Genomic DNA, 57,671 nt, shown 5'->3' with positions numbered 1-57,671 from the left:
TATACTTTTACATATTCCGCATCTACATTTCCTTGTACTTCGTTATCTCCATACACGACATAGTTTTTCACTTTCACATTACCGTGTACATCACTCGTTCCGTACGTTTTAAACTCATTGCAACTCATATCATTGGTAATTGTTCCTTCACCGCGAATCTTCACTTTATTATAATCTCCGCCTGCTGAATTACCAGAACCATTTACTGTGAGACTATGTGGATGTTCCATACTGATTTCTCCCTTCCGTTAAACCTGCTTAATTTCTTTTACATTTGCATTTTTATCAACAGTAAGAACACCGGTATATTCAATCAGTTCAATCTCACAGTTTGCTCCTACTGTAACATTGTTTCCTCTTACCGTTCTTATATGAGCATAATCAATATCGATATTGTCACCTTCTAATAGTTCAGCTTCTAACTGCAAGCCAAACACTGTTTTAAATAACCTACTAAATGTACCTGATCTATGTCTTACTTTAATCGTTTGACCACCAATTTCTTTCGCTCGACATGTACCGTGAATATTTATATTAATTTCATCTGCGCTTAATAAACCACCGATTGTAAATTGTCCTTCTGAAGAAAAAGTATCCACTTCACAATTACCGTCAATTGTAGCTTGACCATTGACTTTAAATTCTTCACCAGTGACATTTCCACCTATCGTACCTTTTCCTGCAATTTTCAAACTGTTTGCTTTTACATTTTGCGTAATTGTTGCTTTTCCATCAATTCGCATCGTTTCAGCATGAACTGTACCATCAACTTTACCAGATCCGCTAATTCGTGCACTGCTACTTTTCAAATCACCAGTAACTGCACCGTAACCGTTACATTCAAATTGCTCACATTCAACATTTCCATTCACAGTTCCTTTTCCGTTTAATTGCACTTTATGAAACTCGCCGCCATTCGATGAACCGTAACCATTTATAATCAAATTATCTGTACGCATACTTTCTCCTCCACTACAACAATTTAGTTTTTAATGCTTCGGTATATTTCATAATCGCTTCGCGTAAAACGATTTTGGTGCCTTTTTCAAAAATTAAATCGTCCACGTTTGAAACTAATAAACATGTAGAAATTCCTAACTTTCGGACGATGATTAAGTCACAAGTTTTATGTTTCATTGCTTCATAATTTTCACGTAAAACTTGCAAGACCATTTTTCCTTCTTCTAAACTAATCTCTCCTGATTGTAGTAATTCTTCTAACATGTACACATAAAGAATGTCTACAAATTGAAACTCTGCTGTTTTATTCGTTTGTTCTATGAAAAATTGTAAAACTGGTTCTGATGCAATTCCCTTGCATAAAATGTCTTCCTTTGTTAAAAGAATTTCTCTCACACTCGGTGAAAACATGTTAGCTAGTTCATCAAGTGATAAATCCTCTTTCATCGTTTGGATTTTATCGATACGCTCTAATATCTTTTCTTTCGGAAAAAATGTCTCTTGACCTGTAAACGTTGATTTTCGTACAAACCAATCTTCCGGAATTAAATTTTTTCTTTTCCACCTATATAACTGTCCGTATGAAATACCAGTTAGTTCTAATAAATCTTTTTTTGAAATTAAATCTGTACTCAACTGTATAACACTCCTTCCTGATAACAATGTAACATAACACTGTTACGCTGTAAATAGACTTTTATCACAAGTAGCGTAACAATGTGTAAAACAAACCTATTCTCACATACAAAAAGGCTCTTACACATCTTATGAAAATGTGCAAAAGCCCTTATATATCAAGATTTAAACCAAATATTATAAAAATCAATCCAACCTTGTGAATTAATCATTATATTTTGAACTTTTTCATGTGTACTTACCTCTTGTTTATTACGATATAAAGGAATAATATGAATTTGACGTAACAAAGTATCCTCGATATCGCGTAACAGTGTAACTCTTTTCTCTAATTCTTCTTGTCTAAAATAAGGAGACAACTTTTCATGAAAGTCCATGCTGCTTTGTCCATGAATAAAACTATTTTTTGTAAGAAACATATATAATAAACTATCTTCTATTCGTTCACTTATTGTGGCACTATCATGCATCATATCGGCCTTTTGTATCGTACTTACTTCCAATAGCTCTTCTATCTCAAGAAAATTATTTTCTACACGAATCCCGTACTTCGCACACTCTTTTTGTATCCATTGTGCATCTTCAACATGATCTCGTCCTGTAAATGTGTAGAGTTGTAGCACTTCACTATGATAAGTACTCCTTTTAATTAAACTTTCGATATCTTCGTCAATATCTACTATGCTTTCATTTGCTAATATTAGTTTCTTTGCCACTTCTCCACGTTCTCCGCCGAGTTCTTGAACGATTGTATAACCATGAATGATGTTATATAACGCTTTCCGAAATAACGCATCTTGCATTGGTCCTTCTTTCGTAAGATTACATGTTATATATGTCACGTTCGACTCAAGCCGAGACAATTCTTTATTATGTTTTTCTTTATCTTTATACTGCGCCTTTACTAAAACATCGTATGTACTTACACCTTGTTCTACATTCCACAACTCAATACGATCTAAAAAAGGTCTTTCACGAAAATATAAAGGATGTCCTTCTAAAATGAACAGATTTTCATTACTTTTATATAATTGAAAAGGCCCTGTTCCAATTAACCCTCCTGCTTCATCTTCATTCACGATAGAACACTGTTCTGCACTTAGCATATGTAAAAACATTCGATTTTCTGTATGTAATTGAATTTCGAAAACGTAGTCATCCACTGAACGGATACTTTCAACGTGTTGTAACATCCATGCGTGTGCATTATTTTCCAGCTTCATAAATCGATTCAACGAGTATATAACATCATGTGCAGTAAGTTGTTTTCCATTATGAAAGTGAACTCCTTTTCGTAAGTAAAACGTCCATATTTTTTCAGCGTCATTATATTCCCAGTGAAATGCAAGTCTTGGCTCTATAATGTTTGTATTACCGTCTACATACACGAGTGTGTCGAATATATGTTTTACCATATGGCATTCTGAGCGCATTGTAGCGTATACAGGATCTAATGTGATATCTAAATTCATTTGTACTTGCAACCGGAGTACATCTCTTCTCCCTTCAGATGTCATTTCAACCTTATGACCAAATATTGAATCCACCCAGGAATGATATTCTCCCTTTACCGATGGAAAATGTGAGCTATAGCGTTCCACAAATATACTTCCGCTTTTCACATCCCCTTTTTTCGTTATTTCTTTTCCTCTATCTAAAATTAAAGATATCGGGTGCTTTTGAAATATTAACTTAGACCGATTTCCTCTGCCGCGACCTGGAAACCACTTAATCCAATTTAACTCATCTAATTTTTTTATAATTAATTTACTATTGCGCTCTGTACAAAATAATGTACCAGATATATTTTGCACTGTTACTTCCAATCGTTCTCCCTCTTTTTTTCCTTTTCCATAAGCAATCCATAGTTCAATGTATTGATCTAAAATAAACATCATACTCCCCCTAAAAGGTGAAAAATCCTCCCTATAGTTTCTACCCTTTTTCCAACTCTCCTTTCATCTTATCATTTCAATATAGAAAGGAGGAATTAATATTGAATTATCTCTTACTTCGTTACAATAAACCTATTTTTATTAGATTGTGTGGTGAATTATTAACCCGAACGACTGAATCTATGTTAGCTCTCATTATGATTATTTACGTCAATAAAATGTTAAACGGCAATGTAATAATAACTATGCTAATTTTCGGATTACAGCCACTTTCAGACATTTTATTTACACTTATTGCTGGAGGAATTACTGATAAATATGGCCGAAAAAAGATTATGTTACTCGGATTATTACTACAAGGTGTTGCAATCGGTAGTTTCGTTTTCGCTCAATCCGTTTTTATATTTGCACTGTTATATGTCATTAATGGTATTGGCCGTTCCTTATATATTCCAGCTCAACGTGCACAAATTGCTGATTTAACAAAACAAGAGCAGCAAGCAGAAATTTTTGCTCTCCTACAAACGATGGGAGCAATCGGATCCGTAGTCGGCCCTTTAATCGGTGCAAGTTTTTATAATACTCACCCAGAATATTTATTTATCGTGCAAAGTGTAACTCTTACGATATATGCCGTTGTTGTTTGGACCCAGCTCCCAGAAACTGTTCCACCTATAAGTAAGTCGAAACAAACAGTTGAGGCAAGTTCACCAAAGCAATTTGCTTTTAAACATTACGCCATATTCGGTCTTATGGTTTCTACACTTCCTATTAGCTTTTTTTATGCACAAACTGAGACGAATTATCGTATTTTTGCAGAACATGTATTTCCTAATCTCGTATTCATACTCGCATTTATTTCAACATGCAAAGCCATTTTGGAAATCATTCTACAAATCTTCCTCGTAAAATGGTCTGAACGATTTTCTATGACGAAAATCATCCTTATTTCTTACGCCTGCTATACAATAGCTGCGGTTGGCTTTAGTTATTCAACGACGATATTCTCGTTATTCTTCACCTTACTCTTTTTAGTCATTGGCGAAAGTATTGCTCTAAACCATTTATTACGATTCGTTTCAGAAATTGCACCTCATGATAAACGTGGTTTATATTTTTCAATTTACGGTATACACTGGGATATATCTCGAACGTGTGGACCAGTTATTGGTGCAGTTATATTAAGTAAGTTAAATGGAAGTATGCTGTTTTATATTTGTGCTAGCTTCTTATTAGTTGGAGGTATTGTTCAAGCGCTATTTGTTCAAAGTTTGGAACGTAAAAAAATCGCGAACCATCCTACACATAATTTATAGGTTACTACTTTTTCAGTAGATCAATATTCCTTATTGGATGAATATTAAAAAACAAAAGTGAAGTATTTCGCATATGAAAGTATGTTTTATATGACAGGAGACGTTCCTTGTTTACAACTAAAAACACCTCACTTCAAGAAAGTGAGGTGTTTTTGAAATCACTTAATTTCTTATCCTGCCATTTTATTAATACTATCCTCTGGCGAAAATACGGAAATATGATCGACCTTACCAGTCGATTTTGGAATGACAAATTTCAATTCATACTGGTTATTTACTTTGTATACATATATTTTATCTTCACCATTCTCTTTAACTGAAGATGGTTTTCCTAATGCTTTTTCAATTTCTTGTAATGTAATCAATTTTAGTTCTGCATGATATGAGCGTACATCAAAAACTTGTGACCCTTTATTAAATCCGAAAACAACATTTTTATTTGTAAAAGTTGCGTACATTCCATTCCCTGCATATTCGGTTTTACTTGCTTTCCCCCACGCTTTTTCAATTTCTTCAATATCCCCTGTATGGGCTCCAAATGGCACATTAGGTACCTTTCCTTCTTTTGCTAGTTCAAACAAATCTTTAACGTGGTTAATTGATTTTTGATTAAGTGTTCTATCTTTCGAATCTTGCTCAGCTGATGGTTTTGTTGTTTTTTCATTACTTGGTTTTGCTTCAAGATTTTTCTTTTCTTCTGAAGAATTGTTTTGTTCATTTTTATTATTTTCCGAGGCTGGATTTGCTTCCTTTTTTTCGTCTGTCCCTTTACATGCTGCTAATGCAAATGTGCATGTAAAAGCAAGAAATAACATAACTATTTTCAAATATACCTTCATCATTTTTACCCCCTATTGTATTTTATTCATTTCGATAATCAACCGGATGCGAAGTATAGTATTAATTAAGGACTTCTAATTCTAAATCGTCACTTTCCCATAATTTTAAAAAACTTGGAATTATATTGTTAATCATCGTATTCATCTCCTTCTTTAAACCTTCTCTTCTCAATGATAATATCCTCTATCTATAACTTAAAACATGCTGTCACAACAGCTCCTTGAAACAAAAAAACCAGTAGGAAGTGATTACTCTTTTCCTACTGGTTGAAATGAAATTAAACGGTAAATCTTAGCTTCTTAAAAAATGTAGCGATAGTGTTTTTTACTGTTTCAAAATTATAAGCAAACGTGTTATCTCCACTTAATGATGAAATACATGTTAAACCTGCAGCTTTAATAAAAGCTTTTACATCTACAAGCATAGAATTAGCCTCCAAGAATTTAATTACAATCATTATAACAGGTGTTTTACGACGCTAACATGAAAGTAATAAATAAATTTCTATTATTAATTTATCCCGCTATTTGCCGGGCAGTAAGATCCCCACCTCAAAATTCAGCAGAAACAAAGCAGTTAGGTGGGGGCCCTGCTGCCCGTAAAAGCTAAATTGGTGAGGGCTGATAATCAGTGGGAATGAACAAAACCCCCACTGATTAAAATTTCACCTTATTTAGCTTACAGTACACCATTTCAATGTCATATAAAAAAGCTGCCCAAAAAGAGCAGCTTCAAATATGTATATTACACTTCGATTGATTTACCATCTTCAACAATATGATAAAGTAAATGCGCTAAATGATGAATTGGACCGTATTCTTCCTCTTCCTCATCTGTTTCGCCTTGGAATTCAAGATCGTTTAAGTATAGTGCTAAAAATTGATAGTATAGTTTTAAATCAAATCCGTAGCATGCAGTTGGTTCTTCATGATCCCCTTCATATTGTAACATTAAGTATTGATCATTTCCTTCTGCATCTTCTGCATCAAAGAATACGAAGAAGCCAACGTTTGTATCTAAATCAAATAAATGACGAGTACCTTTTTCAGTTGCTTTATTGAAGTCCTCTTCACTTAATTTATGTACTGTTGTCGCTTTTGCATTATCTTCTTGATGGAAATTTACTGTAAATGATTTCAATGCTGACACCTCCTGATTGTATAATACTAGCATAACATATAAAAAGGACTGCTTACAAATGTAAACAGTCCTTACATTCATTTTCGCATTGCTCGTAATAAGAAGCTTACGATGAAAATTAAAATGATCGCACCGATTAAAGCTGGAATAATTGCATATCCGCCAATGACTGGACCAAAACTACCAAGTAATTTCGAACCAACCCAAGAACCGATAATACCAGCAATAATATTACCAATTACACCACCAGGTACGTCCTTTCCAGTAATTAAGCTCGCAAGCCATCCTAGTATACCACCGACGATTAAAGACCAAATCATATAATAACCTCCTTTACATTTCACCAATCAAAATATAATTAGAAACAATTGCTTACCATTAGTTATGTGACATTTTTCATAAGTTATTCATGTTGTTCAACTTTAAGATTTTTGAGAATAATACACACAGATTAAACCTTTTTTTGAACTAACGATTTATCCGACTTGTTATTACACACATTAAGAACAATCTGGCTTCAATATTGTTCGCATAAACTCTTCTTTAAAAGCAGCATAGTTAAAACCAACAGCAATTCTTTGAATCGACCGATCATCAAACCTTGTTGGCTCAGCTATTTTTCTAAAGTCTGCTACACTTTGGCCCCTAGTCACATCATTTGTCGTACTAATCCACACTGCCGATTTTTTATATTCGAAAATACTGTCATTTATAAACGAGATAAACGGTAGTAAATCGTGTATAGGACTTCCACCAATACCCGGATATTCTTTTTTATAGAAATTCTCATAATAAAAATCAATCATTGGTTTAATGAGTTTCGCCTGTCCAGTTCCTTGTTTATCTATTATATTGGCCATTTCAGGCGTAATAAGCGCGCCCTGTGTTACATTTAACGGGTATATGCTAGCGTTTTTCGCATATTTCATAACAATATTTGCTGCAATTGGATCACCATAAAAATTCGCTTCAGATACTGGTGTAACATTACCTGGAAATAGGAAAGCGCCGCCCATTATATAATACGAACAAATACGATCCATTATATTTGGATACAATAAAAATAACGTAGCAAGCGTCGTTAGTCTCCCTGTCGCCACAATTATAATATCTTCTGGACAAGGTTCGATTAATTTGATTAATTCACAAAAATTTTCTCGTTTACAAATTCTCATCTCAGGTGGAATAATAGGACCTAAACCGTGATCCCCGTGGATTTCAGGGAAAAACAAAGGCTCTTCAGCTGTCATCGGTCTACTCGCACCTTCAATAATTTTCACTTGTGTAGCATAGTACCTTTCTAAAAAATAAACATTTTCCGTAACGATATCTCGTGATACATTCCCGTACTCAGCAACAATACCTAGAATATCTAATTTACATGTTTTATTTGCATAAATTAACGCTACGGCGTCATCAATACCAAAATCTCCAAAAAAGATAATTTTCTTATTAACTATTCTCACCCCTCTTAAGCATAATCTACTATTATTATTATGTGAAAAAGACAAGGCGGTGAAACAGCGCAAACTAAAAAAGTCGCCTATTTATTGGCGACTTCAATCTTTTTATAAGACAAATATGCAAGTACATTTTTACTTGAATCGTATTTCGGGTTATTTCCTTTTCTCGGCTCTCTCATATGTGTCTTTTCAAATCCAGGAATGTCTGGCATTTTCCCCATAAATTCAAGCATTTCTTCCTCAGAACCTTCAATGCGTACACGAATCATTATAACTATTCCTCAATTCTCAGTTTCTCTGTACTAAGTATATCGTACTTCAGAAAGACTGCAACATATTTATCTTTTTAACGTTGTACTTTTTTTACATATAAACATAGCCATTTCAGTATAGAACGATTCTACTTTATTATTTTTAAATTGAATATTAAAATATCCCTTCATTTCGTTTGGTGCTTTCATCATACATTCTGTTAATTTTTCACGCTTTTGTAAAGGGACATCCATCATATTACACCACCAGTCAAAATCAAACTTCTTATCAAAAGTAAGACATGACTGCATTTGCAAACCGTTTTTTTCTAATAAAGTAAGCCATTCTGTCTTTTTTAGAGCTCGTTCATGACTTGGGTCTCGCTTTTTTTCTATAAAATTATAAAATGTATCATATTCATTATTTTCTGGCGAAACATTATCTGTTAAGATGAATAATCCATTATCCTTCAATGTACGATTTACTTCATAAATAAATTGAGCCGGATTCGTAAAATGATGGGCTGCAATCCGGCATGTGATTGTATCAAAAAAATGGTCTGCAAATGGTAAATCCTCTGCGTTTCCTGCTACAAAAGATACATTTTCATGCCCATTCTGCTTTATAAAAACTTTTGCTTTTTCTAACATCTGTTCTGTTAAATCAAGTGCAACTACTTCTTCAAACATGGGTGCTAACATATTTGCCACATGTCCGCCACCAGTAGCAACATCAAGAAGACGATTATTATGACGAGACTCAACTTGTTGAACTACATATTGTAAATCCAGTCCTTTAGCATGTATTTTACTATTTACATATTTATCTGCATTACTGCCAAACTGTTTTTTCACAAGCTCTTCTTTACTCATATTATCATCTTCTTTCTATTGTTATTTACATATACGACTCATATAATTATTACAATTCTCTTCATGTATTTTCAAATCCTCTTTTCATCTCACTTCTCATCACGTTCCCGTATAATCAAAATAATATGATTATACGTTATTTCATTAAACAAAAAAAGGCTACGGGAACTTGCCCCCTAACCTGACTAAATATTTACTACATTTTTATTTCTTCATATATATCTATATAATATAAATCCTCTTTCAACTTCATAATAACATCTACTTCGTTATAAGTAGCCTCACGAGCATGTAAACCAAATTGATCCATACCAATCCATATCCACCCAGGTGTAAGATATAAAACATCTATATTAAAATAATCTAACTTAGTAAGCTCCGATGTAATAAATTTATCTTTATTAGCGATTTGTTTATCTATTAAACCATATTCTTTTCCATTTTCAAATAGCGATATAAATTTCCCTACAATCGGATGTTCACGAACAATAAAATGATATTCTTTTTCCTCTATATTTACCACAATCAAACGAGAAACAGATAAATCAGGCCCTGAATTCGACATATTTGTTTATTCACCTCCTTATATAGGCTTCTTAAATATGATAACAAATGAATATTCAAATTAAGTTAATATAATGTAAAAAATAAAAAAGCTGAATCCCCTTTAGAAATCAGCCTTTATAATTCGATCAACTTTATTCTTTTACAAATTATTATAATGTTTCTTTTTCCTCATCATTTCCGGAAACTAAATTTCCTATAGCATCCGCTGTTACTTCCACTACAAACTCACAAATACCTGCTACAACTTCTCCAATTACTTCATCCATCTTTTTACCCCCTTATTTTATGTAACTTATTTGTAGTATAGAAGAAATTAGCGAATGTAAACTATCGAAAAAGGTGACATAAACCTTACAGAATTGTAAGCTCTTTCATCCCTCTGCTTATCCCCTTTGAAACTTCAAGTATTTTTAGCAGACATATAGGCCATCATAAATATGAAGCAAGTAATAATCTAGTGTCAGGAGGCGTTTAATATGTATTACGTAAAATTAATTAAAGGTCAATCTTTCTACGCTTTTGATCATCGTTTCTTGGTGTCTGAAGAAGAAGAGGTTTCAGAGAAAATTTATAATTACTTACGACGTAATGAATTTTTTGAAGTACGTAAAGAAGAATACTCTGCTTAATTACAAAAAGCATTAAGAAGCATATCATCTTATTGTGATATATTCTTAATGCTTTTATGTGAATTTCTTCTTTTCAATAATTGTTGTTGACTCTATTAAATAATCTAGTATTTGTCCAAGCTAATTCTTCACTATTTTCATATTCTAGTATATGAGGAGGTGAAGAATATGACTCATATCATTGATTACCAAGCTACTCAACCTATTAGTAAAACTGGTGAAACAACTTTTGCAATCCCAGCTTCTCCAAATAAAGCAATTTTAGCAAATTTGAAATTGAGAATTTCAAGTAGAGATTCACGTAATAATCGAGTAGAATTAATCGCTACAATTGGTGTAGAAGGTATAACTGAGACTTCACAAGTTTTATTCCGAATTTTCCGTGATAACATTGAAATTTTTAATGCGCAAGTAGGTATTGAATCTACAGATTCTGAACAATTCTACGTACAAACATTTCAAGCTATAGATCAAAACGTTAGCAGTGGAACACACGAATATTCATTAACTGTAGAAAACCTTACTAGTGGTGCAAGCGCAGAAGTTGTTGGCCCACTATCTTTTAGCGCTTTAGCTATTGGACAAGAGCGTAAATGTTGCTAAGTGAATCTAATATTTAATTTTGTACTTGAGAAAAGCGAGGCGTAGTTATACGTTCTTGCTTTTTTATATGTATCCTTACTTTCTATTAGCTTTAATCATAATTTTTTTACGTTTTGATTCACTTATTTCATCAATTAACACATCAAATTTTTGACCAATCAAAAAGATTGAAATCCAATTATGAAACACGTAATATAGACTCTGACTCTAAAAAAGTTCGTATGAAAAGAATACATAAATAAGAAGGTTTTATATACGAGTTTTTCATTTTAAAAGACGGAGAGGTTTTAATGTTATGTGGCGTAATAAAAACGTTTGGATTGTTTTAATTGGGGAGTTTATTGCAGGTCTAGGATTATGGCTTGGTATTCTTGGCAACCTTGAATTTATGCAAAAATATGTCCCTTCTGATTTCATGAAATCAGTTATATTATTTATCGGACTATTAGCCGGTGTTCTAGTTGGACCTATGGCTGGCCGTGTCATCGATCAGTATGAAAAGAAAAAAGTTCTTCTTTACGCTGGGTTTGGTCGAGTTTTAAGTGTTATTTTCATGTTTTTTGCTATTCAATTTGAAAGTATCGCATTTATGATCGCATTTATGGTTGCTCTTCAAATTTCAGCAGCATTTTATTTCCCTGCATTACAATCTGTAATTCCACTCATCGTACGTGAGCATGAGTTATTACAAATGAACGGTGTACATATGAATGTTGGTACAATTGCTCGTATTGCAGGCACTTCACTAGGTGGAATTCTTTTAGTTGTGATGAGTTTACAGTACATGTATGCCTTCTCAATGGCAGCATACGCCTTATTATTCCTCTCGACTTTCTTCCTACAATTCGAAGACAAGAAATCAACAACACCAAGTAAACAAGCTGCAAAAGATAATAGCTTTATGGAAGTATTTCGTATTTTAAAAGGAATTCCTATTGCTTTTACAGCACTTATATTAAGTATCATCCCTCTATTATTTATAGCTGGGTTTAATTTAATGGTTATTAACATTAGCGAAATGCAACATGATCCTACGATTAAAGGGTTCATATATACAATTGAAGGTGTCGCATTTATGTTAGGTGCCTTCGTAATTAAACGTCTATCTGATCATTTCAAACCTGAAAAATTACTATATTTCTTCGCAGTTTGTACTGCTTTTGCACATCTGTCATTGTTCTTTAGCGATATAAAATGGATGGCTCTTACATCATTTGGTTTGTTTGGGTTTAGTGTTGGCTGCTTCTTCCCTATTATGTCGACGATTTTCCAAACGAAAGTGGAAAAAAGTTATCACGGTCGCCTCTTCTCATTCCGTAATATGTTTGAGAGGGTTATGTTCCAAATCGTCTTACTTGGCACAGGCTTCTTCTTAGATACAATTGGGTTACAATATATGGTTCTCATCTTTGGGGTCGTTTCATTATTGATTATTTCTATTTCCCTTTCTAAGCAGAAACATTATGAAAAACAGCATTCGCAATCTGCAAATTTATAAAATAAACAAAGAAGTATGGGTCTAATATTGAATCCATACTTCTTTGTTTTATAATACGCCTATTTATTACGTTTATTGAAATTACCTAAAGGAGTATCCCCCTTTTATTTCGAATAGATTATAAAAAGTACTCTTTATAAAAGGAGTGGTAAAATGTCTGATGGCATCGAAGTATTTATTGTCCTGCTCTTTGCAATTGCTCTGTTTAGCATCCTAAACTTTTTAGCCATTTCCTTATCTGGACATAGTTTTAAAAAAGAATCGTGGCAGGTTTCATATTTTTACTACTGACTCCCATTATTTTTTTGACTATCGCAACATTTGCTTCTATATTCGATAAAGCAGGATTTGGCGCAGGTACGTTAGCCTTTATGATCGCAAGCGTATATATATTAAATGGAATAGTGATTCTGCTTTCCTCTTTATTTATCCTCAAAAAAGACATAACATAGGCTATAGTACTAGCATGAATCTGACTTTACACTAGATTCATGCTTATTTAATTTCTCTTAAATTTTTATATGAAATTAAATAATTCTTTAAAAAAATTTAAACTTTATTTATTATAATATCCCTATCGTATTCGCACGTTTATTCAAATTTAAAAGAAAGGAGCACAAAATGAAAAAGGTTCTACTTACAATTCCTATACTAATCATCCTACTTAGTGGATGCAGCAATAACGATATATCCGGTTCTTGGGAAGTCGTTGACAATAAAAAAGGTGAATGCCCTGTATATTATAAATTTGAAACAGTTGTCAAAAAAGAAAATAAAGAGGAAATTGTGCAAAATTTAGTAGAAATGCAGACAACAAAGAATAAAGACGATTTATATAAAGGCTCATTTGTCAAAAATTCTAATGTATATCACATTGATTATGGTAATTCATTTACATCGGACCAAACTTTAAAAGTTGCCGACGGTACATTAAATGTATACTTTTTGACAGCCGAAAAATTATGCACATATAAAAAGAAATGATTACATTTCAGAGGAGACGCAGAAAATATTTTCTGCGTTATTTCACTTTAGAAATCGGCCACAAAAACAGCCCTTGTTTTCGTATTCTTTTTCATTCAAAACATGAGAAATATACTTAATAAAAACTAGAAAATACCTTAAGTTATATAAAATGAATCCTATAATAGACATTTCAATTAACACATCTACGCTATTTACATCGATACTTTTCAAAATAGGCTAATCCTTCCTCTAAATTTGTCAATCGTTTTAATTTTCATAAAAAAATGATAAAATATAAACATGTGTTTTCAGAATAATTAAAAACGCAGAATGAAAGCACTGTTTTAGGAGGGGTTTTGATGACTTACACGTTAGCAACTAGAATGAAAGCATTCCAATCTTCTATATTTAGTGAATTAGGAGCCTATAAAAAAGAAAAAATTGCAGCAGGTCATAACATGATTGATTTGAGCATCGGAAATCCTGATATGCCGCCCGCTGATTTTGTAAGAGAAACAATGGTACATACAGCGAGTGAGAAAGAGAGCTACGGGTATACATTATCAGGTATTCAAGAATTTCACGAAGCTGTAACTGAATATTACAACAACACTCATAACGTTTTATTAAATGCGGATAAAGAAGTTTTATTATTAATGGGTTCACAAGACGGGCTCGTTCATTTACCTATGGTTTATGCAAATCCAGGTGATATTATATTAGTTCCTGATCCAGGATATACAGCTTATGAAACAGGTATTCAAATGGCTGGTGCAACATCTTACTACATGCCTTTAAAGAAAGAGAATGATTTCTTACCAGACTTAGAAGTCATCCCTAAAGAAATTGCCGATCAAGCAAAGATGATGATTTTAAACTTCCCAGGGAATCCCGTTCCAGCAATGGCTCATGAAGATTTCTTTAAAGAAGTAATCGCATTCGCGAAAAAGCATAATATTATCGTTGTCCATGATTTTGCTTATGCTGAATTTTATTTCGATGGTAATAAGCCAATTAGCTTCCTCTCTGTACCTGGTGCTAAAGAAGTTGGTGTAGAAATCAATTCTTTGTCAAAAAGTTATAGTTTAGCGGGTAGCCGTATTGGATATATGATTGGAAACGAAGAAATTGTTCGTGCACTTACTCAATTTAAATCTAATACCGATTACGGTGTATTTTTACCAATTCAAAAAGCGGCATCTGCAGCACTAAGAAATGGCGCTGCATTTTGTGAGAAAAACCGCAATATTTATCAAGAACGGAGAGATACTTTAGTCGATGGATTCCGAACATTTGGCTGGAATGTCGATAAGCCAGCTGGTAGTATGTTTGTCTGGGCAGAAATTCCACAAGGGTGGACTTCTCTAGACTTCGCTTATGCATTAATGGATCGTGCGAATGTCGTTGTTACACCTGGTCATGCATTTGGACCTCACGGAGAAGGCTTCGTACGTATTGCACTCGTTCAAGATAAAGAAGTGTTGCAACAAGTTGTTGAAAACATTAGAAATAGCGGCATTTTCGTTCTTGAAAAAGTAAATGAATTAGTTAAAAATTAATTCCGACTCCCCTGCTTAACTTTAGCAGGGGTATTATTAATTGGAGGTACTTTCATATGCATATTAAAGACACACTTCCCCATCGTTATCCATTTTTAATGATTGATAAAGTAACAAATGTAAAACAAGATGAATTCGTTACAGGATATAAACTCATTACAAATAACGAATGGTTTATAAATGATAGTCACAAACATATGCCTCATATGTTAATTGTAGAAGCACTTGCTCAGCTTAGTGCATTTGTACATACAAGTGATTCTGAAGGACTAGGATTCCTCTCCTCTTTAGATGGAATTGAATTCCACGGAAAAGCATATTCCGGTGATAAACTTGATTTACATTATGAGCTAACGCGCAATCGCCGAGGTTTTGTTCTTGGTAAAGGTATTGCAACTGTAAACGACCAGCCTATTGTAACTATAGAAAAACTATTAATATATCAAGCAGATTAAAATGTTCCTTATATCAGTTGGAAATATCTATTCTCAACCAATTAAGTAAATAGGAAAATATATTACGTAGTTAGGAGCAGGAAAATGGAACGTACTATCGGTATCGATGCTGGAGGCACATTAACGAAAATAGCTTATTTTAACAAAAAAAAGCTATTAACTTTTGAAAAATTTTATTCGCATGAACAACATAAAATAATAGATTGGATTAAAAACAACAATGGCATAAAACAAATATGTATTACGGGTGGTAAATCGAAACTATTACAGCAACTGCTTACAGGTTCATATAAAATAATAGAGCTAAGCGAATTTGAAGCTACTCTTGCAGGTGTCCAATTCATATTAAAAGAAGAACAACATACTATAAACAATTTTATTTTAACCAATATCGGTACAGGTACTTCTATCCATTATGTTTATAATGAACAATATATTCGCGCTGGTGGAACCGGAGTTGGCGGTGGGACTATTATGGGACTCTCAAAATTGTTAACAAATATAGATCATTTTGAAGATATAATACCTCTAACAAAAGTAGGATCTAGAAAAGAACTAGATATTACGGTTGGAGATATTTATGGTGGTATTCTTTCCCCTATCGATAATAACTTAACTGCTAGTAACTTCGGAAAAGCAGCCATTACAGAATCAAATAATAGTAGCTCCGATATACTAGCTACTGTACAAGGACTTGTCGGTGAAGTCGTTACTGCATTAAGCCTTCAATTCGCTGAAACAAAAAACATTGAACATATTATTTATATTGGTTCGACTTTATGTAATAACGTACAACTTCAACATATTATTAGTAGCTACACCGAATATCAAAATAAAACACCAATCTTTTTACAAGATGGTGGTAATAGCGGTGCAATTGGTGCATTACTTCATGCTACGAAATAAAAAGCTGACTTTTGTCAGCTTTTTAGAAATGGCACTTCAAATTCAATAATTGATTCCCCGTTCTCTCCAATTCGCTCCACGCTTATTCTATCAATCAAACAATTTAACTTCCCATGAAAACTAGGAATCTCCTTCACTACTTCAGCAGCTAATTCGGCACTTTCTTTTCTTCCGACTGTTACATGCGGGATGTACGGAATGTCTTCTTTCAAAAATTGTAATAAAGGTCCTGTATATAGAATATTATGTAGTTCCTCTATTTGTTCTTTCCCCTTTTCAACTCGTAAAAACAAATATTCTCTTTCACTTGTAATTTGATTCGTAAATTCAATTTCTATATTCTGTATCGGTTTTGATACATTTATAATATGTAATTTCAGCTCATCATTTGAAATCGAACTTTCAAATGGGAATACGATTGTTATATGCGGTGGAATTAATCCAACTAAAGGATCATGTTTATGTCTAATGTTCTCTATTTTATCGATGGACATGTTGTTTAGAAAAAGTAAAATTGTACGCATTTTTATCCCCTCAACTTTTCCTCATTATAATATGTATCATATTCTATGATAGCCTGCCCTTCAACAACTTGTTTTGCTTACCTATAAAAATAAAAAAACTTCTCAAATGAGAAGTTTTCATATAGCATGATTATTATTTTCCCGCCAAACTTTTCTAAACTTATACTTTGAACTGTTCCACCACCGGGTAAATGATTAACAATTGCAACCACATCTGAATTATTACCAACGTATGTCCCAGTATATTTCTTAAAATCATCTGACCTAACATCATATATATCTTTTATTCTTTCTCCGTTAGAACAAGCCGCAATGAATAAAAAAATTGTTAGCATAACGATCATGTTATGATGCATATATTTCATTTAGCATCCCCCATTTTTATCGATATTTCGTTAATTACAATATTTACTTTCAAATCCCTTTTTAAATATACGCATTTTAATCAAAATTAAAAATTTTCATTTTTTATGTTTACAATTATCCATTAATTGTATATACTTACTAACGTAAGAAAAAAATTCTAAAAGGAGGTCGAAGGAAATGATGAAATTACAATTACATGCATTAACTTTAGCGTTAACTGCACCTGTGTTTTCTGGACAATTAAATATGAATTCGACCACCCTAATGGAGAATTGAAAATCGTACTTTATTTCATTTAATTCATAAATTCGCCACAGGAGGTCGTATACTTTCCTGTGGCTTTTTCACGCCCAGCCATAGGAGAACTGTATCTTCCTGTGGTTTTTTTGCGCGATTTTTTAGTCTCTTACATTATTTTTCTAAGAAAGGAGCAACATTCAATGACTATTAGCGTATTGTTTTTAAGTATTACGATTCAAAGAAATACAATTTCCAAAGATGAAATTCTTCATAATGAGCAAATTGAAAAAGCTATGAATGATGTTAAGGAGCGCCAAGCACTTTACTGTGATCACCTGTAATTCCTTTTCGAAAGGAGGAATTCATTTATGACTTTTCATATTTTCTTTTTTACGACTGCACTTCAAAAAAATACTTTATCTGAAACTGAAATCAATCGTAAACAACAGTTAAAACAACTGACTGATAAAATAACTGACATTAAAAGTTCATACTACACTCAAATGTATTAAAAATATATTTTAAAGGGGTAATATATTCATGAAATTTAAAGCATTCTTTTTAACAATCACTATTCAAAAACGTAAGCTCTCACAGAAAGAGATTTTACGTGAACAACACATTCAAAATATTATGGACGAAGTAAAAGAGCGTCAATCTTCTTATTACACTCGTCTTTTCTAAATCACTTATAAAGGGGTAATTATTTTATGAAATTTAAAGTATTCTTTTTAACCATTACCATTCAAAAAAATAAATTTTCCGAGTCTGAAATGCTTCATGAGCGACAAATTAATCAGGCTATGGATTCTGTAAAAGAAAGACAAAGTCATTACTGTAGTCACCTATAATTTCTTATTACACTCGTTTTTTCTAAATCATTTATAAAGGGGCAATTATTTTATGAAATTTAAAGTATTCTTTTTAACCATTACCATTCAAAGAAATAAATTTTCTGAGTCTGAAATGCTTCATGAACGACAAATTAATCAGGCTATGAATTCTGTAAAAGAAAGACAAAGTCATTACTGTAGTCATCTGTAATTCCAATTCGAAAGGAGGAATTCACATATGAAGTTTCACCTTTTCTTTTTAACGATTACGATTCAAAAAGAAACAATATCTCAAAATGAATTAAAACAAGAAAGACAATATAAACAAGTTATTGATGAAATTCGAGATCGTAGAAGCAAGTACTACACTCACCTTTAATCGTTTAACTATATAGAATTGAAAGGAGTCGATTATGATGTTGATAGCACGCTGTAAGGAAATGATTTGGATAGTTCAGAGGGATTCCACATAGTTTTATAGAGCTTATATCACACAAGTTTATCACTGAATTTGATGTATAAAAAATATATAATAAAATCAAATCAACCCGCTTTTAATTATTTATTTATAAACAAAAGATACACCACTTAAAAAGCGGTGTATCTTCCTCAGTTTTTACTATTTTCGGTTACTTCTCTTCGTCTTAAACAATCTCACTAAGTTCGAAACAACTGTTTTTGTTACTGCATAAACTGGTACTGCTAAAATCATTCCGATGATTCCAGCAAAGTTTCCTACCCCTAAAATTAGGATAATAATTGTTAATGGGTGGATGTTTAATTTCGAGCTCATAATACGTGGTGAAATAATATTACTTTCAAACTGTTGTACAATTGTTACGATAATAATTACGTATAAGGCTTGCATCGGAGATACGAACAGTCCTACAATAACAGCTGGTGCTGCCCCGATAAATGGACCTAAGTTAGGAATGATGTTTGTAAATGCTGCGATAATTCCTAAAACGAAAGCGTACGGTAAATCGATAATTAAATAACCGATAAAAGTAAACGCACCTACAAATATACAAACGAGCGCTTGCCCTTGAATATATGCAGATAATGTTTCGTTCGTTTCCTTAATGATACGAAGCCCCTCTTCACGGTAAGACTCTGGTAATAAACTTACCGCTTTTCCTGGAAAGGCATGTCCATCTTTAAACATGTAAAATAAAATGAACGGTACAGTAAATACAACTAATGCAACGTTCGTGATAATACCAAATAAAGCCGTTGCACTCGACGTAATTGTATTTGGTATATCTTTTAAGTATTCAATCGCATTTTTTTCAATTGTTTCAATGGAAACGTAGTTTTGTGTAGATAACCATTCAAACAACCTATGATGTGATAATTCTTGTATGTATACTTTTCCCTCTTTTATGTAGCCTGGCATATTTTTTACTAAGTCCATTAGCTGTTGTGAAATCGTAGGAACAACTACTCCAACGCCAACCGCAGTTAATGTTATGATAAAAAGATATAACAGCAATATCGCTAAATTTCTAGGTACTTTTTTATTCTCCAAAAAGATTAATACAGGATTAAATATGAAGTATAAAAAAAGCGCGATTAAGATTGGGAAAAATAATGTTGATATGAAGATACCAATCGGTTGAAATAAAAATGATATTTTTGTGCAAATAAATATGATTCCTACAACCATTAGCACTTCTAATGTCCAAAAGTGCACTTTTGATTTCAAAAAAATGGCCTCCTTTAAACTAGCACTTCTCTTCATTGTACCAAAATAAGTATGAATTTCACATAATATTTTCCTTTACAATATTCCAAAATACCGATAAATACACTACAATGAGATTACATACAAATTTGCAGGTAAAGGTGATAAAAATGACACAATGCATCATTTGCAGAAAAGATACGAAAGAACTTAGTGAACAATATGTCATTCCAGAAATATTATGTGGATATTATTTCACAAACTCAATTTGTGATACTTGTCATGAACAAATGACAACAAATATTGATCGTCCTTTAATTAGGCATAAATTGAGTCAATTTAAGATTGAACAAATGAAAAGACAAATTGATTCCCCACTCTATACGAATGAGCACGGTGAGGAACTTGCGGCTGCTGAGACTGATGTTGTCGAAGTAAGCGACGAAATTCTTTATTCTAATGCATTAATTATGAAACTATGTAAAAAGCACGATATTTCCTTACATAATGAAATTTGGAAAGAGGAACGTGTAACGAAAGTAGCGAGTTCTATTCAACGTGAATTACTATTAGATAACCGTAAATATAAAATGAGTATATTAAAAATGGCTTATACATTCGCTGTACAAGCAGTTGATGGCTACTTTGAAGATCAAGATGCAATTGATATTTCTACCATTCTCTCAAATGCAGATTTCGTGGAACTAAAAGAAAAAAGCATTGTACGTGATTTAAGCAAAAGTTCTTTATGGAATACGCTAAATACAAGTAGTGAAAATCATTACTTTATTTTACTTAGCGATAAAGACGGTCTGTTTTGCTTCATTCGCTTGTTTGACATCTTTGATGTTGTCGTTCATTTATCAGAAAAAAGATTTGACCTTCCATCACCCATTGTCGGTGTAAATAATGTGAATACACAGAAATTTTATGTCCAAAGTTTAAAACAGTATATGGATGGGCTGTTTAAAGAAAAAGCACCTACTATATAATAGTGACCAGAACATACGGTCTCCTTTCTTGATGAAAAGACACTGTGTTATAATGAGTATGAAAAGAACAATACAATCACATAAACCAATTATAAATTGTATATAAATAAAAAAGACTAGTGTGCGGCTACACACTAGTCCACGTAACTTAGCAGATTGGATTGTTCATTTATCCTATTTGTTTCTTACAAACAAAACAACCCACATTCTATAGGCATAGGTGGGTTGTTATTTTTTGAGCTTGTCTATTAAAACGACGACGAACGTTAACAATGCAACGAGAAACAGTCCACCTTGCAGTAGCAACGCTATTTCACTCACGTATTATCACCCCCCTCCTACTCGGAGAAGTGATAATTGAACAACCAACCGCACCTTAAGTTACCCTTTAATTTTACCATATTTTCTAATAATTTACGATGAAAACCCGCAAGCGAATAACTTGCGGATTTTTTATCCCGTATTAACAGGCAGTAAACAAAATGAAGCAATAAATAAGTGAAACTTTATTTCTCACTATCTTTTTAATGCATATGCATCAGCAATCATTTCACCAACAATTTTATTTTCTTCTTTCTTCTTGTCTTTCAATAATGGGAATAACAATTCTGCCACTTCATACGCTTCTTCTAAATGCGGATATCCTGATAAAACAAACGTATCAATTCCTAACGATTCATATTCTTTTATCCTTTCTGCTACTGTATGCGGATCGCCTACAAGTGCAGTACCTGCCCCACCTCTTACAAGTCCGATTCCAGCCCATAAATTAGGGCTTATCTCTAACGACTCTCTCGTACCTTTATTTAAATGTGTCATCCGTTTTTGACCAACCGAATCATATCTTGCAAATGTCTTTTGAGCAAGCTCAATTGTTTCATTATCCACATATTGAATTAAACGTTCGGCCTCTTCCCATGCTTCTTCTTCTATCTCTCTTACAATTACGTGTAATCTAATGCCAAATCGTACTGTACGCCCCTTCTCTTCTGCAAGTTTTCTTACTTCTTCTATTTTCTCTTTCACTTGCTCTGGCGGCTCTCCCCACGTTAAATATACATCACTATGTTCAGCTGCTACTTCTTTTCCAGCAGCTGATGATCCTCCGAAATATATAGGAGGATATGGCGTTTGAACTGGTGGGAATACAACTTTACTATCTGTAACTTTAATATGTTTTCCTTCTAAAGAGATCGTTTTACCTTGCAATGTCGATTTCCAAACTTTTAAAAATTCATCCGCTGCTTCATATCTTTCATCATGATCAAGATATAATCCATCTCCTTGTAGTTCAACTGGATCTCCTCCAGCTACTACATTAATAAGCAATCTCCCATCTGAAATTCTATCAAATGTAGATGCCATCCTCGCTGCAACTGTAGGTGACATTAGTCCTGGCCTCACTGCTACTAAAAATTTTAGTTTTTCTGTTTCAGCAGCAAGAGCTGAAGCTAACACCCAAGGGTCTTCACATCCTTGACCAGTTGGAAGTAAAACACCCGTATATCCTAAATAATCAGCTGCCGCAGCAACTTGCTTATAATAACCATATTCAGCTGCTCTTCCTCGTTTTGTCGTTCCTAAATATCGACCATCTCCATAAGCCGGAATAAACCATAATAATTCCATACCTTTACACACCCCTTATTTATTTTGAAACGTATACTAACACATTCTATATAAATTACCCCTAATAATTTATATGTTAATTCCCAGTCTCACCTTTAAAATTATCTCGCCATCTTAAAAACTTCACTTCTAGTAAACGTACTAGAGAGTCAGAAAACTTCCCAACAAATGCAAAGATAATTATGCCGACAAATACGATATCTGTATTTGAAAATTGCCTTGCATCCATAATCATATAACCAATACCTTCTGTAGATCCCATAAGTTCTGCTACTACTAAACTCACCCATGCAACACCTAACGATAACCTTGCTCCTAGTAAAAGGTTAGGCAATGCAGATGGTAAAATGAGTTTCGTAATTAGTTTTCTTTTGCTAAACTCTAACACTCTCGCAACATCAAATAACTTTGAATCCACACCTCTAATACCTAAAAATGCGTTTACGTATAAAGGAAAAAATGCACCATCTGCAATTAATAACACTTTCGATGTTTCACCAAAACCGAACCATAATACGAAAAGTGGCGCAACAGCTAGATGAGGTACAGTTCTTAACATTTGCACAGATGGATCTAAATATTGCTCACTTCTCGTTGAAAATCCAACAATCGTTCCTAAAATGATTCCTAAGCCCCCACCAATAAAGAAACCAGCCGCAGCCCTGAATACACTAATACTTAAATGGCCGAATAACTCTCCTGTTTTAATAAGCTCTTGGAAAGCTAGAAAAATATCTAATGGTGTTGGTAAAACTGTTTTAGAAACAAGACCGAATACGCCAGCTAACTGCCAAATTATTAATATAATAACCGGTATAGTAATCGCCCTTACTAAAACTTTTACATTTAACTTTCGCACATTCTTAACGCTGTTTTTCTCAATCGTTATACTCGCTGGTTTCATAACAGCTTTCGTATTTTCCACTTTACAAAACCTCTTTTCACTTCGCTTTCAATGCTTTTTCTACGAAAGAATTATCTACAACTTTTTCCGCCTTAATTTCTTTCTTTATAGAACCGAGCTTATATTGAAAATCCGCTGTCTTTTGTTGTTCTGCTATTATTTCCTTCGTTACCGGAACTAAAATTGGTTTGTCGTGATTAAACACTTCTTTTACGATCTCCGCATCTATCTTTTTTACAGAAGTATATACTTTTATTGCTTCATCTAAGTTAGCATCTTGCCATACACGTACTTTCTCATAAACTTCGAGGAATTTCTCAACTAATTCTGGATGTTCTTTCGCAAATTTTGTTCTCGTAATTAAAAATTCTGGCGAAGAGACATTTAATGTTTCACCGTCTGCAATCACCTTCGCACCTTTATTTAACGTATGTAATGATATGAAAGGGTCCCAAATCGCCCATGCATCTACTGATCCTGATTCGAATGCAGGCTGCGCTTCATCTGGTTGTAATTGAATGACATTTACCTCTTTTGCATCAATCCCTTCTTTATCAAGTGCTCGATACAATAAATTAAAGGCACTACTTCCTTTTGCTACTGCAATTTTTTTACCTTTTAACTCTTTTACACTCGCAATTTTGCTATCTTTTTGAACGAGAATTCCAGTTCCTTTTCTTGCATAACTTGTATTGGCGATTTCGGTAAATCCAATACCTGCTGCTTGCGCTGAAATGACTGGAGAATTCCCTACTTCACCAAAGTCTAATCGGTTTGATGCGATTGCTTCAAAATAAGGAGGTCCACTTTGGAACTCTGTCCATTTCACTTTAACTCCTTCTTTTTTAAACTCCTCTTCAAACCACCCCTTTTTCTTTGCTAGTAATAGCGGGCTTAACCCTTGCTGTATACCAATTTGTATTGTTACATCTTCTTTCTTACTACTTGCTGTACTTTTTTCACATCCTAATAAACATACTGATATAGCTAAAGCAAAAGAAAGAATTTTAAATTTTTTATACATATAAAATCACCCTTTTCCTATATACTTGTTTGAATCAACCCTCCATATTCAAACTGCTGTAATACTTTCGTTCGAAGTTGTTGGAACGATTGAGAAGTTTTATTTCGCGGATAAGGCAAATTATTTTCAATCACTTTATGTATTTTCCCTGGTTTTGCACTCATAATGATGATTCGGTTTGAAAGATATATCGCTTCGTCTATATCATGTGTAACGAATATCATTGTTGTTTTCTTCTGCTCCCAAATATTTAGCAATACTTCTTGTAAATGACTTCGAGTAAAAGCATCCAGCGCTCCAAAAGGTTCATCAAGTAATAATACATTTGGATCTCTTAATAACGCTCTCGCTATCGCAACACGTTGTGACATCCCGCCTGAAATTTCTTTCGGATACGATTTTTCAAAGCCATCTAACCGAACGATTTCAACCCATTCTCTCACCTTATCTTTCACATACTTATCTTTTAACGACAAATCAGCTGCAATATTTTCTTCCACTGTAAGCCATGGAAACAATCGATGCTCTTGAAATATAAATCCTTGCTTCTTACTCGGTTTTGTTATACGCTCCCTATCAATAGTGATCTCACCTTCAAAATCGCTGTCTAAACCTGCAATGATTTTTAGTAATGTACTTTTTCCGCAACCACTCGGACCAATTACTGTAACGAAATCCCCTTTTTCTAATTGAAAATTAATATTCTCTAATACTTGAACCGTAGCAGTTTGTTTCGAAAAATATTTTGATACTCCATCAATTGAAACAGTCACTTCTTCGCCTCCTTGAAATGATTCATATAAATGAACAGATTCAGTATTTATGCAATAAAAAAACCAAAGGCATTTTATCAATAGATAAAATGCCTTCGGTTTCTCCAATCAGCAATACGTTATGGAATTAAGTACATATTATACAAATATTTCCGATAAGTCAACTGGGTTTTATTAAAACATACATATGATTTGTTTGAACATTTTACTTTTGTTTATTTTAACGATATCGTTTACTTACTATTTTTTCTGATCTTTAATCCACTGTAACCAATAAGAAAACTCACACGCTAAATGCATTTGATGGGATTTAATTAGACTATTAGGACAAAGGGCTGGGAACTCAACAACTAGACTTACTTCTATCCCTGTATCAGTATCTTTAAATTGATGTCGAACTCCACCAATAGTAGTACCATCTTTCATACGTGCAACACCTGTTGATTGATATTGATAAGATTTATCTCTTGGTGTTTTCAATCCAGTTTCGTCACCAAAAACAATGAAAAATTGAACTGGAAACGGAGAATTACCAGTAGTTTCGATAACCTCTAATTCATTTTCCCCAAAGGGCCTTAGTACATAGTGATCAGGACAAGCAGATAAATTCACTTTGTTATTTTCACGTGATTGTTCAAGCATCAAACTATCAATTCCATGTATGGCTTCTTCTGCTGTAATCCCGTCTAAATAAATACTAGTTTTTGAAAATTTTCGTCTATCGCCAGATAAAAGAGTACAGATACGCATACCTATTGCACTTAATCTAAGTTTTGATTTCAACTTTTCGTACATTTCATTGTATGTATATCGCAACTTTATTTCCGTTAGCTGTTTTATCATGACGTCTGTATCATTTATTTCAGACTCTTTATGTCCTAATATATATAATACTTTTTTTATCCGTTCTCTTTTCCATTTTATAAGTTGCTCTTGTGAGATATTATTTCCATCGATAATAATCTTCATATACTCTCTCCTTCCTTTTGATTGTATCGTAGTGTAGTTAATACTAAATTAACCATTTCTTGTTTTGTATCTAGATTCAACTTTACTTCTGAATGAGCAATACTGCTAAGACCGTATAAAATAAACCCAGAAGCTAATAATGAGTTATCAGTATAAAAAATCCCTGTTTTCACTCCCTCTTCAATTACTTGTCTAATTAACGGTTGCATACGTGCGAATAATTTCTGTTCCAGTTGAAAATGTTGTTCCGTCTGAAACGAACTCACATTTTTATAGGGTGCTAACTTTTCAATAAATGTCCAAAATATATCTAGTGAATCTTTCATCTTTTGCATGACAGACCGTTCATTTGAAATAAGTATTTCTTCAATTAACTCCATATTTTTCACAATAAAGTCATTTAAAACTTCATCAACAAAATTCTCTTTAGACTTGAAGTAATAATAAAATAAGCCCGTTGCTACACCTGCATGATTCACAACATCTTTTATGCCAAATCCTTTCATACCATTTTTCATATATAGTTCAAAACCAATATCCATTAACTCTTGGCGTCTTACATCTGGTTCTTTTGATATTCTTTTCATACGTCATCTCCTACAATGTTTTCACCACGACTGAATCTGATTCAATCATAAACGACTGAACTTGATTCAGTCAATATTATTTCATAAATTTAAAATCGATTTAATAACTAAGCGACGAAATTTCTACAAAAAAAGAGTAATCTCAAGAGATATGCTACTAACCTTAGATTTATTAAAAAAGTTAGATCATATAACTTGAGACTACTCATTCCCATTCAAAATATTTATGTAATTAAATTTTATTTCCTCTGCACCCTGGCTGTCTCCAAAACTATTGGTGGCAGCTCTTTTTGAATGATTTCTTTTAATCCATAAAGAGCTTTCTTCACATAACCACCTTCGAAATTTCCTAATGGTTCTGGTAATTCATCCTCATCCAATATGAAGTATTCTCCATTTGGAAGTACCATAATATCGATGATTAAATCTTCAAAGGAAACCACTTCATCTTTTATTTGTGTGTTTTTTACGATATTAAAATAGGAACCTAAATACTTTCCTTTTATATCTCTCCATACGTATAAATTGTACGGACGATCTTTCCAGTAATATGCGATTGTATAACTCCCTTTTGGGATTATTAACTTAGTATCATTTGCAGTCATTGTAAATGAATACTGCACCTCGTGAAATAAAACGATACTTTGTGATTGCTTTTCAAGTAATAAGCAATTGTGATCTACTATTGTTGAGTTATACCGGATTTTTCTTTCTATAATTTCAATTTTCGATGTAAGTAACTTATTCATTATTTTGTTTCCCCTTATGCTAGTTCTATCCTCAATTATATCCATTTATGTAGTAATAAAGAAGTATATAGTTTTTTATATAATGATTTATACAAATACATAATAAAAACTCCTTCTTATTTAGAAAGAGTTTTTCACTATCCATGTTTCATATTTTTTCACTTCTAACGGAAGCTCATTTGTTTTTATGCAACTAACAGTACTATTACTCATGTTTTAACTTTTCCTTAACCGCACCATAAAATTTTCGTTCTTCATCAACATTTAAGTAAACACGACTTACTGTTTTAGAAAAGCCGTATAACAACTGCGCTTTCACTGGCTCTTTTAATGTTATTTCAAAAGTAGCAGGTTCTTTTATGAACTCCATAACAGTTGCATCCAATACCTGTCTCCCTTCTTTTGCCGTTAGCAATTCACCCTTGTAGAACGCAATATTATCAATTTGTGTAAATGGCATAACAATTTTCTTTCCTAATCCGATTTGAATGATTACTTGTTCTTCTGTTACGACAAGTGGATTTTTGCGCATCGCTTGTATTTCAGCTATAAAATAAATCATCGCGTATACATTTAAAATAAGTAAAATCCATGCTATTACTGGATTCCACTGATGTAGTAAATAATGAAAACCAATGCTTTCAATTGCTGTTGCGTGAATAATCATGATATACACACCTATAGCACCAGTCTTTTTATGATATGAGTATACAGATTTACCTGTTGGTACTTTTTCACGCCACGATAAAAACGCATAATAGATTAACTTACACTCTGTTAGAATGACATCTATTAACTTACCTCTTTTCATAGTAGCGTCAAACGCTGCATCAATTGCATAAGAAAAGGAATAATTTTCTCTTCTATATTCTTTATATTTTTTTATTATTTTAGGAAGCACTCTAACAATTTTATAGAGAAGGAATAATTCTAAACCTACAAATGCAATTTCAGCCGCAACAATAATATAAGAGATGAATGAAAAAGCTTGTAAATAGTCACTTGGAATAATAAATCTTGCAAAAATATAACCAGCTATTACAACAGGAACTATATATGTTAACGAGTATCTTTTTCGAATAATGAAGAAATACGTGATGATTGGAATGACAAACATGCAATCTAATAATGACCCAAGCACAACTTCTTTCGGCGCAACTGATACAATTGGAAGGGCATACAATAAATAGTTTGATAGCATAATTAAAGAGACGAGTCCAATCCAAGTACCTTTTCGCCTTCGTGATAGTGTAACCTTCATACGTTCACTCCTTTATTTAAAAACCTCATTTAAATGGTCTTTATAAAATGAAATGGCACGTTCAAATTCTTTTACTTCCTCTACTTTCACGACAGTTTCAAGTAATAATTTCATCGCTGATTCGTGATCGTTTACGTTATATTTTGCTAATGATAAAAATACTTTCATTGGAGCGTTCTCTGGGAATTTTTTCACCCCAGCTTCTAATACTGTAATTGCCTTTTCATATTCCCCTATACAACGATATGTACTTCCTAAACCAATATAAGCACCGCAAAGCGATTCGCCATCAAGTCCATTTGCGATTGCCTGCTCATAATACGGAACTGCTTCTGTTTCTAGCCCCATTACATCATGTATCCACGCACACTGATACAGTACTTCTGCATCCTTTGTAAAGTTTGTTAATCCTATAAGCATCTCTTTAGACTGCGCATATTTCTTTTCATTTCTAAGTTTAATAGCTTGCTTTAATAAATGTTCCATAGAATCCACTCCTCACCAATTATTCTGTGTATAGCTCTTGATTGGTATACGCTTCACATTCGTGTAAAAGTAAAATTCCCACCAATTAAAGTTTCGCTTACTTATACTATGCGGATTCATTCTCATCTAAAAACTTAATTTTAAAAAGCAGTGACACGATTACATAATACCTCTAAGCTTTTGACAATTTCTTTCGCTGTTTCATCTTTCCCATTACACAACTTCCCTTTACCATCCTGTCCAATTACATAATGCACAGCCCCGCGCGAATATAAAGAATGTGGTGAATTCGCAATCATTACATTCGCCCTTGCTTCTTTCATTCTATTTTTTGCTCTTTCAAACAGTTCTTCTTCATTTAAATCACTTTCAAGTTTAAAACCAACAAGTACTGTTTCTGGGTCCCATTCTTTTATTTGTTTTAATACCTTTGGAGCCTTTTGAAAGTGAATAATCGGTGCTATATCACTTGAAATTTTTCCGTTCATATTAAGAACATTACCATCTTGATCACAAATTTTCTCTACAATCCAATCTGATCCAGCTGCTGCCATAATGACTGCATCAACCTTTTCATGTGATATGATACTTTTCATTTTATCTTGTAAATCAACGATTCCTTCAAATGGATGTAATTCTAACCCTCTATGTATATCACTCGGTTTCTCCGCAAAATAACCGTGTAAATATATAACATGTGCCCCTTTAGCTAGAAGTTCTTCTGCGATTATCCTTCCGATTGTACCTTTGGCCATATTCGTATGCCCGCGTACTTGATCCCATTTTTCTAGACAACCACCGCTCGTAATTAATACCTTTTTCCCCTTCATTGTAACCATCCCTTACTAATTTTTCTTACGAAACCATTCTGTTCCAAAGTCAACTATATCACGCTGTTTCATTAGACGACACGTTGCATTCCCTATCTTCCCATTTTTTACAGTTCCTTTTCGCTCAAACTCCACACCAATTTCTACAAACTTCTCAGATTCGTAATCCATTTCAACAAACTCTTTCCACACTCTTTCACCGTTTTCTATAATAGGTGCTCCTACTTGTATTAACTCACATGCACCAGAACGCACCTCGGATAAATGAACAGACGTATTGGAATCATATCCAACACCAATTAATAATACGTACCCGTCTAAATCATATATTTTTCTTAATGGAGATTCTTCTCCAAAGCTCATTGATAACGAATGGTTCATTGTTATTTCTACTGCATGTTTTCCCCATGCAGCAAAACTTCCTAACGGATGATTACTACGTACTACATTCGGATATGTACGAAAACATTCAACTATTTCACCCATTCCCCTTGTTGGGGTTATACGTGAATCAAATGCTGGGACGTTATCTCGGATAATTTGCCACCAGTCTTCCGGTACAGGTGGTCTTGACCAATGTTTCGGATCGGACAAATCCGAAGATTGCGTTGGCATTATTATCGTTCCTTCTTCCGTAACAACTTTCATTAATGCTTCTACTACAGCAACGGCACCACCAGATATCCACCCGATAGAACTTAGTGATGAATGAACGATAATTGTCATTCCTTTTTCGACTCCTAATGCTTTTAAATCTTTTGTTATTGTTTCGATTGTATTTGGAAATTGTGTACTTGCTACTATTTCATTCATTTTCATATTGGTTCCCCCACTAGCCACGTAAATTTAAACTTTTATATAAATATATTATCATATTTTTCTTAATTTTTAACTTAATCATATTCATTACTACAAAAATATGTATATTATTATACTGAAGCCTCAAAACTCTATTAAAATCGTAGATAATGATGAGCGAGAGTTTTTTTGAAATGAAGAAAAATGTAAATCCTATTTTTTCAAACTATACTCCATATGCATATTTTTATACTATTTTTCCATGTAACAATGAAATCTTTCTATCCCTGGATATTTTTCTCCTAAACTTTTAACTTGAAAACCAATTCTTTTATAAAATTCTACCGCCCCATCGTCTGTCTCCGCTTCTATATAAGTCAATTGATATATCCTTACCACTTCTTTAATCATTTGCAGTGCAATTCCTTTTTGACGATAATCTGGAGCCACTGCTATATGACATATGCGTGCTTTAGTTTCTCCGATTATTTCAATACCTAGACAAGCTTTTTCTTCATATTTGTACAAAGTCCCTTTATTACTTTGATAAAATATTACTGCCTTCTTTAAGCTTATTTCATTTGGACCGACGGCATATTGTAGCACATTTAATATTGAATCTTTCTCAATTTGTTTAACACACTGTAAATTCATACTTTCATCCCTTTCTATGAAAAAAGACTAGCTCTTAATAAAAAGAGCTAATCTCATTACGCCGTTATTTTTTCTTCTTTTTTTACAACGACAGCCACATAACTATGAAGTATCATTCCAATAATAACGAGACTCATACCAATCCAAGATAATGATGATGGAATTGGTGCAGATAACCAGATCAACTCTCCTACTAGCGCAAATAAAACTTCACCAGACTGCGTCGCTTCCACTGTTGCTAATTTTTGCGGATCATCTTTCACAAGATCTGTTGCAAAGAAAAATAATACTGTCGCGATTAACCCAGAGCTAACTGCTACAATAAAACATTGAAAAACTTGGCTACTTGACGGTAATCCGCCTGTTGATACTTCGTAACCAGATAATAAAAACCAAAATGGTAAACTTGCTAATGTCATACCGAGTACTCGCTGAAATACATCTAATTCCCCTTTACAAACTTGCATCATTTTTCTATTTCCAAGAGGATACGCAAATGCTGCAATAAGTACAGGAACTACACATAAAACGGTTTCACGAATACCTAATGAAGAAGCATGTTCTACTTGCATGAGAACGACACCGAATAAAATAATGGCCGACATTACTAATTCCTTCATCGGAAGTTTTTTATGTAGTGGATCCACCGCAAAAAATGGTGTTAACAAAATCCCTGCAACGATTGTAATTTGCCATGTTGATGCAACGAGCCAACCTGGTCCGAACGCTCCAGCAAAACTAAGCGGTGCATAAAAGAGACCAAATCCAACGATACTCCACACTAACCATTCTTTCGGATTGTTTTTCATATATTGAAAGAGTTGCTTTAAGTTCCCTCTATACATAACAATAAGTAATAGCATTGGAACCATAAAATAATACCGTAATGATGCACTCCAAATCCAGCTTCCACCTTCTAAGTCCATTGCCCTGTTTAAAACAAAAGTAAAGGCAAAGAAAAATGATGCCAGTATCCCTATAACAATTGCTTTCATTGTAAAATCCCTTGTATTTAATTTTTTATCTCTATGACATATATTTTAGTATACGCGATGAAAAATCTACATTCAAACTTACATTTCACTTTAGTGATGATGAAGGAATTGTAGTAGATTTACATGGGAATAAAGTGCATTGGTATGAAATCGAGGCCATTACATGTCAAAATTTTCAAGGGTCAAAATCTACTTTAATCTCGCCCCACTATACTCACCATGAAAATATACGCATCCGCTATAAAAGATGGTTACCAACTATTGCACATTCAATTTACTGGTTTTCTATTGAGAAACCAAAAGATTATCATAAAAATTTAATGATAGCTTGGGAAGAAAAGCGAACGAATAAAAACAAACGCCTCCTTTAATTATTATTTAGGGGCGTTCGTTCATTAAAAAATTAAAGAATATGTAGTTTATATTCTCTGTATAATTTCTTCAATCGACTTATATGGGCTTGATGATACCGATTATGATCTGCTATATGCCATATTCCCCATCTTATTGTCGCGGTTTCCCCTTTTTCATACAAAACTTCCCGCGTTAAATCAGTTTCTGTTAGTTTCATACATTCTTCATAAAACAATTTTTGCACTGCTTCATAATCTTGCATTAACTCTTGCAATGTGTTTTTTCTTAAACTTGGTAATTCTCCTACTTCATTTAACATAGGACCATATTTATTTTCAAATGCTGGCGGAACATCTTCTCCCTTGAAACGATACACCCAATGTAAATCAACAACTGCTAAATGCTGAAGTAACTGCCCAATACTATTTTCATTATTTTCAGACCCTTTATAGGATAGTTCGTTCTCTTCAGTACCTTCGACTAACCTTTGCAATCTATTAAACGTATCAGCAACCGTCGCATACAAAATCGCTACTTGAGGGTCCATTTTTCTTTCTAAATGGAGATCTTTCATACAAAACTTCCTCTCTTAAAAGAACAACACCATATGCTCATTATCACTATACACACCATTCATTTTTATAGCCCTTTTTTCAATTCCGTATGTTTTAAATCCCATTGATTCATATAATCGTTTGGCTGGTTCGTTCGTTGACACAACCCCTAAATTCAATTGCTCTAGCTTCATCTCTTTTGCCCTTTCAATTACTTTACGTATTAAATCACGTGCAAGACCACTTCTTCGATTTTCAGTATCTACATACATTGCAACGATATGTCCTTTATGCTTATATGCGTCTTTTTCTTCTGTTAATAAAGTAACAACCCCAACTAAACGATTTTCATTATTAAAAGCACCAAATGTAAAACTACTGTTGGATGAAAGATTACTAGCAACTCGTTCAAGAGGGTTTTCTTGACGTACTGCTTCTTCATAAGTCGTTATAAATGCTTCTGGATTTACTTGTAGTGCTTGTAAACGCAACTCCCAATATTTTTTTGCATCCGCTTTTGTAAGTAATCGAATCATTTTATTTTCCCCTTTTTAATTTACATAATATTTTTATAGGTTATTATTTTTTGATTCATACTCTTCTTTTAATATACTGTAACGATAGCGATGAATGAACTTTCCCTGTCTCAATCGATCATTTCTCATTAACCCTTCGCATACAAATCCGGCACTTTCATAACTCTTTTTAGCTTTTGTATTATCTTCATCTACACGTAACCAAATTTTCTCCAATTCAAACTGAGAAAAACCTATTTGTAACATGCTGTTTAGAGCTGCCATTCCAAATCCTTTACCCCAATAGTCTTTATTTCCAATCGCAATTCCTAGTTCAGCATTTTTATTTGTTTTATCAAAATTTTTAAGGTCTACCCATCCAATATGTATACCTGTCTCAGTAACGATTGCCCTTTGTTCATAACCATTTTTTCGGCTTATACAAGCTTCAATCCAGTTTCTCGTATCTCCACGAGTGAACGGAGGATATTGATCTGGTACAACTAAATGCTTTGTTACATCTCTATCTAATGACCATTGATAGCGATCTTCTACATCATCTAGTGTCAATTCTCTTAATTGAACATATGGTACATTCATTTTTTTCTCCTCTCTTTATTTACCAATAGAAAATCCTTCGAACACTCTTCCACCATACTGTTCTAACATCTTTTCTATAAAATGAATTAATTCATTTTTCCCTCCCGTTTTATAAAAATGATCAAAAGCGGCTACAAATTTGTTTGCATATTGCTCATCATATCTTTTTAACACTCTAATAAACCATTTTGAACTCCCAAGCCACTTACCATTTACTCTTAATACATATTCATGTACTAAATCGGCTAATAAATTAGCGATAAACAATTCTTCTTCTCTTTTTGTTGCACCAATAAAGTCATCTAAAGTATCCGTAATAAAATATCGCTTCTGCTCAATCGTTTCTTCGGTCCATTTAGCCGGTCCTTTATGTAGTAAATCATTCGCTTCTTTTTTTAATTTCTCAACAATTTCCTGTTCCCCTTTTAAGGCAATCCCTTCTGAAACTAATTGTGGTAACGACGGTCTCCCTCGATCACAATCCATTTTGAAAAAGGTTTTATATGTTTCGAAATTATGAACAAACACCTCAACAGGCCATCCATTACTATAGAAAGATTCTCTATAGCAAGAAGTTAAACTTTGATCGACTATTACAATGTCAAGGTCAGATGTTTTCGTCGCTTCTCCTCGTGCAACGCTTCCGCCGAGTAAAGCTACATCACAATTCGGAAATTGTAATGTAATTATGTTTTGTGCTGCTTCAATTGGTTTCATAACCGATCCTCTTTTCTTATTTCACTTTCTTTTTTTCAGCTCTTTCTCTCGCTTTTTTTATATAGCTTTCTGCATCTGGTGTTTTACATGATGTTGCACCATGATCAACCTCTATTTTTCCAATTTCACTTGCAATTTCAATCGCTTGTCGCTCTAAGTCTTCATTACGAATTCCTATTGCGATTAAAGCACTATTCATCGCTTCTTTTTTTCTATTTTTTTCATTATGTATATTTTCTTTAATCTCTTCTAAGTACGGAGAGAAGAAATCATCATGTAACGTTTTATTTTTAATCGCTATATTTGCTAATAAAGACCAGCCAGCTCTTCCAATCCATTCATCATTAGACTTTGTCCACTCTTCCATTCTTTCTATTGCAATTGGCGAAGTACATATAGATGTCATAAGAACATCCATTAAACAGTAATAATCAACATCCTGAATCCAACTATTAAGCTGTTCTGTCGTTATTTTTTTCGGGTCTAAAATATAAGTTGCTAATGTCATTGCGTCCATATTTTTCGTTTCCCACAATTCAACTGCTAAATCGTGATCTTTTTTTATCTTCTTTTTTAACAATTTTAAATTCGCAAAACTAACTCCAAATAACGGCTCTTTCGCTCCGTGGTTTTTATACGTTTTTCGATTTTGTTCTGTTCCATATTCCTCTAGTTGCCGCATTACTTCCTCAAGTAACATATACCCACCTCTTTATCTTTTATGTTGACTGTATATATGTATGTACGATATATTCTACATTACTTTTTGGTTTTCCTATATTTATTTTTAAAATACGGTATGTGAAATTTTTAAACAATGCACAGCTATACCATCAAAAAACTATACATGTTAAACATACAGTTTTTTGATGGTATCAATTTTCCGTAGAATAAGATATAAACTACGAAAGAACTTTTAATGAGATGTGTATTTCCAACATGTTTAGAAAACTCTTTAAAATGGTTTACTATCATACTTTTATACCTCCTTCATAAATTATGTTTATTACATTTATTCTTAGCCAAAATCTTTCTACATTTTAATAACTCTCTCAATAAGATTTTCTTATATAAAAATCCCTACAAACACTGTAGGGATTTATGTGTAAATCATTTTGTTACACTCTATTTCATATGAAAATAGTTTCATTCAGATGCATTCATAAGCACAATTCTCCAACCATCTGGATCCTCTATTGTGGTTCCTTTCTCTATCCAATATGGGTTTTCTGGTTCCACCTCATGATAACCCATATTACGTAATCGATTTACTATCTTTTCAATTTCATCTTTATTAGGCATATAAAAAACTAGTAAATTATCTTTTGTCGGTGCCGGACATGGACTTCCATTAACATGTGTAGTAAACTCCAAATGATACTCTTCATCTGGTAACCCAAACATAACCCCGTCATATCCTTCATGATTGTGAAATTCCCCTATACGTTTTAATCCTAATCCTGTTTCATAAAAACTTATCACTTTTTCAAATCTATCTGTTGGTCTTGCAATTCTAAATTGAACCCAATTCTTCATGCAAATCTCCTCCTTTTTATTTTCCAAAGCTTTATTACTATATTCCCTTTAACATCCCTCATTAGGGTAAGCTTCCTAAGTTGAAAGAACTATTAGTTAATAAACAATAGGACTTTAGTATAAATTGCTATTTTGCATTGTTTCTAATGTTATCCATGACTGCCCAATTGGATTAACATACTGTCTTTCCTCATTACAAATTTTACAGCGAGAAGGTGCTTCTTCATTTTCGGGATACTATACTCCACATGTAGTGCAAATATAATTATTCATATTCCCACTCCTTTTTTCATGTAATTGTTTCTTTACCAATATTTTAATAAAAATCAAAAATATTCGAATCAATAATTGGAACGAAAACGAAGTGATACGAAAGTATGATTTGGTGATTGAAAGTTTAAATAATAAAGTTTAAATTCATCCTATTTTTCAAAACTGCAATTGATATAAAATCTTGCATACTTTTGAGTAAACTTTTTTACACTTGTAAAAAAGTTTTTTTGCATTTCCCTACCTATAATTGCTAATATAGTAGAGTAGAACTTTTATAGAGAGAAGGAAAATTATGCACAATGGAATTCGAATGACAACTTTAGTAAAAAGGGCTATGTTAGTTTGTGCGGGGGTATTATTCACATACGAAGTAGCTTTTGGATCAGTACATACTGCTCTAGCTAGTACAGAGGATGAAGCAAAATCTGTTCAACTTGTAAGTGAGATTCAAACATCTCTTGCTCCGAAAGAAGCTCCAAAACATTATAACGGGCAAGTTAGAAAAGTCGCTTATTTAACATTTGATGACGGTCCTGGAAAATACACAGCTGAGCTTTTAGATATGTTAAAGAAAGAAAATGCAAAAGCAACATTCTTCCTAATTGGTTCAAACGTAAAAGCTTTCCCTGATCTTGTAAAACGCGAAGATGCTGAGGGCCACTACGTTGGGATGCACAGTATGACTCATAACTACAAGAAACTTTACACTGAAGGTCATTACGTAGATGAAATGAAGGAAGACCAAGGCTTAATCGCTGGTGTTTTAGGTAAATCACCAGTATTAACTCGTCCATCTTACGGCTCTATGCCAGGATTAAACGAAGCTCTTCGCAACAAAGTTGTAGAAAATGGCTTAAAAGTTTGGGATTGGACAATTGATTCTTTAGACTGGAAATATAACAAAATGCAAGTTGATGCTGCATCTGCTAAAATTGTAGAAAACGTTCTAGCTCATTCTACAAATCCAACAGAAGTTATCCTTATGCATGATATTCATCCACAATCAGTAAAAGCAGTACCTGGAATTATTAAAGGACTGAAAGAAAAAGGATATGAATTAGAAGCATATAATGAGAACGAACACTTCCCATTAAACTTCTGGCATGATAATCGTATGTAATGAAAAGACTTGATTTCCTTTAGCTGGGAATCAAGTCTTTTTATCATTTTGGGAATTACTCCTCGTATATTCGACTCAAACTCCCCCTTCTCTAATATCAATAAAAATTCAAAATCACATGTTATACTATAATTTAGTTTAAATAAGTAGGTGCCATATGATCGTATATACAGTACAAACTGAAGAAGCATGGAAACAATTTAAGAAACTTGGTTATTTAGAAGGTAATAAAGAATTCATCGATCCGGACGATGTATATTCATATGACTGGATGGTGCGCGTCGCTAAAACAAGATTGCCTCATTACGAAGGTAACTACCCTATTTGGGTCTGGGAAGCAAATAATTACCCAAATCGAAATCATAAGGCTTGGGGTAGAACAAATTCAAAAATGGTAATTTTAACACTAGATGTACCGAAAGAATGGGTACTATGGAGCTATTTTGACTATTGGTGCTGTGCTATGACTGATGGATCAACATATTTACATACAAAAAATAAGTGTACTTTAGATGAATGGTATACATATATGGATAAGGAATACGGGATAATATTTGATTTCGACTATTTATTATCTCATCCTGATTGGTGTCTAGGTAAAGAGGATTCGTTAGAAAAACAAGGTGTTATCGGCAAAATACCCCTTTCCTTCGTGAAAAAAGTAAGACGTTTTCGTGCTAAGACAGATAAGTCTATTAGTAAAATCCGAAGTGATAACTGGGATAATAGAAAAGAAAACCGCATTAAAAAGATGAATCGAAAATTAAGAAAGCGAAACGATAAACAAAAAAGAATACAAAAGCGACTTATACGAAATTAAAACATATATCAAAATACAGTAAGAAATTATGGATTGAATATACAAATTCAATCCTATTTTTTATATTATCAACACTTTAGCACATATTACTCTTAAGGAGTGATATGTATATGGATTTTCTTTCATCTGAATATTTGTCTGCCTTGCTTGCCATTATTGTAATCGATTTAGTGTTAGCCGGAGATAACGCCATTGTAATTGGATTAGCAGCAAGAAGATTACCGAAAGACCAACAAAAGAAAGTTATCATTTGGGGAACCATTGGAGCAATCGCTATTAGAGCTCTCGCTACCTTAGTTGTCGTTTGGTTATTAAAAATACCTGGATTACTCCTAATTGGTGGTGTACTTCTTATTTGGATCGCTTACAAGCTGATCGCTGAGGGCAAAAATCATGATATTAAAGCCGAAGAAGGATTTTGGTCTGCTATTAAAACCATTATTATTGCTGATGCGTTAATGGGCATTGATAATGTACTAGCTGTTGCAGGAGCTGCCCATGGTAACTTTTCTTTAGTAATCATCGGATTATTAGTGTCTATTCCAGTAGTCGTATGGGGCAGTACATTGATTTTAAAATGGGTGGATCGTTTTCCTGTCATTATTACGATCGGAGCAGCCGTTTTAGCTTATACTGCCGCGAAAATGATTGTAGATGAGAAATGGTTCGCTGGATTTTTCGAAAGTAACCCTTTCGTTAAATGGGCATTTATCATTATTATCATCGTCGGTGTAGTTTTCTTCGGAAAGGCAAAACAAAAAGCAACAGCTGGTTCTGTCTCATAATGATGGTATATTTACAAATAAAAGGCGCTATTCATATGAATAGCGCCTTTTATTATTTATTTAGCTTCCCCTTCCGGAGTCGTTTTTACCTTCGTTTTGTTTTTATCGCGGTTGTTATAGTTATACTTCGAACGATCTACTGGAGTGAATCCTTCCGGTGTGTAGAATCGTAATAAGTCACCATTTACGACTTGGTCAGAGTATTTTAGTGAGTTTTGAACCATTTGTTCATTTTTCTTTATTTCATCTGTAAATTCTACAGGTTTTCCAGTAGTTGTATCATAGTATTTGCCGTTTAGTGCAGTAACTGTTGGGCTTACGTAGTTACCGTTACGGAACGCAACGACTTGTTTATGATCTGGTGATAATAAATCAGAACCGAATTGAACATAGTTTTTTGTATCTGTACCTAGTAAGTGTAATAGCGTTGGGAGAACGTCAATTTCACCACCGTATTGATGTTGTACGCCACCTTTCACTCCTGGTACACGAACGATTAATGGTACACGTTGTAACTGTGCATTTTCAAATGAGTTCATTTCTTTACCCATTACTTTTGACATTGCTGCGTTATGATTATCTGAAATACCGTAATGGTCTCCGTACATAACAATAATTGAGTTATCATATAAACCAGATTGTTTCAAGTAATCGATGAAGCCTTTTACAGATTCATCTAAATAGCGTGCTGTTTGGAAGTACGTATCTACTGATGAATCACCTGTTGTTGCTGGTTCAATCGTTGCTTCTGCCTTATCGATTGGATAAGGGAAATGGTTCGATAACGTAATAAACTTCGTATAGAACGGTTGTTTCAACGTTTGTAATAACGGAATAGATTCATTAAAGAACGGTTTATCTTTTAATCCGTAGTTTACTACATCTTTTTCATTCATATCGTAGTATGACGCATCAAAGAATTTATTAAAACCAAATGATTTATAAATATCGTCACGGTTCCAGAATGTTTTGTAGTTACCGTGGAATACTGCTGATGTGTATCCTTGTTGTCCTAAAATAGCTGGTGCTGATTGATACGTATTATGAGATTTCGTTGTAAAGACAGAACCTTGCGGTAAACCAAACATTGAATTCTCTAACATAAACTCCGCATCAGATGTTTTCCCTTGTCCTGTTTGATGGAAGAAGTTATCAAAATAAAGTGTATTCGCATCTTTTGTAAATGAGTTTAAGAACGGTGTAACTTCTTGACCATTTAATTTGTAATCAATTAAGAAGTTTTGGAATGACTCTAAATGAATGTAAATTACGTTCATTCCCTTTCCTTTACCGAAATACTCAGGGTTTGGACTTGCATAAGTTGATGTTAAATAATTTCGTACTTCTGTCATATTATCGCCATCAGCTAATGCTCGTTCTGTCGATGCTTTCGCACTTTGAATTCCATCATAAATTGTGTAGTTGTATGCACCTAAATATTTCACAATATAATTACGGTCAAACGTTCTTGTTAATAATTCAGGACGGTCAGACTCTGCAAGACCTAAGTTAACACTGAATAATAAAATACCTGCTACAAATACTAGAGATAATTTATGCTTCGCAACACGAATTGGTTTTGGATTTGCAAATTTTGTTGCGACTAACACAATTAATATAATCGTGTCTAAGAAGTATAATGGATCATAAAGATGTAGCAACGCAAGAATACTACCACCTAAATCTCCAAAGTTATTCGTTTGTGTTAATGTCGGGAACGTAATAAAGTCACTGAAAAAGCGATAGTATACTACGTTTGCGTATAAAAGAATCGACAATAACAAATTAATGATAATTAACCAAATATAAGATCGTTTCCCTTTTGCAAATAATGCAAGTCCTAAAAATAGAACTGCTGAACTAAGCGGGTTAAAAAACAGCAAGAATTTTTGAATTGTGTTTGAAATTCCTAAATTGAATTCCGTTACATAAGCTGCATATGTTTTGAGCCACAATAAAATAACGGCAAACAGAAAGAATCCAAAATGATTGCTTAACACACTTTTGCTCTTTAATAAGAACTGTTTCATTTCTCCACCTCTTTTGATCATCCAAGGCTTATTTTTTTATAAGTCTGTCTCTCTATTCAAATTTTCTTCTTCAAATAGATTATCTTTATTTAACTATATGAAGAATATTAGTAATTATAATTTGAAGCTAGTATTTATTCAACTATTTCTTTCTAGACATTTTGACCTTGGTTTCTATTTAACAAAATAAATTTGTAACATTTCCTGTTTTCTCCCAAGATTCATCCACTAATTATGACACCCCATACTATATACCTTTATAAACTCATTCGCAAACTATTCTATCTCCAAATTTGGTACATATTTCACATGACAAAATAATACGATTTGATTATATTACTCCACTTACATTTCCCTTCTTCAACTAACTCTTTAAATCTTAAAGTCATTACATCCCTTCATACATGAAAAAATTCTCCTGTTCATTAATATTATATTTGAATAATTATTCATTTGACCGACCAGCGATGTTACGTTTTCTCGACAAAAAAACTCGCTCTAAAAAGAGCGAGTTTTTTCATTATATATTATTGACCTTTGTACATTGCATCTACTTGTTTTTGAAGTTCCTCATTTTCTAAGAACTCATCATAAGTAGCCTCTTTATCGATTACACCGTTTGGTGTTACTTCGATAATGCGGTTTGCAATTGTTTGCACGAACTGATGGTCATGAGATGTGAATAAGATTGTACCTTTGAATGCAATTAAACCGTTGTTTAATGCTGTGATTGACTCAAGGTCTAAGTGGTTCGTTGGATCGTCAAGTGTGATTACGTTCGCACCACTTAACATCATTTTAGATAACATACAACGAACTTTTTCGCCTCCAGATAATACAGAAACGTTCTTCTTAACTTCTTCACCTGAGAATAACATACGGCCTAAGAAACCACGTAAGAAGCTTTCAGACTCATCTTGTGGAGAGAATTGACGTAACCATTCAACTAAGTTGTAATCACTGTTCTCAAAGTACTTAGAGTTATCTCTTGGGAAGTAAGATTGAGAGGTTGTAACACCCCATTTGAATGAACCGCTATCCGGCTCCATTTCACCCATAAGAATTTTAAATAATGTTGTCATCGCAATATCGTTACGGCCGATAAATGCAACTTTATCACCTTTATTTAAAGTGAAGTACACATTATCTAACACTTTTTCACCATCAATTGTTTTAGACAGACCTTCAACAGTTAATAAGTCATTTCCTACTTCACGCTCAGGTGTGAAGCCAACGAATGGGTAACGACGTGATGACGGTCTAATATCATCTAATGTAATTTTGTCTAATAATTTTTTACGAGAAGTTGCTTGTTTCGCTTTAGAAGCGTTTGAACTAAAGCGTGCAATGAAGTTTTGTAACTCTTTTACTTTCTCTTCTTTTTTCTTATTAGCATCTTGTGTTAATTTTAAAGCTAATTGGCTTGACTCATACCAGAAGTCATAGTTACCAACATAAAGTTGAATTTTACCGAAATCAAGGTCAGCCATGTGCGTACATACTTTATTTAAGAAGTGACGGTCATGGGATACTACGATAACTGTGTTTTCAAAGTTCATTAAGAAGTTTTCTAACCATTGAATCGCTTTTAAGTCCAAGTGGTTGGTAGGCTCATCTAATAATAGAATGTCAGGTTGACCGAATAAAGCTTGAGCAAGTAATACTTTTACTTTCTCTGCCCCAGTTAATTCTGACAATTTCTTATCATGAAGGTCTTCACCAATACCTAAACCTTTAAGAAGAATTGCAGCTTCTGACTCAGCTTCCCAACCGTTAAGCTCAGCGAACTCACCTTCAAGTTCAGCAGCGCGCATTCCATCTTCATCACTAAAGTCTTCTTTCATGTAAATAGCATTTTTCTCTTGCATTACTTTGTAAAGTTGCGTGTGACCCATAATTACTGTTTCTAATACTGGGAACTCTTCATATTCGAAGTGGTTCTGTTTTAATACTGCTAGACGCTCACCTGGCGTAATATGTATGTCACCTGTTGATGGTTCAATTTCTCCAGATAAAATCTTTAGGAATGTAGATTTACCAGCACCGTTTGCTCCGATTAAACCGTAGCAGTTACCTGGCGTGAATTTTATGTTAACATCTTCAAATAATTTGCGATCCGCGAAACGCAAACTAACGTTACTTACTGTAATCATTTGTGTCCTCCTACTAATACCGCTTATTTCAGCGTTTTCTCACCGATTGTCTTAAAAAATCGCATATTACGACTCAATTATTGTAGACTATAGCTATTATATAGTAGAAGCTGGATGAATAGCAACGGTTGATTACCTTTCTACAATGAAATCGGATAGTTTTTGTCCATTCCCCTAGCTATTGTATGTATATCATCGACCTCTTTCTCATATAACCTTTCACTGCTCATTCTGTAATATATCGGATTCATTTTCATCTGAAATATTATATACCGAAAAAACTGTAGAGAAATCATTCCCTACAGTCTCTTCTTATTTCGTATTTATTATTTTCTCTTTGTAACTCTTCATTTTACTCGTTAACCCTATTAACGCCGGTAATAATATCGGCATCACAATTAAAGCTAATAGAAGAAGTGCAACGCCAACTACTGATGCAACTTGTATAAGTGTTAATACACCTGATGGAATTAATGCTGCAAATGTCCCGCCTAAAATTAGCGCCGCTGATAATACAACTCCTCCTATATGACGAGATGCAGTTACAATTTTCGTTACCGAATCCCCTTCTATCTCGTTATAGCGCATCATTACGAAAATACTATAATCCACTCCTAAAGCGACAATCATAATGAAGCTAAAGAATGGAACATTCCAGCTTAATGAATCTACATGTAATACATGTGCACTAATTTGTTCGCTTATACCGAGTGATGCGAAGTACGCTAATAGTAATGAGCCAATAATAAATATTGTGTTTAGTAATGAGCGTGTAATTACGATTAATACAATCGCAATTCCAATTAACATAATTGTAGCTGTACGTAAGAAATCTTGCCCTGTTACTTCTTTTAAATCAACGTTTCTAGCTGTTGTTCCGCCAATTGCTGTTTTCGCATCATGTAATTCCGTTCCCTTTACAGTGCCATCGATTGTTTTATTGATTTCTTGAATAATTGGCATCGCTTCTTTTGAATACGGATTTACATCTAAAATGATAGTCATTTTAGCAATTTTTCTATCCTGTGACATGTACGTGTTCAATGCTTTTTGGAAATCCTCTCCCTCTAGCACTTCTTTTGGAATATAAAACTTCTCAGAGCTCTTCGATTCATTGAGCTCCCCTAAATATTTTTGTGCGTCATGCAGGCCATTACTTACTTTTCCAAGCCCTTCTGTACTTTTAGATAAACCGGATTGTAATTGCCCCATCTTTTCTTGCAGGTCTTTAAGGCCCGTTAAAAGTTGTCCTTGCCCATCGTTTATTTTCGTTAATCCAGATTGTAACTCAACTGATTTATTTGCAATTTGTTTTGAACCTGAAGAACCTTCATTTAATCCATTTTTAAGATCGGCTGCTCCCTTTTGTAACTTATTAACTCCATTGCTCATTTCTTTTAAGCCGTTATCCACTTTCAGTAACGATTGATTCGCTTCTTTAAATGAACTCATCGCCGTTTTGTGCTGTGTTGCTAATTGATTTAATTCATTTGAAAGTACGCTTAATTTCTTTTGAGCCTCTTTAGCAATTCCTATCGTTTGTTGTATGTTTGGATCATTCGCTAATTCTGGTTTCGTTTGAACGAAATTGGTCATTAACATTTCAATTTGTTCATATCCCTTTTTCGCACCATCAATCGCTTGAGAAATACTTCCGAAGTATTGATCGTAAGAGTTTAAACCTTTTTCTAACTGTGCATAACCAGCATGCAGCTGCGACGTTGCATTAGATAGGACATTTATATTTTCGTTTACTGAAGCTAAACCACTCTCAATTTGCTGTGCTCCTTGTGCACCGTCGTTTATGCCATTTGATAATTGATGTAAAGCTGTTCCTAATGCTGATACCCCGTTTTTCGCCTCGTTCGTTCCATCAATTAATTTTTGAACATTCGCAAGACTATTTGAATCATTACTTCCCATTTTATTTTTCGCATCTGTTAATCCATCATTAATTTCCTTTATGCCACCATCGGCATCTCCTAATCCTGTATTCAATTCTCCCGCTTGCTTATTTAAATATAATTCTTTTATCTTCTCACCAGTTGGACGTGTTGGTGCATATACTTCTGACACACCTTTTACTTTCAAAATCTTATCAGTTAGTTCATCTAAAGTTTGAAGCGAACTCGCCTCATCTAACTTGTTATTCGATTGAATGACTAACGTACTTGGTGAAGAAAAACCAGGTGGAAAATGTTCTTCTATTACGTTAATCCCCATTTTCGACTCATATTTATTGTCTACTTCAAATAAATCGTTGTAATTAAGTGTATTAGAATACTTTAATATGAAAGGAATTGATATCACGAATACAATAATTAAAGCTACAAATGGTCTCACTACTGAGTTTTTCGCAAAGAATCCCCATAGACGACTGTCTTCATGACCTTTAAATGTTTTAACGGGATAAAACATCCCTTTTCCTAAAAGCACCATAAAAAACGGATTTAACGTAGTTAATACTAGTAATAAAACTGCGACACCAATTGCTACCGCTGAAGTAGATTGATATAATTTAAAACTTGCTAACGCAAGTGATGCAAAACCAATTAGCACCGCAATTCCGCTATATAATACAGTTTTACCTGCTGATTTAAATGTTTCTTTTGTAGCTAAAAATGCATTTTCTTGTTTACTTAATTCTTCTTTAAACCTCGTATATAATAAAATATTATAATCTGTTCCTACCCCAAACAGGACGACGACTACGAACACTTGTGTAAAGTTTGAAAATGGAAAATTAAATTGATCTACAAGCTGAGCAATAATCCCCATTGAAACTAAATACGATATACCAACTGTAAGAAGAGAAACAATTGGAACAACTGGTGAACGGAATACGAGGATTAATACTACAAGAATGAAAATGATTGAAATAACTTCTGTCTTTTTCACTCCCTCTTGAGAGGATTTAAGAAAATCACCCGCTATTAAGTCACTTCCTGTTAAATACGTTTTTACCTCTTTCGTTTGCACTTTTTCATGAAGATTATTTGAAACCTTTGATATTTCACCGTGTTTTTTATCTATCGATATTTGCGTTAAAATAGTCGTATTATCTTTAGAAACTAATTGTTTCTCCAAGTCTTTATTGTCTAAATGTGAAACAACTTCCTTAATTCCTAATTGCTCTTTTTCATTTTGCAGGGCGTTGATTGTTTTTGTTATTTCCTTCTTTTGTTCATCTGTTAAAGCTGCCTTATTGCCACTATTAAAAACGGCTATAATTTCATACTTTTCAACCCCTTCTTTATCCATCTCTTTCATCATCTTGTCAGCAATACTGCTTTGCTTTGTATTAGGGATTGTAATTTTCCCTTTTTCCTTCACTAATTTATCCATATTAGGCATCGTTACGACCATTGTAATAGTAATAACTATCCATAATAGAAAAGATAAACTTCTCCAACTTTTTAACTTGCTCATTTGAATCATCTCCCGTTTTGAAAGTTTCACGTTAGTAACGGAATGAACGTTCATTCCTATTATTCTATTACGTTATTTTGTAAATTCTATTAAACTAGCCTTTCCGGAATGAATGTTCATTCCCTTAGTTACACAAATATCCTTTCCTACTCTCATTTTTTTAAATCTATTTAGGAATGAATATTCATTCCTGTCCTTATAAAGCTATAGAATCAAATGATTCTAATAGCGTTCCAAGAGCTTTCTTCTAATTCTTTTACTAACTCTTTCGAGTATTCTAATTGCCCTGTTGCAATTACTTTCGTTAATTTTTCTAGCGGTTGATATACAATAATAATTAAAGCAACTGGAGGCAATGGACGAAGAAAACCTTTTGCGATTCCATCTTCAATAATATTCATAAAGAAGCCTATAAAATCATCAAATATTTTCTTACTCTGTTCATCAAGAAAATAACTATCACAGTGAGAATTTGTAAATAAAAAAGCATCTACATTGTTTCTCGCAAATTCAAATAAACGGTTGTACGTATGACTAAACTGTTCACGAATATTTGCTTCAACAGGAAAATCCGTTTTTATTATTTCAGAAAGCTCTAACATACTTTTTGAAAATAATGAGTTAACAAGTGCCTCTTTATTTTCAAAATAGCGATAAATAGTACCCGCACCGACTTTTGCCTTTTCAGCGATCATTGGAATTGTCGTACCATCGTAACCACGCTCTGCAAAAAGTTGCATCGCAGCATCAAAAATATCCTCTTGTTTGTTTTTAGCCATTTTTTCCACCTCTATTTTCAGGAATGAAAATTCATTCCGTTTTTAATTATAAATTACAGGGAATAAAAGTCAAGTGCGTGACAACGTATAGTTGCGATTCTATTCTCTTGTATGTGAATAAAATTATATCAGCGATTTTCAGGATATATCAACTTACCGACAAAAATTAATACGATGAGATGGAGCTATCCCAAAATTTTGTTCGAAACAACTCCATCTTATATGCAAATTAAAAGAAATCATAAATAAACGGCTTGCGCACTGGTACTACATTCTCAAATGCCCGTATTTCCTCTTCGCTTCCGCTAATTAATTCTAATTCATTTAGTTCTAATGGGCGTTTGTATCCAAGCAGTATTGTAGATAGTGCATTTATATCTAGCTTGATCCCTTTATCCATTGGTTCTTCTATAATTGCTATTTCATAATTTGCAAGTCTCACCGATACATTATTCCACAGTGCAAATGAATCTGTAATATGTAAAATGACTTCTTGTTGTACATTGTTCCAGTTTAACTCATACTGTTTTAAGAACTGCTCTACATCTACAATTCTTCCCATAAAATATGGTTTTATTTCTGTTTTCACACGTGGTTCTTGCAATGTATATAACAACTGTTCGTTTTCACTTACTTTCATTTCAAGCTCTTTAATCATAGAATCATGCTGGCAAATAAAATTCCATAGACCATTTCGTGCTTCATTATGCAGTGGTACAAATTCTTCTACTGTCATTTTATAGTTTTCTATTTTGTATAACATGTAACCTGCTGCCTTTTTATTTTCATCATAGTAAATCGCTAATGTTAAATCATCATAAACCGCTTGTAACCACCAGTTCTTCTCTCGAACTAACATACATGAAAAACGTTCTGCAAATGCTTCATAGAGCTTCTCGACTTCTTTTGGATGATTTTCTTTATTAAAACGTTTCACAGTACCATTTACTTGTTTTTTCATCACTAAATCGCTCTTACTTATATGACATTTGAGTAGATTCGCACAAAGTTCCCAGCCGTATTTACGGTAAAATGAAACAGCAAATGGGTGTAACATAGAGACTGTATAGCCATCTTTTTTCATTCTTTGAAGTGAATGTTGAAGTAGCTCTTTTACATACCCACTTCTTCTGTACTCTGGATACGTCGCTACTCCTGCAACGCCACCCATTTTAAATTTTTCTTTACCTATGTAAATATGAAACGGGATGAGGTGTAGTTTTGCAGCTAAGTCTTTCCCTTCCATAATGCCGTATATTTCATGACTTTCCTTCATTTTTGTAAGTTGCTGCTGTAATCGTTCCTCATCTACTTTATATTGAAAAGCGTATTCTGATAAACGTAATGCTTCTCTGAATTTATCTTCTTTTAATTGTATGACATTCATATAATTCTCCTCCATTCCCTTTTTGAATTGTATCATAATTCTAACTATTATAGTTCGGTAAGTGAAATTACAAGGACGTTTTAACAAAAAAGCAGATACATCACGTATCTGCTTTCCACCCTTTTTATTTAGCTAACTTTTGAAGTTCGTCAAAGAATGTAGGATATGATACACCTACTGCTTCTGCATCTTCAATAATTGTTTTTCCTTCTGCTAGGCAGCCAGCAATTGCAAGCATCATTCCGATACGGTGATCACCATAACTATTTACTGTATTGCCTTTTAGAGCTGATTTTCCGTAAATGATCATACCGTCATCAGTTGCTTCTATTCGAGCTCCTAGTTTCGTTAACTCAGCAACTACTGTATCAATACGGTTTGTTTCTTTTACTTTTAATTCGTGTGCATCTTTAATTACTGTAATTCCTTCTGCTTGCGTTGCCGCTAATGCGATTACAGGAATCTCATCGATTAGTCTAGGGATAATATCTCCGCCAATTTCAATTCCTTTTAATGAAGATGTTTCGATTGTAATATTTGCAGCTGGTTCTGATGCCCCTTCGTTAATTAGGTCTACAGTGAACGTAGCACCCATTTTTTCTAAAACATCAATAATACCTGTACGGGTTGGATTCATTCCTACATTTTGTAATACTAGTTTACTATTTGGGATGATTGCACCTGCTACTAAGAAAAATGCTGCTGATGATACGTCACCGGGCACTTGAATGTCTGTTGCTGTTAATTTTTGTCCACCTGACAGCTTCACTGTTTTCCCTTCGCGAGTTACTTTAACACCAAATGCTTCGAGCATTCTTTCCGTATGGTCGCGTGAAATATGTGGTTCTGTAACAGCTGTTACACCTTCTGCACGAAGACCTGCAAGTAAAATAGCTGACTTTACTTGTGCACTTGCAACAGGAGAAATATATTCAATTGCTTTTAAATCTCCGCCACGTATTGTTAACGGTGTAAATGTTCCTTCTTCTCGGCCGTCTATGTTTGCGCCCATTTGTTTTAATGGGTTTGTTACACGCTTCATCGGTCTTTTTGCGATAGATTCATCACCTTGTACGCAAGAGAAAAATGGTGTGTTAGCTAATATACCTGACATTAATCGGATTGTTGTACCAGAATTACCAACATCTAATACAGCTTTTGGTTCTTGTAAACCTTCTAATCCTTTACCAACTACAGTAACCTCATCACCGTTTTGCGTAATTTCTACTCCCATTTCTTTAAAACATGAAATCGTACTTAAACAGTCTGCACCGGGCAAGAAACCTTTAATTGTTGTTTTCCCTTCTGCAATAGAACCGAACATAACAGCACGGTGTGAAATGGATTTATCACCTGGGATTGTAATATTGCCATTCAATCCGTTATTAACAGGTTGTATTGTTCTTTCTTTCACGTTTTTCACCTTCTCATTTAAATTGTTTCATAAGTTTGGTATTCTTCTTCTCCAAGCGCTAGTTTTGCTTTCATACGATCTTCTTCCCTTTGGAAGCTAATACGTAATACCCCAAGCAGTCCTTCACGCGCTTCTAATATTTGCAAGTTCGTAATACTAATTTCCTCGCGCGCCAAAATACTCGTAATATGAGCCAATGCCCCCACCTTATCTAATACATCGACGTATAAGTCGTGATAGGCAGGAATTGCCCCTCTCTTTCTTACTGGTAAAGAATCACGGTATTCTTTCGCATCTGCAAAATAGTTTTGAATCTCGCATGCATCTCCGGTAGAAACTGTTTTATATAAATCTTCCATTTCAGAGATCCACTCTTTTAATAATACCATTAAATGCTCACGATTTTGCTTTACAATATCACTCCACATTTTCGGACTACTAGATGCGATACGTGTAATGTCTTTAAACCCTCCAGCAGCTAGCTGATGAATGAGCGGATTATCTCCTGCATGTTTCTCTACTTGCTTCACTAAACCTGCTGCGATAAGGTGCGGGAAATGACTAACGATTCCTGTTACATAATCATGTTCTTCTGTATTTAAAACAAGGAAATGTGATCCCGTTCCTTTTAACCAATCTTTTAACTCTTCCACATGTTCATTTGGCACATGATGCATCGGTGTTAAAATGTAAAATGCATTTTCAAATAAATGCGCTTTTGCACTTTCAACTCCCGTTTTATGAGAACCTGCCATTGGATGTCCACCAATGAAAGATACTTCCTTTGAAAATAAAGTTTCTGCTTCATTCATAATCGTGCCTTTTGTACTACCAACATCAGTCACTATAACATCTTCTCGTAAACGGAATGACGCAAGTTTGTGTAATAGCTTCTTTGTTTCTTCAACTGGAGAAGCAAAAACAATTAAATGTGCCTCTTCACATGCATGCTGTAAATCAACTGCTATTTCATCTACTACGTGTAATTCTTTTGCACGCTCTACTTGTTCTTGAAATATATCATAACCTGTTATCGTTACATTGTGCTCTTTCTTAATTGCTAATGCGAGAGAGCCTCCGATTAAACCAGTTCCAATTAATACTACCTTTTTACGCATTTTCCTCATCTCGAGACTTTCTTTTTTTATTTTCAAAGTGTTGTTGTAACACTGAAATCACCCCTTCATTTTGCTCCCTTGTTCCGACTGTAATACGGATACCATTCGGGAACGGACGAATAATAAATCCTGCATGTGCACAAGCTTCATAAATCTCTCCAGCATTCTCAACTGGCAAGAAGATGAAATTTGTTTGCGATGGATAAAATGGAATATCATTTTCCCTACAAAAGCTCTCGTATTGTTGTAATCCTTCTGTATTCACACGAACTATTTCTTCAATAAACTCGTCATCACCAAAAGCAATCGTCGCTGCTTTTTGCGCTAATGAAGATACGTTAAATGGCAAACGAACGACATTTAATTTTTCGATTAATTCTTCCTGTCCAACCGCATATCCAACGCGGAAAGAAGCTAATCCGTACGCTTTAGAAAATGTTCTAAGTACAAGAATATTTTTATGTTTTTCTAAAAGCGGTAATGTCTCTGGGAAATCTTTTGCTGTTACGTATTCATAGTACGCTTCATCAATGACAATTAACGTATTTTCACTAATACCTTCAATGAATTGAGTCAATTTTCGGTCATTCACATATGTGCCTGTTGGATTGTTCGGGTTACAAATCCATACAATTTTTGTATCGTTATCTACTACTGAAGAAATTTCTTCTAAGTCGTATACACCGTTATTTAACGCAACTTCCTTCACTTCGCAACCTTCTATAATGGCATGATGACGATACTGTGGGAATGTTGCACCTGTTGTTACAATGTTATCTCCCGCTCGTAATACGGCGCGGCTTATTATTTGAATGATTTCATCTAAACCACTACCACAAAGTACTTGTTCCATTTTCACATGTAACTTATCTGCGATTGTTTGACGGAGCGTTGTAGCACCTCCGTCAGGATATAAAGCATGTTCCAACCACGATTTTTGCAACTCATCTAAAACACGTGGCGAACAGCCGAATGGATTTTCATTCGATGCTAATTTCACAAACGAATGATCTCCGTACACTTCTTTCATTTGTTCTGGTGATTTACCTGGTTTATATGGTTGTAATGATGATAGTTGATCTTTTACTTGCACGTTAAACCCACCTTTTTATTAAAATTCTTTTGCGTAGTTATTGTGTTGCATAATGTTTTGTTTTAATAATTCCATACGATCTTTTCCGAATTGTTCGACTAGTGCATCTGCAAGTTCCCATGCCACAACAGATTCAGCTACTACACCCGCCGCTGGTACTGCGCAACTATCAGATCTTTCAATACTCGCTTGGAATGCTTCTTTCGTATCAATATCAACGCTTGCTAACGGTTTGTATAAAGTAGGAATTGGCTTCATCACGCCTCTTACGATAATTGGCATACCTGTTGTCATACCGCCTTCTAAACCGCCGGCATTATTCGTTCTTCTCGTGTATCCTTTTTCTTCATCCCACAGAATTTCATCATGCACTTTGCTTCCTGGTTGTCGTGCCGCTTCAAAACCTACGCCGATTTCAGCACCTTTAAATGCATTTATACTCATAATTGCACCAGCAAGTTTTGCATCTAATTTACGATCGTAATGGACGTAACTACCGACGCCAATCGGCATACCTTCTACAATGACTTCCACAATACCACCGATTGAATCTCCACTACTTTTTGCGTTGTCAATCGCATTCATCATTTCTTGCTCTACTTCTTTATCTAAACATCGAACTGGTGAGTTTTCAGTAATTGTTTGAATTTCTTCAATCGATAAGTTTGAAATATGTTTTGCTTTTACTCCACCAATTTCAAGAACATGTCCTGCAATTTCCACGCCTAATTCGCTTAAAATTTGTTTTGCAACTGCACCAGCAGCTACACGAACTGTCGTTTCTCTTGCAGATGACCGCTCTAATACGTTTCTTATATCACGATGACCATATTTAATTGCTCCATTTAAATCTGCATGTCCGGGACGTGGTTTTGTAATTGTACGTTTCATGTCTTTACTTTCTTTTTCCGAAATTGGCTCTGCACCCATTACTTTCGTCCAATGTTTGAAATCATCATTTTTTACAATTAACGTAATCGGTGATCCAAGTGTCATCCCGTGACGAACACCACTTACAATTTCAACTGTATCTGTTTCAATTTGCATACGTCTTCCGCGTCCATGACCTTTTTGTCTTCTTAATAATTCTTTATTAATATGTTCCGCCGTAAGTGTCAAACCTGCTGGTACACCTTCTAAAATAACTGTTAACTGCGGTCCATGTGATTCTCCAGCTGTAATGTATCTCATTTCTCTTGCCCCTTTACTATTTTTTTGTACAAAAAAGTCCCTACTGAGCGCTCAGTAGGGACGATGTTTATCGCGGTACCACCCTAGTTGTAGACTTCTTTCGTCTACCTCTCTTCTTCTTTAACGATCGTTTGACCGTCTTACCCTCCAAAAGTTGTCGGGAAAGATGCTCCAAGGCTGTAATTCATGCTTACCTTTGTACTGATTCACACCGACCATCAGCTCTCTTTAACAGTGAGATAAGCACTACTGTTTCCTCTTCAACGCATATATGATATGGAATTAAGATAATTTATTTTTGAAACCTTTTAACTCATCCATGAATCTATGGAATTCTGGAATGTCCATTTGTTGTGCAGAATCTGATAATGCAACTGCTGGATCTGGATGAACTTCAGCCATTACTGCATCTGCGCCAATTGCAAGTGCCGCTTTCGCTGTTGGTAATAATAAATCTCTGCGTCCAGTTGAATGTGTTACATCAACGATAACTGGTAAATGTGTTTCTTTCTTTAAAATTGGTACTGCAGAAATGTCTAATGTGTTACGTGTTGCTCTTTCGTATGTGCGGATACCGCGCTCACAAAGAATAATTTGATCGTTACCTTGCGCAATGATGTATTCCGCTGCGTTAATGAACTCATCAATTGTTGCTGCTAATCCACGTTTTAATAATACTGGTTTGTTAACTTTACCTACAGCTCGTAATAAATCGAAGTTTTGCATGTTACGTGCACCAACTTGAATTACATCAACGTAGTCTAATGCCATTTCAACATCGTTCGGATTTAAAATTTCACTAATAATTGCTAAGTCAAACTCGTCTGCTACTTGACGTAAAATTTGAAGTCCTTCTACTCCCAAACCTTGGAAATCATATGGAGAAGTTCTCGGTTTGAATGCACCACCGCGCATTAATTTTAAGCCTTGGTCTTTCATCGCTTGCCCTACTTGACGAACTTGTTCTAAACTTTCTACTGCACAAGGTCCCATGATGAACGTTTGTGTTCCGTTTCCAATCAATTCACCTTTTACATCAACGATTGTATTTTCTTGTTTCTTTTTACGTGATACTAGTAACGCTTTACGGTTATCATCTTCTTGTAACTCTAAGCTTGCTTTGAAAATCGTTTTGAAAATATGTTGAACTGTTGATGTTTCGAATGGTCCTTCGTTATGCTCTGCAATCATATCAAGTACTTCACGCTCACGTACTGGATCAAAGCGTTTCGTACCTTGTACTTGCTTTTGCTCTCCAATTTTTTGAACAATTTCACCACGTTTGTTTAAAAGGTGTAATAGTTGTAAGTTAATTTCATCTACCTGTTTACGTAATTGATCTAATTCATGATTTGCCATTTGGAAATCCTCCTCTAATGTTTTAAAAGTATAGTAAGAGAATAAAAAATTCTCTATTTTCTGAACTGACTAATTATACAAATTCATAGTGGAATCGATACCTCTTCTTATTTTAAACTGATAATTCTTACAAAGACATGAACTACTAGTTAAAAACCCACTTTTTTGTACAAAAAAGCCCTACTGATCCAATCAGTAGGGACGATATTTATCGCGGTACCACCCTAGTTGTAGACTTCTTTCGTCTACCTCTCTTCATTGTTAACGATCATCTGACCGTCTTTCCCTTCATAAAGACAATACTATCTTTACTACGAAAAAGATGCTCCAGGACTGTAATTCGCTCTTGTTTATGTACTGGTTTGCACCAACCACCAGCTCTCTGTTACAGGGAAACAACAACTACTGCTTTTCCTTTCAATGCATGACTATTTAATTTTCAAGTTGAACCACTAAAATACAAAAAGTCCCTACTGAATAAATCAGTAGGGACGATATTTATCGCGGTACCACCCTAGTTGTAGACTAACTTTCCGTCTACCTCTCTTCACTGTTAACGATCAATTGACCGCTTTTTCCTCATAAAGACAAACTATCTTTATTACGAAAAAGATGCTCCAAGACTGTAATTCATGATTATCCCTGTACTGGTTCACACCAACCACCAGCTCTCTGTTACAGTAAGACTAACCACTACTGTGATCTCTTCATTGCACTTTGTTTATTCAAATGTTTTTGAAATTGAATAAGTATGATTCGTATTATAGAACGCTTTTCAAAACACTGTCAACAACTTTTTATATATTTTTTTAAATTCCACTTTCGTCCTATAATTCTTTTTGTAAATCACCCATTACAATTCCTATGCGAATTATTTCATTTTCTAGTAAATGTAAAACATATTCCTCTACTTCATACTGAACTAATAATTCTTTTATTTTTATGATTTCTTTTTCAAATAAAACGGCTTCGTGACATGTTTGTAGTAAAATAAAAAACACATTTGCAAATATTTCTTTATGCGCTTTCATACTTTCTTTTTTATGAAGCATTTCAATCAATAACTGCTTCATTTCCTCACCTGCACATTTACCATGTACACTTGAAAATGCACGAGACATAATACATAATCCTTTTTCTAATATTTCATCCATGTATAAAATAATACGTAAAAGCATTACATATTCTCTTGCAGTTATCTCACCCATTTTTGGTCGTTCTCGCAAAAATACACTGAGCCAAGCTGTCCAAAATTTTTGTTGTTCTTTTACACTTAATGTTTTGACGTAATAGCATAAAAACTGCATAAACTTAATTTTATTTTCTTCATTTTCTAGTATGAGTAACGGGTATAACCAATCTGTTTTTTGCTCCCAATATAGTACACATTTAATAAATACAAAGCTAAGCCATTTCAAGAAAGCTTCTCTCGTATGCGGATGTAATACTTCCAAATGTTCTATCGCATACTTAATAAATCGCTTCATTTCTGTAAATAAAGGTAGATTTATTTGCGTGTAACATAAGCCGGCCCATGCATATTCCGTAATCTCATTTTGTTTTTTTAAATCTAAGTATGGTAACAAATA

At 33.9% G+C, this 57,671-nt stretch carries 63 protein-coding genes, 3 pseudogenes and 3 other annotated features (2 of these 69 running past the window's edge); of the genes and pseudogenes, 20 read left to right on the top strand and 46 right to left on the bottom strand.

What is annotated here, in order from left to right; translation table 11 throughout:
- The 4 genes from GBN91_RS17490 to GBN91_RS17475 all read right to left on the bottom strand — a co-directional run.
- Positions 1 to 230 carry the 5' portion of a polymer-forming cytoskeletal protein gene (locus tag GBN91_RS17490; RefSeq protein ID WP_000400903.1) on the bottom strand. The gene continues 478 nt to the left of window position 1, outside the view, so only the first 230 of its 708 coding nucleotides appear in the window; it begins with the start codon at positions 228 to 230; the stop codon falls past the left edge of the window.
- 18 nt (positions 231 to 248) lie between these two features.
- Positions 249 to 959 (bottom strand): bactofilin family protein, encoded by a 711-nt coding sequence (locus GBN91_RS17485; protein ID WP_001258384.1) that lies wholly within the window; start codon positions 957 to 959, stop codon positions 249 to 251.
- Between the two features lie 13 nt (positions 960 to 972).
- Positions 973 to 1,596, bottom strand: coding sequence for a YhbD family protein (locus GBN91_RS17480; protein WP_000102241.1), 624 nt, complete (start codon positions 1,594 to 1,596; stop codon positions 973 to 975).
- A 158-nt stretch (positions 1,597 to 1,754) separates the two neighbouring features.
- A complete protein-coding gene (locus GBN91_RS17475) occupies positions 1,755 to 3,491 on the bottom strand; it encodes an ABC transporter substrate-binding protein (protein WP_016122689.1) in 1,737 nt (578 codons plus the stop codon).
- 101 nt (positions 3,492 to 3,592) lie between these two features.
- Between GBN91_RS17475 and GBN91_RS17470 the strand changes: the two genes are divergently transcribed.
- Positions 3,593 to 4,807 (top strand): MDR family MFS transporter, encoded by a 1,215-nt coding sequence (locus GBN91_RS17470; RefSeq protein ID WP_152121867.1) that lies wholly within the window; start codon positions 3,593 to 3,595, stop codon positions 4,805 to 4,807.
- A gap of 170 nt (positions 4,808 to 4,977) precedes the next feature.
- Here the strand turns inward: GBN91_RS17470 and GBN91_RS17465 are convergent, their stop codons facing one another.
- The 8 genes from GBN91_RS17465 to GBN91_RS17430 form a co-directional block, all read right to left on the bottom strand.
- On the bottom strand, positions 4,978 to 5,649 hold the full coding sequence (locus GBN91_RS17465) for a YjgB family protein (RefSeq protein WP_152121865.1): 672 nt from the start codon (positions 5,647 to 5,649) through the stop codon (positions 4,978 to 4,980).
- Positions 5,650 to 5,924: 275 nt separating this feature from the next.
- Positions 5,925 to 6,071: a hypothetical protein gene (locus GBN91_RS17460; RefSeq protein WP_000959548.1), complete on the bottom strand. Its 147-nt coding sequence runs from the start codon at positions 6,069 to 6,071 to the stop codon at positions 5,925 to 5,927.
- A 320-nt stretch (positions 6,072 to 6,391) separates the two neighbouring features.
- Positions 6,392 to 6,787, bottom strand: a complete 396-nt coding sequence (locus GBN91_RS17455) for a hypothetical protein (RefSeq protein ID WP_000834883.1) — start codon at positions 6,785 to 6,787, stop codon at positions 6,392 to 6,394.
- 77 nt (positions 6,788 to 6,864) lie between these two features.
- Positions 6,865 to 7,107, bottom strand: coding sequence for a GlsB/YeaQ/YmgE family stress response membrane protein (locus tag GBN91_RS17450; RefSeq protein WP_000638306.1), 243 nt, complete (start codon positions 7,105 to 7,107; stop codon positions 6,865 to 6,867).
- Positions 7,108 to 7,287: 180 nt separating this feature from the next.
- Entirely contained in the window at positions 7,288 to 8,253 is a 966-nt protein-coding gene (locus GBN91_RS17445; protein ID WP_152121863.1) for a nucleoside hydrolase, read from the bottom strand.
- 77 nt (positions 8,254 to 8,330) lie between these two features.
- Positions 8,331 to 8,519, bottom strand: coding sequence for a DUF3970 family protein (locus GBN91_RS17440; RefSeq protein ID WP_000621873.1), 189 nt, complete (start codon positions 8,517 to 8,519; stop codon positions 8,331 to 8,333).
- A gap of 69 nt (positions 8,520 to 8,588) precedes the next feature.
- Positions 8,589 to 9,374, bottom strand: coding sequence for a class I SAM-dependent methyltransferase (locus tag GBN91_RS17435; protein ID WP_000031301.1), 786 nt, complete (start codon positions 9,372 to 9,374; stop codon positions 8,589 to 8,591).
- Positions 9,375 to 9,570: 196 nt separating this feature from the next.
- On the bottom strand, positions 9,571 to 9,939 hold the full coding sequence (locus GBN91_RS17430) for a hypothetical protein (protein WP_000071478.1): 369 nt from the start codon (positions 9,937 to 9,939) through the stop codon (positions 9,571 to 9,573).
- A 478-nt stretch (positions 9,940 to 10,417) separates the two neighbouring features.
- On the opposite strand from GBN91_RS17430, the gene GBN91_RS17425 reads away from it, so the two are divergent.
- The 8 genes and pseudogenes from GBN91_RS17425 to coaW all read left to right on the top strand — a co-directional run bounded on the left by GBN91_RS17425 (position 10,418) and on the right by coaW (position 16,557).
- The gene (locus tag GBN91_RS17425) at positions 10,418 to 10,570 is read left to right on the top strand and encodes a YqbF domain-containing protein (protein ID WP_000291905.1); all 153 of its coding nucleotides are present in this window, start codon (positions 10,418 to 10,420) and stop codon (positions 10,568 to 10,570) included.
- A 168-nt stretch (positions 10,571 to 10,738) separates the two neighbouring features.
- A complete protein-coding gene (gene exsC, locus GBN91_RS17420) occupies positions 10,739 to 11,173 on the top strand; it encodes an exosporium protein ExsC (RefSeq protein ID WP_000148797.1) in 435 nt (144 codons plus the stop codon).
- Between the two features lie 295 nt (positions 11,174 to 11,468).
- Complete coding sequence (locus GBN91_RS17415; RefSeq protein ID WP_000269261.1) at positions 11,469 to 12,671, top strand: MFS transporter; 1,203 nt, start codon at positions 11,469 to 11,471, stop codon at positions 12,669 to 12,671.
- A gap of 153 nt (positions 12,672 to 12,824) precedes the next feature.
- Positions 12,825 to 13,123 (top strand): annotated as a pseudogene (locus GBN91_RS17410) (hypothetical protein).
- 169 nt (positions 13,124 to 13,292) lie between these two features.
- Positions 13,293 to 13,655, top strand: coding sequence for a hypothetical protein (locus GBN91_RS17405; protein ID WP_152121861.1), 363 nt, complete (start codon positions 13,293 to 13,295; stop codon positions 13,653 to 13,655).
- 341 nt (positions 13,656 to 13,996) lie between these two features.
- Positions 13,997 to 15,196, top strand: coding sequence for an LL-diaminopimelate aminotransferase (locus GBN91_RS17400; protein WP_000222701.1), 1,200 nt, complete (start codon positions 13,997 to 13,999; stop codon positions 15,194 to 15,196).
- 56 nt (positions 15,197 to 15,252) lie between these two features.
- Complete coding sequence (locus GBN91_RS17395) at positions 15,253 to 15,651, top strand: 3-hydroxyacyl-ACP dehydratase FabZ family protein (protein WP_000547648.1); 399 nt, start codon at positions 15,253 to 15,255, stop codon at positions 15,649 to 15,651.
- An 84-nt stretch (positions 15,652 to 15,735) separates the two neighbouring features.
- On the top strand, positions 15,736 to 16,557 hold the full coding sequence (gene coaW, locus GBN91_RS17390; protein WP_000442501.1) for a type II pantothenate kinase: 822 nt from the start codon (positions 15,736 to 15,738) through the stop codon (positions 16,555 to 16,557).
- 14 nt (positions 16,558 to 16,571) lie between these two features.
- Here coaW and GBN91_RS17385 read toward each other — a convergent pair whose 3' ends face one another.
- Both GBN91_RS17385 and GBN91_RS17380 read right to left on the bottom strand, forming a co-directional pair.
- Positions 16,572 to 17,081 carry a 2'-5' RNA ligase family protein gene (locus GBN91_RS17385; protein ID WP_001259210.1) on the bottom strand — a complete coding sequence of 170 codons (510 nt, stop codon included), beginning with the start codon at positions 17,079 to 17,081 and terminating at the stop codon, positions 16,572 to 16,574.
- A gap of 134 nt (positions 17,082 to 17,215) precedes the next feature.
- A pseudogene (locus tag GBN91_RS17380) lies at positions 17,216 to 17,446 on the bottom strand (DUF4825 domain-containing protein); the annotation flags it as partial.
- Between the two features lie 441 nt (positions 17,447 to 17,887).
- Between GBN91_RS17380 and GBN91_RS17375 the strand changes: the two are divergent.
- Genes GBN91_RS17375 through GBN91_RS17350 form a run of 6 tightly spaced genes read left to right on the top strand, consistent with a single transcriptional unit; the run spans position 17,888 to position 18,899 of the window.
- A complete protein-coding gene (locus tag GBN91_RS17375; RefSeq protein WP_000156193.1) occupies positions 17,888 to 18,028 on the top strand; it encodes a YrzI family small protein in 141 nt (46 codons plus the stop codon).
- Between the two features lie 27 nt (positions 18,029 to 18,055).
- Complete coding sequence (locus GBN91_RS17370; RefSeq protein WP_000142708.1) at positions 18,056 to 18,199, top strand: YrzI family small protein; 144 nt, start codon at positions 18,056 to 18,058, stop codon at positions 18,197 to 18,199.
- Positions 18,200 to 18,227: 28 nt separating this feature from the next.
- Positions 18,228 to 18,371, top strand: a complete 144-nt coding sequence (locus GBN91_RS17365) for a YrzI family small protein (RefSeq protein ID WP_000668963.1) — start codon at positions 18,228 to 18,230, stop codon at positions 18,369 to 18,371.
- A gap of 26 nt (positions 18,372 to 18,397) precedes the next feature.
- Positions 18,398 to 18,538 (top strand): YrzI family small protein, encoded by a 141-nt coding sequence (locus tag GBN91_RS17360; RefSeq protein ID WP_000669805.1) that lies wholly within the window; start codon positions 18,398 to 18,400, stop codon positions 18,536 to 18,538.
- Between the two features lie 52 nt (positions 18,539 to 18,590).
- Entirely contained in the window at positions 18,591 to 18,731 is a 141-nt protein-coding gene (locus tag GBN91_RS17355; protein WP_000669816.1) for a YrzI family small protein, read from the top strand.
- A 27-nt stretch (positions 18,732 to 18,758) separates the two neighbouring features.
- Positions 18,759 to 18,899: a YrzI family small protein gene (locus GBN91_RS17350; RefSeq protein WP_000668497.1), complete on the top strand. Its 141-nt coding sequence runs from the start codon at positions 18,759 to 18,761 to the stop codon at positions 18,897 to 18,899.
- Between the two features lie 240 nt (positions 18,900 to 19,139).
- Here GBN91_RS17350 and GBN91_RS17345 read toward each other — a convergent pair whose 3' ends face one another.
- The gene (locus tag GBN91_RS17345) at positions 19,140 to 20,225 is read right to left on the bottom strand and encodes an AI-2E family transporter (RefSeq protein ID WP_000837892.1); all 1,086 of its coding nucleotides are present in this window, start codon (positions 20,223 to 20,225) and stop codon (positions 19,140 to 19,142) included.
- A gap of 149 nt (positions 20,226 to 20,374) precedes the next feature.
- Between GBN91_RS17345 and GBN91_RS17340 the strand changes: the two genes are divergently transcribed.
- Complete coding sequence (locus tag GBN91_RS17340; protein WP_000189709.1) at positions 20,375 to 21,196, top strand: HNH endonuclease; 822 nt, start codon at positions 20,375 to 20,377, stop codon at positions 21,194 to 21,196.
- A 228-nt stretch (positions 21,197 to 21,424) separates the two neighbouring features.
- On the opposite strand, the gene GBN91_RS29270 is transcribed toward GBN91_RS17340, so the two are convergent.
- The 14 genes from GBN91_RS29270 to GBN91_RS17275 all read right to left on the bottom strand — a co-directional run bounded on the left by GBN91_RS29270 (position 21,425) and on the right by GBN91_RS17275 (position 32,855).
- Positions 21,425 to 21,517, bottom strand: coding sequence for a putative holin-like toxin (locus GBN91_RS29270; protein ID WP_001289320.1), 93 nt, complete (start codon positions 21,515 to 21,517; stop codon positions 21,425 to 21,427).
- 195 nt (positions 21,518 to 21,712) lie between these two features.
- On the bottom strand, positions 21,713 to 22,825 hold the full coding sequence (gene ssuD / locus GBN91_RS17335) for an FMNH2-dependent alkanesulfonate monooxygenase (RefSeq protein ID WP_152121858.1): 1,113 nt from the start codon (positions 22,823 to 22,825) through the stop codon (positions 21,713 to 21,715).
- A gap of 76 nt (positions 22,826 to 22,901) precedes the next feature.
- Positions 22,902 to 23,750, bottom strand: a complete 849-nt coding sequence (locus GBN91_RS17330) for an ABC transporter permease (protein ID WP_000432131.1) — start codon at positions 23,748 to 23,750, stop codon at positions 22,902 to 22,904.
- 16 nt (positions 23,751 to 23,766) lie between these two features.
- Positions 23,767 to 24,753, bottom strand: coding sequence for an aliphatic sulfonate ABC transporter substrate-binding protein (locus GBN91_RS17325; protein WP_152121856.1), 987 nt, complete (start codon positions 24,751 to 24,753; stop codon positions 23,767 to 23,769).
- A gap of 17 nt (positions 24,754 to 24,770) precedes the next feature.
- Positions 24,771 to 25,454, bottom strand: coding sequence for an ABC transporter ATP-binding protein (locus GBN91_RS17320; RefSeq protein ID WP_406909033.1), 684 nt, complete (start codon positions 25,452 to 25,454; stop codon positions 24,771 to 24,773).
- A 312-nt stretch (positions 25,455 to 25,766) separates the two neighbouring features.
- Positions 25,767 to 26,495 (bottom strand): hypothetical protein, encoded by a 729-nt coding sequence (locus GBN91_RS17315; protein ID WP_000691333.1) that lies wholly within the window; start codon positions 26,493 to 26,495, stop codon positions 25,767 to 25,769.
- On the bottom strand, positions 26,492 to 27,082 hold the full coding sequence (locus GBN91_RS17310; RefSeq protein ID WP_000822633.1) for a TetR/AcrR family transcriptional regulator: 591 nt from the start codon (positions 27,080 to 27,082) through the stop codon (positions 26,492 to 26,494). The genes GBN91_RS17315 and GBN91_RS17310 overlap by 4 nt, the downstream gene beginning before the upstream one ends.
- A gap of 239 nt (positions 27,083 to 27,321) precedes the next feature.
- Positions 27,322 to 27,831, bottom strand: coding sequence for a ribonuclease FAU-1 family protein (locus GBN91_RS17305; protein WP_001037874.1), 510 nt, complete (start codon positions 27,829 to 27,831; stop codon positions 27,322 to 27,324).
- A 205-nt stretch (positions 27,832 to 28,036) separates the two neighbouring features.
- On the bottom strand, positions 28,037 to 29,092 hold the full coding sequence (locus tag GBN91_RS17300) for a hypothetical protein (RefSeq protein ID WP_059303724.1): 1,056 nt from the start codon (positions 29,090 to 29,092) through the stop codon (positions 28,037 to 28,039).
- Between the two features lie 12 nt (positions 29,093 to 29,104).
- Complete coding sequence (locus tag GBN91_RS17295; RefSeq protein ID WP_000400636.1) at positions 29,105 to 29,578, bottom strand: tetratricopeptide repeat protein; 474 nt, start codon at positions 29,576 to 29,578, stop codon at positions 29,105 to 29,107.
- A 140-nt stretch (positions 29,579 to 29,718) separates the two neighbouring features.
- The gene (locus tag GBN91_RS17290) at positions 29,719 to 30,408 is read right to left on the bottom strand and encodes a phosphopantothenoylcysteine decarboxylase domain-containing protein (RefSeq protein WP_000676721.1); all 690 of its coding nucleotides are present in this window, start codon (positions 30,406 to 30,408) and stop codon (positions 29,719 to 29,721) included.
- 15 nt (positions 30,409 to 30,423) lie between these two features.
- The gene (locus GBN91_RS17285; RefSeq protein WP_000783346.1) at positions 30,424 to 31,227 is read right to left on the bottom strand and encodes an AAC(3) family N-acetyltransferase; all 804 of its coding nucleotides are present in this window, start codon (positions 31,225 to 31,227) and stop codon (positions 30,424 to 30,426) included.
- A 231-nt stretch (positions 31,228 to 31,458) separates the two neighbouring features.
- Positions 31,459 to 31,860, bottom strand: a complete 402-nt coding sequence (locus GBN91_RS17280; protein ID WP_001053115.1) for a GNAT family N-acetyltransferase — start codon at positions 31,858 to 31,860, stop codon at positions 31,459 to 31,461.
- A gap of 56 nt (positions 31,861 to 31,916) precedes the next feature.
- Positions 31,917 to 32,855: a DMT family transporter gene (locus tag GBN91_RS17275; protein ID WP_000644585.1), complete on the bottom strand. Its 939-nt coding sequence runs from the start codon at positions 32,853 to 32,855 to the stop codon at positions 31,917 to 31,919.
- 11 nt (positions 32,856 to 32,866) lie between these two features.
- On the opposite strand from GBN91_RS17275, the gene GBN91_RS17270 reads away from it, so the two are divergent.
- On the top strand, positions 32,867 to 33,226 hold the full coding sequence (locus GBN91_RS17270; protein WP_226800165.1) for a hypothetical protein: 360 nt from the start codon (positions 32,867 to 32,869) through the stop codon (positions 33,224 to 33,226).
- Positions 33,227 to 33,258: 32 nt separating this feature from the next.
- Here GBN91_RS17270 and GBN91_RS17265 read toward each other — a convergent pair whose 3' ends face one another.
- The 6 genes and pseudogenes from GBN91_RS17265 to GBN91_RS17240 all read right to left on the bottom strand — a co-directional run bounded on the left by GBN91_RS17265 (position 33,259) and on the right by GBN91_RS17240 (position 37,131).
- Complete coding sequence (locus GBN91_RS17265) at positions 33,259 to 33,783, bottom strand: DinB family protein (protein WP_048534728.1); 525 nt, start codon at positions 33,781 to 33,783, stop codon at positions 33,259 to 33,261.
- A 15-nt stretch (positions 33,784 to 33,798) separates the two neighbouring features.
- A complete protein-coding gene (locus GBN91_RS17260) occupies positions 33,799 to 34,299 on the bottom strand; it encodes a GNAT family N-acetyltransferase (protein ID WP_152121854.1) in 501 nt (166 codons plus the stop codon).
- Between the two features lie 33 nt (positions 34,300 to 34,332).
- Positions 34,333 to 34,878, bottom strand: coding sequence for a GNAT family N-acetyltransferase (locus tag GBN91_RS17255; protein ID WP_001102498.1), 546 nt, complete (start codon positions 34,876 to 34,878; stop codon positions 34,333 to 34,335).
- Positions 34,835 to 35,595, bottom strand: a pseudogene (locus GBN91_RS17250) (nucleotidyltransferase domain-containing protein). Before GBN91_RS17250 ends, GBN91_RS17255 begins: the two are co-directional and overlap by 44 nt.
- A 16-nt stretch (positions 35,596 to 35,611) precedes the next feature.
- A complete protein-coding gene (locus tag GBN91_RS17245) occupies positions 35,612 to 36,295 on the bottom strand; it encodes a DNA alkylation repair protein (RefSeq protein WP_000923471.1) in 684 nt (227 codons plus the stop codon).
- A 446-nt stretch (positions 36,296 to 36,741) separates the two neighbouring features.
- A complete protein-coding gene (locus GBN91_RS17240) occupies positions 36,742 to 37,131 on the bottom strand; it encodes a VOC family protein (protein WP_000800679.1) in 390 nt (129 codons plus the stop codon).
- Positions 37,132 to 37,696: 565 nt separating this feature from the next.
- On the opposite strand from GBN91_RS17240, the gene GBN91_RS17230 reads away from it, so the two are divergent.
- The 3 genes from GBN91_RS17230 (at position 37,697) to GBN91_RS17220 (ending at position 40,129) form a co-directional block, all read left to right on the top strand.
- Positions 37,697 to 38,524 (top strand): peptidoglycan-N-acetylglucosamine deacetylase, encoded by an 828-nt coding sequence (locus tag GBN91_RS17230; protein WP_000551451.1) that lies wholly within the window; start codon positions 37,697 to 37,699, stop codon positions 38,522 to 38,524.
- 157 nt (positions 38,525 to 38,681) lie between these two features.
- On the top strand, positions 38,682 to 39,344 hold the full coding sequence (locus GBN91_RS17225) for a DUF3841 domain-containing protein (RefSeq protein WP_000637704.1): 663 nt from the start codon (positions 38,682 to 38,684) through the stop codon (positions 39,342 to 39,344).
- A 110-nt stretch (positions 39,345 to 39,454) separates the two neighbouring features.
- Positions 39,455 to 40,129, top strand: coding sequence for a TerC family protein (locus tag GBN91_RS17220; protein ID WP_000346955.1), 675 nt, complete (start codon positions 39,455 to 39,457; stop codon positions 40,127 to 40,129).
- 56 nt (positions 40,130 to 40,185) lie between these two features.
- Here GBN91_RS17220 and ltaS read toward each other — a convergent pair whose 3' ends face one another.
- From ltaS to GBN91_RS17165, 11 genes are all read right to left on the bottom strand, one after another.
- On the bottom strand, positions 40,186 to 42,159 hold the full coding sequence (ltaS, locus tag GBN91_RS17215; protein ID WP_000808770.1) for a lipoteichoic acid synthase: 1,974 nt from the start codon (positions 42,157 to 42,159) through the stop codon (positions 40,186 to 40,188).
- A gap of 527 nt (positions 42,160 to 42,686) precedes the next feature.
- Positions 42,687 to 44,312, bottom strand: a complete 1,626-nt coding sequence (locus tag GBN91_RS17210; RefSeq protein WP_000633864.1) for an ABC-F family ATP-binding cassette domain-containing protein — start codon at positions 44,310 to 44,312, stop codon at positions 42,687 to 42,689.
- A 312-nt stretch (positions 44,313 to 44,624) separates the two neighbouring features.
- Positions 44,625 to 47,741, bottom strand: coding sequence for an MMPL family transporter (locus tag GBN91_RS17205; protein ID WP_144596324.1), 3,117 nt, complete (start codon positions 47,739 to 47,741; stop codon positions 44,625 to 44,627).
- A 212-nt stretch (positions 47,742 to 47,953) separates the two neighbouring features.
- On the bottom strand, positions 47,954 to 48,520 hold the full coding sequence (locus tag GBN91_RS17200) for a TetR/AcrR family transcriptional regulator (RefSeq protein ID WP_001107299.1): 567 nt from the start codon (positions 48,518 to 48,520) through the stop codon (positions 47,954 to 47,956).
- A 229-nt stretch (positions 48,521 to 48,749) separates the two neighbouring features.
- Positions 48,750 to 49,907 (bottom strand): GNAT family N-acetyltransferase, encoded by a 1,158-nt coding sequence (locus tag GBN91_RS17195; RefSeq protein ID WP_140159155.1) that lies wholly within the window; start codon positions 49,905 to 49,907, stop codon positions 48,750 to 48,752.
- Positions 49,908 to 50,031: 124 nt separating this feature from the next.
- Positions 50,032 to 51,321 (bottom strand): 3-phosphoshikimate 1-carboxyvinyltransferase, encoded by a 1,290-nt coding sequence (gene aroA / locus GBN91_RS17190; protein WP_000664630.1) that lies wholly within the window; start codon positions 51,319 to 51,321, stop codon positions 50,032 to 50,034.
- Positions 51,322 to 51,338: 17 nt separating this feature from the next.
- Entirely contained in the window at positions 51,339 to 52,439 is a 1,101-nt protein-coding gene (gene tyrA / locus GBN91_RS17185) for a prephenate dehydrogenase (RefSeq protein WP_152121850.1), read from the bottom strand.
- On the bottom strand, positions 52,432 to 53,532 hold the full coding sequence (gene hisC / locus GBN91_RS17180; protein WP_006928562.1) for a histidinol-phosphate transaminase: 1,101 nt from the start codon (positions 53,530 to 53,532) through the stop codon (positions 52,432 to 52,434). The genes tyrA and hisC overlap by 8 nt, the downstream gene beginning before the upstream one ends.
- A gap of 18 nt (positions 53,533 to 53,550) precedes the next feature.
- Positions 53,551 to 54,723, bottom strand: coding sequence for a chorismate synthase (aroC, locus tag GBN91_RS17175; RefSeq protein WP_006928560.1), 1,173 nt, complete (start codon positions 54,721 to 54,723; stop codon positions 53,551 to 53,553).
- Between the two features lie 53 nt (positions 54,724 to 54,776).
- Positions 54,777 to 54,996 (bottom strand) — a binding site (T-box leader).
- A gap of 9 nt (positions 54,997 to 55,005) precedes the next feature.
- On the bottom strand, positions 55,006 to 56,082 hold the full coding sequence (locus GBN91_RS17170; RefSeq protein ID WP_001273575.1) for a bifunctional 3-deoxy-7-phosphoheptulonate synthase/chorismate mutase: 1,077 nt from the start codon (positions 56,080 to 56,082) through the stop codon (positions 55,006 to 55,008).
- 194 nt (positions 56,083 to 56,276) lie between these two features.
- Positions 56,277 to 56,512: a binding site (T-box leader), on the bottom strand.
- 54 nt (positions 56,513 to 56,566) lie between these two features.
- Positions 56,567 to 56,802, bottom strand: a binding site (T-box leader).
- A gap of 107 nt (positions 56,803 to 56,909) precedes the next feature.
- Positions 56,910 to 57,671: the end of a DUF4020 domain-containing protein gene (locus GBN91_RS17165; RefSeq protein ID WP_016122709.1), read on the bottom strand. The gene runs 2,721 nt beyond the window's last position; the window shows 762 of its 3,483 coding nt (coding positions 2,722-3,483); its start codon lies off the right edge, out of view — the gene reads right to left on this strand; it ends in the stop codon at positions 56,910 to 56,912.

Source organism: Bacillus sp. B1-WWTP-T-0.5-Post-4 (assembly GCF_009183795.1).
Classification (GTDB): Bacteria; Bacillota; Bacilli; order Bacillales; family Bacillaceae_G; genus Bacillus_A; species Bacillus_A cereus.
The sequence above is the reverse complement of the archived record's forward strand: the minus strand, read 5'-3'. Positions and strand labels throughout refer to the sequence as shown.

What these genes read in the sequence shown, in the direction of transcription:
- GBN91_RS17240 (WP_000800679.1), bottom strand. Translation starts at nt 37,131, where the DNA reads ATGAAGAATTGGGTTCAATTTAGAATTGCAAGACCAACAGATAGATTT.
- tyrA (WP_152121850.1), bottom strand. Translation starts at nt 52,439, where the DNA reads ATGCGTAAAAAGGTAGTATTAATTGGAACTGGTTTAATCGGAGGCTCT.
- GBN91_RS17440 (WP_000621873.1), bottom strand. Translation starts at nt 8,519, where the DNA reads ATGATTCGTGTACGCATTGAAGGTTCTGAGGAAGAAATGCTTGAATTT.
- GBN91_RS17205 (WP_144596324.1), bottom strand. Translation starts at nt 47,741, where the DNA reads ATGAGCAAGTTAAAAAGTTGGAGAAGTTTATCTTTTCTATTATGGATA.
- GBN91_RS17265 (WP_048534728.1), bottom strand. Translation starts at nt 33,783, where the DNA reads ATGAAAGATCTCCATTTAGAAAGAAAAATGGACCCTCAAGTAGCGATT.
- GBN91_RS17170 (WP_001273575.1), bottom strand. Translation starts at nt 56,082, where the DNA reads ATGGCAAATCATGAATTAGATCAATTACGTAAACAGGTAGATGAAATT.
- GBN91_RS17195 (WP_140159155.1), bottom strand. Translation starts at nt 49,907, where the DNA reads ATGAATGTCATACAATTAAAAGAAGATAAATTCAGAGAAGCATTACGT.
- GBN91_RS17305 (WP_001037874.1), bottom strand. Translation starts at nt 27,831, where the DNA reads ATGAATAAGTTACTTACATCGAAAATTGAAATTATAGAAAGAAAAATC.
- GBN91_RS17325 (WP_152121856.1), bottom strand. Translation starts at nt 24,753, where the DNA reads ATGTATAAAAAATTTAAAATTCTTTCTTTTGCTTTAGCTATATCAGTA.
- GBN91_RS17340 (WP_000189709.1), top strand. Translation starts at nt 20,375, where the DNA reads ATGACACAATGCATCATTTGCAGAAAAGATACGAAAGAACTTAGTGAA.
- GBN91_RS17375 (WP_000156193.1), top strand. Translation starts at nt 17,888, where the DNA reads ATGACTATTAGCGTATTGTTTTTAAGTATTACGATTCAAAGAAATACA.
- GBN91_RS17370 (WP_000142708.1), top strand. Translation starts at nt 18,056, where the DNA reads ATGACTTTTCATATTTTCTTTTTTACGACTGCACTTCAAAAAAATACT.
- GBN91_RS17460 (WP_000959548.1), bottom strand. Translation starts at nt 6,071, where the DNA reads ATGCTTGTAGATGTAAAAGCTTTTATTAAAGCTGCAGGTTTAACATGT.
- GBN91_RS17310 (WP_000822633.1), bottom strand. Translation starts at nt 27,082, where the DNA reads ATGAAAAGAATATCAAAAGAACCAGATGTAAGACGCCAAGAGTTAATG.
- GBN91_RS17315 (WP_000691333.1), bottom strand. Translation starts at nt 26,495, where the DNA reads ATGAAGATTATTATCGATGGAAATAATATCTCACAAGAGCAACTTATA.
- GBN91_RS17280 (WP_001053115.1), bottom strand. Translation starts at nt 31,860, where the DNA reads ATGAATTTACAGTGTGTTAAACAAATTGAGAAAGATTCAATATTAAAT.
- GBN91_RS17350 (WP_000668497.1), top strand. Translation starts at nt 18,759, where the DNA reads ATGAAGTTTCACCTTTTCTTTTTAACGATTACGATTCAAAAAGAAACA.
- GBN91_RS17260 (WP_152121854.1), bottom strand. Translation starts at nt 34,299, where the DNA reads ATGATTCGATTACTTACAAAAGCGGATGCAAAAAAATATTGGGAGTTG.
- GBN91_RS17385 (WP_001259210.1), bottom strand. Translation starts at nt 17,081, where the DNA reads ATGCGTACAATTTTACTTTTTCTAAACAACATGTCCATCGATAAAATA.
- GBN91_RS17360 (WP_000669805.1), top strand. Translation starts at nt 18,398, where the DNA reads ATGAAATTTAAAGTATTCTTTTTAACCATTACCATTCAAAAAAATAAA.
- aroC (WP_006928560.1), bottom strand. Translation starts at nt 54,723, where the DNA reads ATGAGATACATTACAGCTGGAGAATCACATGGACCGCAGTTAACAGTT.
- GBN91_RS17300 (WP_059303724.1), bottom strand. Translation starts at nt 29,092, where the DNA reads ATGAAGGTTACACTATCACGAAGGCGAAAAGGTACTTGGATTGGACTC.
- ssuD (WP_152121858.1), bottom strand. Translation starts at nt 22,825, where the DNA reads ATGGAATTATTATGGTTTATTCCGGCTTATGGAGATGGTCGATATTTA.
- GBN91_RS17225 (WP_000637704.1), top strand. Translation starts at nt 38,682, where the DNA reads ATGATCGTATATACAGTACAAACTGAAGAAGCATGGAAACAATTTAAG.
- GBN91_RS17295 (WP_000400636.1), bottom strand. Translation starts at nt 29,578, where the DNA reads ATGGAACATTTATTAAAGCAAGCTATTAAACTTAGAAATGAAAAGAAA.
- GBN91_RS17245 (WP_000923471.1), bottom strand. Translation starts at nt 36,295, where the DNA reads ATGTTACTTGAGGAAGTAATGCGGCAACTAGAGGAATATGGAACAGAA.
- GBN91_RS17395 (WP_000547648.1), top strand. Translation starts at nt 15,253, where the DNA reads ATGCATATTAAAGACACACTTCCCCATCGTTATCCATTTTTAATGATT.
- GBN91_RS17475 (WP_016122689.1), bottom strand. Translation starts at nt 3,491, where the DNA reads ATGTTTATTTTAGATCAATACATTGAACTATGGATTGCTTATGGAAAA.
- GBN91_RS17220 (WP_000346955.1), top strand. Translation starts at nt 39,455, where the DNA reads ATGGATTTTCTTTCATCTGAATATTTGTCTGCCTTGCTTGCCATTATT.
- GBN91_RS17485 (WP_001258384.1), bottom strand. Translation starts at nt 959, where the DNA reads ATGCGTACAGATAATTTGATTATAAATGGTTACGGTTCATCGAATGGC.
- GBN91_RS17255 (WP_001102498.1), bottom strand. Translation starts at nt 34,878, where the DNA reads ATGAATGTACCATATGTTCAATTAAGAGAATTGACACTAGATGATGTA.
- GBN91_RS17290 (WP_000676721.1), bottom strand. Translation starts at nt 30,408, where the DNA reads ATGAAGGGGAAAAAGGTATTAATTACGAGCGGTGGTTGTCTAGAAAAA.
- GBN91_RS17430 (WP_000071478.1), bottom strand. Translation starts at nt 9,939, where the DNA reads ATGTCGAATTCAGGGCCTGATTTATCTGTTTCTCGTTTGATTGTGGTA.
- GBN91_RS17435 (WP_000031301.1), bottom strand. Translation starts at nt 9,374, where the DNA reads ATGAGTAAAGAAGAGCTTGTGAAAAAACAGTTTGGCAGTAATGCAGAT.
- GBN91_RS17275 (WP_000644585.1), bottom strand. Translation starts at nt 32,855, where the DNA reads ATGAAAGCAATTGTTATAGGGATACTGGCATCATTTTTCTTTGCCTTT.
- coaW (WP_000442501.1), top strand. Translation starts at nt 15,736, where the DNA reads ATGGAACGTACTATCGGTATCGATGCTGGAGGCACATTAACGAAAATA.
- exsC (WP_000148797.1), top strand. Translation starts at nt 10,739, where the DNA reads ATGACTCATATCATTGATTACCAAGCTACTCAACCTATTAGTAAAACT.
- GBN91_RS17415 (WP_000269261.1), top strand. Translation starts at nt 11,469, where the DNA reads ATGTGGCGTAATAAAAACGTTTGGATTGTTTTAATTGGGGAGTTTATT.
- ltaS (WP_000808770.1), bottom strand. Translation starts at nt 42,159, where the DNA reads ATGAAACAGTTCTTATTAAAGAGCAAAAGTGTGTTAAGCAATCATTTT.
- GBN91_RS17210 (WP_000633864.1), bottom strand. Translation starts at nt 44,312, where the DNA reads ATGATTACAGTAAGTAACGTTAGTTTGCGTTTCGCGGATCGCAAATTA.
- GBN91_RS17230 (WP_000551451.1), top strand. Translation starts at nt 37,697, where the DNA reads ATGCACAATGGAATTCGAATGACAACTTTAGTAAAAAGGGCTATGTTA.
- GBN91_RS17200 (WP_001107299.1), bottom strand. Translation starts at nt 48,520, where the DNA reads ATGGCTAAAAACAAACAAGAGGATATTTTTGATGCTGCGATGCAACTT.
- GBN91_RS17400 (WP_000222701.1), top strand. Translation starts at nt 13,997, where the DNA reads ATGACTTACACGTTAGCAACTAGAATGAAAGCATTCCAATCTTCTATA.
- GBN91_RS17365 (WP_000668963.1), top strand. Translation starts at nt 18,228, where the DNA reads ATGAAATTTAAAGCATTCTTTTTAACAATCACTATTCAAAAACGTAAG.
- GBN91_RS17425 (WP_000291905.1), top strand. Translation starts at nt 10,418, where the DNA reads ATGTATTACGTAAAATTAATTAAAGGTCAATCTTTCTACGCTTTTGAT.
- GBN91_RS17465 (WP_152121865.1), bottom strand. Translation starts at nt 5,649, where the DNA reads ATGATGAAGGTATATTTGAAAATAGTTATGTTATTTCTTGCTTTTACA.
- GBN91_RS17355 (WP_000669816.1), top strand. Translation starts at nt 18,591, where the DNA reads ATGAAATTTAAAGTATTCTTTTTAACCATTACCATTCAAAGAAATAAA.
- GBN91_RS17405 (WP_152121861.1), top strand. Translation starts at nt 13,293, where the DNA reads ATGAAAAAGGTTCTACTTACAATTCCTATACTAATCATCCTACTTAGT.
- GBN91_RS17285 (WP_000783346.1), bottom strand. Translation starts at nt 31,227, where the DNA reads ATGAAAATGAATGAAATAGTAGCAAGTACACAATTTCCAAATACAATC.
- GBN91_RS17450 (WP_000638306.1), bottom strand. Translation starts at nt 7,107, where the DNA reads ATGATTTGGTCTTTAATCGTCGGTGGTATACTAGGATGGCTTGCGAGC.